Origin of the sequence: Paenibacillus pini JCM 16418, from assembly GCF_000576305.1 — a bacterium.
Taxonomy (GTDB): Bacteria; Bacillota; Bacilli; order Paenibacillales; family Paenibacillaceae; genus Paenibacillus_AQ; species Paenibacillus_AQ pini.
Window position 1 is genome coordinate 1 of record NZ_BAVZ01000013.1, and the last position, 57,671, is coordinate 57,671.

Here is a 57,671-nt window from a genome sequence, read left to right on the forward strand (position 1 = left end):
TCAACAGCATTACCTGTAGGTGAAGTATTACAGGTTAGGGTAAAAGTGAAGGATGAGCATGCGTGGTCGGAGTGGTCGGAATCAGGTTGGCTAGAAGTATATCCATTTTTCTTAAAAAATACAGATACTATAGAGAAGATATCAATTGAAGCAGGCAAACAAATTTTAGTAAAAGCTAGCGTAAGTAACAGTGTATATGGTGACGATAATACTAAAACAGATCTTCTAAATGGCATAGTAAAAGTCAAAATATCAGGTTACAAAACATCTCCATTTGGAAAATCAGGTCAATTTGGTGGTCAGGAGCTATTAGATTCAGGATCCACCATCATCGATGTTCCATTATATAATGGGATTGCCGAAATTCCATTAATATTAACAGTTGCGGGGAGTCAAACAATTTATTATGAAGTAATTGATATGAAGGAAAGTCTCCGCGAACTTAATGTCCAAGTACTACCTTCGGAAATACAAAAATTATTGTTTCTTCAAGAACCGAAGGTTTTCAAAACGAAAGAACAATTATTTATACCGCATCCTATTATTCTTGTTACTGATATGTTTGGAAATCCAATTTATGATGCAAGCGTTGAAGCTTTCATAAATAGTGGAGAAGGAGAATTGACAGGTACAGTGTCTTTAACTTCTAATAAAGAAGGTATCATTGAGTTTACAAATCTTAAATTGCTAAATAGCTCGTTTACGGATGTTTCTATTATCTTTAAAACAAAAGTTAACCAAGTGATTTTAATAAGTCCGAATATTAAATTAGAGGGGGATGAAGAACAAGTAAATCTTGAATAAGGAAAAGAAGAAAAATGATGCTTCAAAATATTCCTTCATGATGAAGGATAAGAAAATCGTGGCTTACTTGCGTATGGCATAGAGAATCTCCTTCGTGTCTAGAAATTCATTGAGCTTGAAAACTCTAGACTTCTGAACTCATAATGGTTAGGAGTCCTCTAATCACGAAGGTAAATATTATAAGATCTTTTACGATGAGAAAAGAGAAACTACTAGAGATTCGTATAGAAAGAGATCATTGTTAAAATAATGATCGTGCGTACAGTGGCTCAATAGGATTGATGATTATTAATTTACAAATAGTATTACAAAAGATGACGAAGAGGTATTTTAGTCAAGACCCCATTTAGAAGACAGTGTAAAAATACCTAGGAAACAAGCTGACTCCTGTATTCAACAGGAGTCAGCTTGTTTAATTTTCGATATGTTATCTTCGTTAAAAAACGAATGAATTCCTCAATTCTTCTTTCTACCTCATCGATACTTCTTATATCATAAGGATAGAGTGCTTAGATTTTAAGATGAGAGAAGAAACTCTTGATTGAGGAATTCGGATTGTCATACGCCTGCTTATGTGAAAACCGAGGATCTCGTTATTCCACAGTTCTTTACCCTGTGAGCTGAGAAATGTTTATCAACGACGAATATCATCTATAACTAAAATAACAACAAACAGTCTCACTTATTAAACAACTTAGTCTCACTTATAACAAGGATATCACCTGTTTTGATGATCTTTTTGTCTCAATTATAAACGTTACCCACAGGAGAAGAAAGAGAGAATCAGGAACAGGAAAAATCCAGTGAGTAGAAAAAGGTCAAATGAATATGCTGCTCGGCATTGTGGATTTTTAGGGGAAGGGACAAAGCATAAGCTTATAGCGTTGCATGGGAGTGACTCAGAAATGGAGTCATTTCTTTTTTTTCCATCAGTAGGTCCATGTCATAGTCAAACCCCTTAGATATACATCGGATAACCCTAGGGTGTATCCAATGTCTATTCTAAGGGGTATTTGTTTTATAAATCATAGCCCGTTTTGTCTACAAGCAGACTCCTCATTAATGCTGGAAGGATCGTTGTTAATTCAAAGGCAAACTACCTGTTGTGAAGGAACTTTGCAGTGTCGAACTCTTATTACCATAAGCATCGACAGCAGTGATGGTCATCGTATAAGCGGTTGCTTTATCCAGTCCAGCTATCGGAATGTTCATACGATTGGGAATGGGGGAGAAGTAGTAATCCGATAACACGTTCAAGGTTTTGACGGCAACGCCTGTGCTTTTCTTAGATATTATAATTTGATAATGATGCATGGATTGGTCGTCTGTGGCTTGTCTGAACGAGAGCATAGGTATGTTGTTTGTGCCGGCAGTCATTCGAAGATCTGGATCAGCGGGAAATTGAGGTGACGTTGTGTTGCGGTTGTTCGAAGTAAAAGTGAAATTTTTCTTTATTTCTTCTTTGGTCTTACCTTGCAGCTTCACAACCCACTTCTTGCCCGCAAGCGCGCCAGCACTGTTGAATGGGGGATTGGGAGTGCCTTGCCATTTACCGCCAAGATAGATGGAGCCAGCATCACCATTAAATTCGACGCGATCAATCTCAATACGATCGGCATACACTTCAATAAATTGAGCTTGATTCACAGGGAATTCGAATCGTCCATCTGCTAGACCTTCAACGGTGACAGCAGAGTAACCATGATCCACCTCAATATAGGACATCGATCCTACGTTAATGGATGTAAAATCCTTCTGATCTATGGCACGGTCGTCATTGATATTCAAATGAGAGTGCCCGCTCAGGACAACGACCTGCGGATAATTCTGTAGATCCTTATAGAGGTTCGGGTTTGAGGTCTGTTGACCATCCATAACGGTGCCTGTCACGGGCTGATGTAACGTAATGAAAATGGGCTTGTTCATATTTGCCGCATTACTCGTAATCGCGGATAGTCTGTTTTTCAACCAGATTCGCTGTCCCAAGTCAATGTTATAGTTGTTACCATTTAAGAAGATAAATGAATAACCACCAATGGTCTGCTCATAATAGCCGTTGGGCTGTGTAGTAAACCACTCTGGAGGATAGTTTTTGATAGCCTTTTCCACTTTATCGTCGTGGTTACCCATAGCGAATTGAACACGTGTATTCGTCATGTTCGTGCGAGCGAGCTGTTCCTTGAAAATATTTTGCACAATCGCGTGATTTGCACCTAGTCCATCGCCGTTATCATTGATTGCGTCACCTGCAATGAGAATAGCATCGGGATTTTTAAAAATGGATGATATAACATCAAAGTTGCTCGTATAACGCGCTTTAATTTTTGCCAGAGCCTCAGCCGAATTGCCCTGCGTGTCTCCGTTCGAGGAGCCGATATGTAAATCAGACATCGCTACGAATTGAAGCAAAGGTTTTTCGGTTGTTTTAATGATATAGCCGTAAGTTGCAGCATCGCTCCATACGCCGTCCTTGAACGCTCTGACCGAGACGTTCGTCGAATCCGCTAGAACAATCGGTGTTCCAGTGTATTTAGGGCTTGTTTCATCCGGGAGTGTCCCGTCAAGCGTGTAAAATACGGTTGCTCCAGTGGTAGTACTGTTTAGCGTAATGGCTACAGACTGCTCATAACGTCCGCTGGGCTTGGATGTTACTGGCTTATTCACGGCAGTTGCAGCATGAGCAAATGGAGTGAATATTGTTCCATTAGAATACATCGTGGAAAGCACAATCATTCCTGCCATGCAAACAGATAACATTTTATTGATTTTCATATTATAATCCTCCTTGTAATTTCGATTGAGAACAAGAGACTAGGAACGATTAACGCTACATCTGCATGTTGGATCACTCTAAATAGGTCGGATTAGTTGATAATGTTACAGCTCCCTTCTGGTACCCAAACAACACAACAAATACATATTGGTTTTTATTTTAGTTGTTGTTGTTTTAGTTGTTACTGTGAATTCTAATACGGATATGTTTGAAGATTGTCAATTGCATCCAGATCTTATGTAAAAGTTAACGACCATAGTCTTGACAAAAATCGGTATCCGAACAATAATCGTAATATAAATATATGAGCAATTGTTCATATGTATAAGGTTCAGGAGGCGACAATAACAATGGGCAGTTCAAATCGAATTCACAATCACGCGAAGCATATTCACTCACACAGTCACCATGATCACGCTCATGACCATCACGGTCATCATCATGTTGACCCTAACGGAAACAAAAAAGGATTAGTCATAGCTTTATTCATTACTGTAGGTATTATGGTTTTAGAATTTTTCGGAGGGCTCGCTACAAACAGCTTAGCTCTGTTATCCGATAGTGGACATATGCTAAGCGATTCAAGCTCACTACTCTTAAGCGTAGCTGCTGTATGGTTTGCCACAAGACCCGCGTCTCCTAATAAAACGTACGGGTTTTATCGGTTTGAAATATTAGCAGCACTCCTAAATGGAGTTACATTATTCATAGTTGCAGGATTTATCATTTGGGAAGCGATTGGACGTTTCTCACAGCCGCCAACGGTTGCGAGTGGTCCAATGATGCTGATTGCCAGCATTGGGCTGTTAGCCAATGTATTGAGTGCATGGTCCCTTATGAGAAAAGGGGATGTGAAGAATAATATTAATCTTCGAAGTGCATATCTTCATATTTTAGGTGATGCTTTGGGTTCAGTTGGTGCGATAGTAGCAGGTTTGATTATGATGATCTTTGGGTGGTATATTGCGGACCCTATTATTAGTATTCTTGTTTCTCTGTTAATTCTTAAAGGAGCTTGGGGTGTTATTCAGCATGCTACTCATATTCTTATGGAGGGTACACCAGTAACGGTAAATTCATCAGAAGTTAAAGAAGCATTAGCAAGCATTGACGGCGTTATAGATGTTCATGATCTTCATATCTGGACCATTACTTCAGGCCTAGACTCACTAAGCTGTCACCTCTTAATTGAGGATAATCAAGACAATCAGGCAATACTGCAACAAGCTATTCAATTCATATCCAATCAATTTCAAATTCAACATACGACCATTCAGATTGAAACGAGAGCCATACAGCATGAAGAAATGAAAGTGTAAAATCAGGAATGCCATTGTATAATGAAGAAAAGGGGAGTGAGCGGCGCATGGAGGACATAATTGTAGAACCAAATACCCAGACACATGAATCATGTGATACGGATGATCGAAAAAGCCATCATTCTGAAAAAACGAAAAAGAACCTCATTAGTCGACTCAATCGAATTGAGGGTCAAGTAAGAGGTCTAAAAGGTTTGATTGAGAAGGACACCTATTGTGACGATGTTCTAAATCAGATTTCTTCGGTGCAATCTGCATTAAATGGTGTAGGGAAGCTGCTCCTAGAACATCATATGAAGAGCTGTGTTATGGAACGTATTCAAGAAGGCGATAATCAAGTCATTGATGAGTTGCTAGTGACTATAAATAAACTGATGAAGTAGGTAACCACGAGAGGATTCGCAGGAATCCTTTTTTTGTTGGTTCAAAATATAGTGTAGGGGGGTAATCTAAATTTATATTGACTAATTATACTATAGGGGGGTATACTACAAATGAATTAAGATTATCACTTTAATAAGGTATTCAATAAGGAGGGAATAATAATGTTTAGAGTTGAGGTATACACAACGCCTACATGTGAAGATTGCCGAAATTTTAAGAAGTTTCTGGAAGAGCATGAAATTCCATATAAAGCATTTGATATTGCAGAGAATTCCGATTATGCAACCGAGCTGCGCAGACGTTCTGGGAAGAATTTAGTACCTACTATATTTATCAACGATCAAATGTTTTTCGGATTTGTTTTCAATCGTCAAGAAATTGAGGAATTACTCTTGGAACACAATAAGTAAAAAATTTAACTAATGACTAGGAGTGAACGGATTATGAAGAAACAATTAACCCTAATAAGTGCTGCTGCTATGCTTGCTCTTTCTTTAACTGCCTGTGGGACAAGCACAAGCTCGAACACTACGGATAACAATAAGCAGCAGATGGCAGATATGGATATGAATCATACTGGGTCCGGACAAGTTCCAGAAGGCTTAAAAGAGGCAGAGAATCCAACCTTTAAGGTGGGAGACAGCGTAACAATTCATACCGATCATATGAAAGGTATGGATGGAGCGAAGGCGACGGTTGTGGGTGCATATAGCACAACTGCATATGCGGTTTCGTACAACCCTACTACTGGCGGTGAAAAAGTAACAAATCATAAATGGGTGATCCAGGAGGAGATTAAAGATCATGAAGCGGAACCTTACAAAGAAGGAGATCAGGTCGTTTTGCAGGCGGATCATATGAATGGCATGAATGGAGCAAAAGCTACCATTGATTCAGCTGAAAAAACAACAGTATATATGTTGGACTACACACCAACTACGGGTGGAGAGGTAGTTAAAAATCATAAATGGGTAACCGAGAGCGAGATTACAAAATAGTGTCATAGCCGTATTAAAACATGAGACAAGAAGTGAATTAAATATAAGGAGAAATGAAAAATGAAAAATGAAGTCTTGAATGTAAAAGGGATGTCTTGTGGTCACTGCGTAAATTCAATCGAGGGTGCTTTGAAAGAAATAGGAGCTAAAGGCAAAGTTGACCTAAATAGCGAAACAGTAACCGTAGAATTTGATGAAAATAAGCTTTCAATCGATAAGATTAAAGACGCCATTGAGGAGCAAGGATATGAAGTCTAGGGAAGAGGAGTGTTAACTATGGAAGCCAATAGCGCAGAGACAAAACAAACATCATTACAGATCACGGGTATGACCTGCGCAGCTTGTGCGAACCGTATTGAAAAAGGATTAAACAAACTGGAAGGTGTAACAGAAGCTAACGTAAACTTTGCGTTGGAACGAGCATCGGTTACTTATGATCCGACGATAACAAACACTGTGAAAATGGAAGAAAGTATTCAGAAGCTTGGATATGGTACTTCGAAAGAAGAAGTCGATTTACAACTTGTCGGAATGACCTGCGCAGCATGTGCACTGAAAATCGAGAAGACGTTAAACAAGTTACCTGGTGTCAGCAATGCAACAGTTAACTTTGCGGTTGAAAGTGCTCATGTGGCGTATAATCCGATGGAAGTATCCGTAACCGATATGCTGAAACGAATAGATAAGCTCGGATATAAAGCTGTTCCTAAACAGGAGCAAAGTGATCCTGCTGAACATCGGGAGAAAGAAATCAAACGGCAAAAGCGAAAGCTTATTGTCTCCGCTATCTTGTCTTTTCCACTGCTCTGGGCAATGGTGAGTCACTTTTCGTTTACTTCATGGATCTGGTTGCCTGAATTGTTTATGAATCCATGGTTCCAATTGATTCTTGCAACACCAGTTCAATTTTATATCGGAAGACAATTCTATATTGGCGCCTATAAAGCGCTCCGCAATGGCAGTGCCAACATGGACGTTCTCGTCTCGCTGGGCACCTCGGCCGCATATTTCTATAGCTTATATCTGACCATAAAATGGGCTGTGGAGGGTGGCAGTGTCCATCACGGACCTGAGATGTATTATGAGACAAGTGCTGTCCTCATCACACTGGTTTTAATGGGCAAATTGTTTGAATCGTTAGCCAAAGGCCGGACATCTGAAGCTATTAAGTCTTTGATGGGACTCCAAGCTAAGACAGCGCTCGTTGTCCGTGAAGGTCAGGAAATGACCATTCCAGTAGATGAAGTAATCGCTGGAGATATTGTAGTTGTACGTCCAGGTGATAAAGTGCCTGTTGACGGTGAAGTATTGGAGGGTGTCTCGTCAATAGACGAATCGATGTTGACTGGTGAAAGTCTTCCTGTGGAAAAGAAAGCCGGCGATGCAGTCATCGGCGCAACAATAAATAAGAATGGCATGCTGCGTATAAAAGCGACAAAGGTCGGTAAAGAAACAGCTCTAGCACAAATTATAAAGGTTGTAGAGGAAGCACAGGGGTCCAAGGCACCCATCCAAAGGGTTGCCGATGTTATCTCAGGCATCTTTGTTCCTATTGTTGTTGGGATTGCTATTGCAGCTTTCCTAGTATGGTACTTCTTCGTAACACCTGGGGATTTTGCAGGGTCTCTGGAAAAGGCAATTGCAATTTTGGTTATTGCTTGCCCATGTGCACTGGGATTGGCTACTCCTACTTCCATTATGGCAGGATCGGGACGTGCCGCGGAAATGGGTATTTTGTTCAAAGGCGGAGAGCATCTAGAGAAAACTCATAAAATAGATGCAATTATTTTGGATAAAACAGGTACAGTAACTAAAGGGAAGCCTGAGCTTACCGATGTTCTGTTGGTGGAAGGCAACGAAACAGAATTCCTTAGACTTGTGGGCGCTGCAGAGAAAAATTCAGAGCATCCGCTCGCAGAAGCGATTGTCATAGGTATTAAAGAAAGAAATATCGAACTGCCAAATACAGAGTCTTTTGAAGCGATTCCGGGTTACGGAATTAAGGCTGTCGTCGAAGGTAAAGAGCTGTTGATTGGAACACGCCGTTTAATGGATCAATTCGGAGTGGACGCAAAACATGCTTATGAGACGATGTCCAAACTGGAGGAGTCCGGTAAAACAGCAATGCTTGTCGCCATAGATAAAGGGTACATGGGTATGGTAGCTGTTGCGGATACAATCAAAGAAACCTCTCAGGCAGCGGTAAGTCGACTGAAAGAAATGGGTATTCAAGTCATTATGATTACGGGAGATAACGAACGAACAGCGAAGGCGATTGCGGCTCAAGTGGGTATCGATCATGTACTTGCTGAGGTTCTTCCAGAAGGAAAAGCAGAAGAAGTGAAGAAATTGCAAGCGCAAGGTAAGACAGTAGCCATGGTCGGTGATGGTATTAATGATGCTCCGGCACTTGCAACAGCAAATATCGGTATGGCTATCGGTACAGGTACTGACGTAGCTATGGAGGCAGCGGATGTGACTCTGATGCGTGGCGATCTATCCAGTATACCGGATGCAATCTATATGAGTCGTAAAACGATGACAAATATCAAACAAAATCTGTTCTGGGCACTCGGATATAACACTCTAGGTATTCCAATTGCGGCATTGGGACTATTGGCTCCATGGTTAGCAGGTGCAGCAATGGCACTCAGCTCCATTTCTGTTGTCCTCAATGCTCTACGTCTACAACGTGTTAAAATACGTCATTAATCAACTGGGTGGGTGGAGAAGGATTCAACATATGTACAGTAGCCTTATAAGCAGAAGGAGAACGGATGCGTGGGAGAAAAGACGAGAATTGCGGTTACACCTCCTATTCAAGTAGGAGGAAGCCTATTTACGCCAGAACAACTTGTGAAGATTGGTACTGTTGCAAGTACGGATTCTAAAATTGAAATGACGAACTTTCAGCAGCTTTATTTGGAAGTTCCCCTCGAACGAAGCGATGCAATAAAAGAAGAACTTGAGTACTCGGGTCTGGAAGTATATCCATCAGGCTTCGTAACCAAAAGTTTGATTGCCTGTAATTTCTGCAAAGGAGCGGAGAAAGGTGGACTGGTAGCAGCTCAAGTTCTGAACCGGGCTATCGCAGGTATTGTGACTCCGACTCCACTTAAGGTTGGTTTTGCAGGCTGCGCTCTTGGGACCAGCGAACCTTTGTTAAAAGACATTGGGGTTGTTAAAATGCTAAATACGTTTGATATCTATGTTGGAGGAGAGTCAAAAGGTATCAAAGCGTCAATAGCTCGATTGCTTATATCCGGATTATCAGAAGCTCAGCTTGTTCCTGTTATAACAGCAATCATTGATTATTATAAGGCTAACGCTAAGGGGAAAGAGAAGTTCAGTAAATATGTTCATCGTATTTCGATCGAGGAAATGCAACAAATCACGCAAACCATAGTCAGTACAACCAGCTGATTTTAACAGATTTCGTTAAATATATGATGAGACATCAGGTAAAGAAGAATGAAAAACAATTATAGTATACTATTGAATTTTATGGTAATTTAATGATATGGGGAAAATGCATAGATTCATAGGCCAGTATTCACTTCTTGACTGTCACAACTACCCTAAATAAATAGTCGAAGGGATTGATGTTAAGTGAAAAAGAAAATGGTAATGGCTATGTTTATCTGTATGTTGGTGTTTGTTTTGGCTCCAATCGCCGCTTTTGCAGCTGTATCTTCTAACACGGCGCAAGGGCAAGGTGACCTGTATGTGACAGGTTATGTCGCTAATTATCATGGGGGCGATCTGATTCTTAAGGAAGTTGTCACGGGTGCTGTCGTGTATTCACATCATTATAGTGACCCCTATACAGGTTCTGTTGTGAAGGAAACGCTTAGTGGATCCTTTCCCAATTTACCAAGTGGTACATATCAATTAACTTGGACTGGTCAGCAAGGGGGAAGCTTTAGTATTCATTTTTAAAAGTGAATGATTTGTATTTGGATAGATATTAAGAAGAGGAGCCATTCCATGATTGGCTCCTTTTTTGAATTAATATGTTTGGACAAGTTAGCGCAATAGAATATATGGTTAATATTGGATATTATAATCACCGCTAAGGTGTCCCAGATTGGAGGGTTATGGATGCCTGAAATACGCGTTCCACCCGAAGAGATTATGCGTGTAGCGCAGCAATGCTTAAACGGGCGTCATGAAATGGATCGAATCATCCAGCTTCTAGATAAGGAAATATATCATCTGAGATCGGTATGGAGTGGAGCGACAAGAGAGCACTTTTTTACAACCTTCCGCGATGCACAGTACCAAATGAATCAGATGCTAGATAGATTGTCTAATACCGGACAAGAGCTAGCTAATATATCTCGTAGATTTAAGGAAGCAGATGCTTCAAGTGAAGGAAGTAATTTCGGGGAATTTCTATCTGGAGCGGGTTTAGCGACCGTAAAGGATTTAACTTTTGGTCTAATGGATAAGGATATGACAAGCATTCATCCGAAGTCTCGAGCATGGGGGGAACTGTTTGGTCATGGAGTAACAACCGCTCTTGGAACTGTAGAGATGATTGGAGGTATTCTGGGAGATGGAGCTTCACTTGCATTAGATGTCACAGGAATTGGAGCCATTGTGGGTGTTCCTGTCGGTGTGGTATCACTTGGTCTAATTTCTCACGGATACCTTACCGCTAAGGGTGGAGTACAAGGGGCATTGAATTCTGGTAGAGATTTGTATCAAATGCATGGAAGTAAGAGTAATGAATCAGCAGGATCGGGTAAGGGAGGGAGCGAAAAGGTAGAGGGCGAAGGTAACATTCCAGTAAAAGATACTGGTGATTTGGCGAAAAACACTGATAACTTAAGGGTCTGGGCTAAAAATAATGGTTGGGAGCAAAAATATACTGAAGGTGGTGTTGAACAGTGGGGGGTGAAGGATTCTAAAGGTGCTTTTAGTTGGAGGCTGAAACTGAAGCCCGAAGTTAGTACAAGAGAAGGTCTTGGTTCAGGAAGTAAGCAACCACGTTTTGATGCTAGATTAAATGATGAGGGAACATATGTAAACCCATTTACAGGAGAAACGGGTAGTAAGGGTATTGGTACTCATATTCCATTAGGGAAGTGATATGTTTGGATAAGAAAAGCCTGTTTGAAATATTATTAGACTCTTCTTCAAATGATGCAGAAAAAGATGATGCAGTAATAGAACTAGGCATTAATTTTCAAGATGAAGAAACAGTAGACTTTTTAATCAAGGTATCAAATGATAGTAATTTTGATGAGATGATCGTAGCAAGTTGTGGCGAATCACTAGGTCAAATATGGCTGAGAACACAACGAATTGATTATGAAAAATTAACTTGTTTAAGAGGGATAGCTTTGTCAGAGGCACTTTCACTGATTAAAGCGAAACGCCCGGATTGGTACAAAACTTATTTGGACCTATATCCTAAATCCTAGTTCAGTACATGTTGCACTCTGTGATTTACGTAACTTTAATGCATACAAGGTTGAAGATAAACCGTAGGAGCAACTAATTAAATGAAATAAATGCTGAAAAATGAATACATCGTGTGAGAATGTATGTGCTAACGTTCTATAATTGTTGTAAAATGTAAATTAATATAAATTATATCAATAAAAACCTCTTATAAACTCTTTTTAAAAAATATGTGTATAAGATGATGGATATATATCGAAAGATAGGGGTGGTGGGATGTCACTAGATGGGCTTTTGGGCAAAAAAACGAAATATGATATAACAAATAATCGGGGACTAGTCTTGGTTCCTGCCCGAGTAAAGTTAACACAAGAACATATTCATCTGCTTCAGCAGCATGGGATTGAAACTTCTGATGTTACTTTGATGTCCACTAGCGATTCCGATTCCAGCTCCCTTGTATCACTTGTGGAAGATACGGCTAACTATGCAAAGGATTTATTCTATCGAATTAAAACTACCCGCAAAATCCCTCTTCTGGAAATTAAGGATGAACTTATCCCTTTTGTAAAACAAGTATCAGAGCATGCAGACTTGTATAAATTATTTGAATCGATTAGAGCCAAAGATGAGTATACATATCAACATAATATAGGGGTGGGCATATTATCGACTCTGATTGGTAGATGGATGAAATGGGATGAAACGGAGATCGCGTTACTATCACTTGCAGCTACAATGCATGATGTAGGTAAGGTTCGAATTCCACAAGAAATATTACTGAAACCAGGCAAGTTAACAAATGAAGAATACGAAGAAATGAAGCGTCATACGATTTATGGCTACGAAATGCTTAAGGAAACGGTTGGAATTAGCCCACGTGTGGCATGGGTTGCATTACAGCATCACGAACGAGCAAATGGTAGCGGTTACCCTCTTAAGTTAAAACAAGATCAAATAGATCCGATGAGCCGAATTGTTGCTGTTGCTGATATTTTTCATGCCATGTCTTCGAAACGTCCTTATCAGGATGCCTTACCCTTTTATGAGATTGTAGCCCGCATGCGACAAGGTTTTTTCGGAGAGTTAGATCCTCATATTGTTGCTGTTTTTCTGAATAATCTTATCCGCAATCTGATCGGAAGAAGCGTTAAATTATCGAATGGTCAATGGGGCGAGGTCGTTTATATCAATCCACATGATGATACAAATCCATTAGTAAAGGTAGGCCAGAACTATTTAGACCTTAGTAAGGATCGAGAAATACATATTCAAGAAGTGATTTGATCACACATGATGTATTTTATATTATTCATTAGGTTCTCGGCGGGAAAAATTGCTGAGAGCCATTTTGGCTTCCAGTGCTGTTGAATCGAAGGCATATCATTAGGTATTCAAGAGCAGATAAGAGCAGTTATGCTAATCATCTTCATGAACGACGTTGGACGTATAATTATATGTAATAATTTACAATTAATTCTTGACTTTATAGCTTTTCCGAGTATACATTTAACAGCAGATTAGACGAGAAAGTCTATTATTTCCTATGTTATTTTACACCCATGATCTTACAGATCATCCTATATAGAAATGAGTGGAGAAAATCATGTCTAGTCAATTAGCTGACCCCAAGGTCGCTGAGGAAAGGCCGTTTTCCATGAAAGAGATCATACCACCATTGCTCGCTATTATTGTGGGTATGATCATGGTTATCTTGGATGGTACAGTTGTCAACGTAGCGATTCCGAAGCTACAGGAGTTCTTTGGGTCGGATCTGAAAACCGTTCAGTGGGCCATTACGGGGTATACGCTAGCTCTTGCAGCAGTCATTCCACTAGCTGGCTGGATGACCGACAAGTTTGGTTCTAAGAAAGTATTTATCACAACGGTAATTATGTTTATCCTCGGATCTGCATTATGTTCCATTGCTCAGACATCCACACAACTGATCATCTACCGTGTTATCCAGGGGCTTGGTGGAGGCATGGTTGCACCGATCGGTATGGCAATGGTATTTAAACTGGCACCTCCTGAACGAAGAGGAGCTGTGATGGGTATGCTTGGCATTCCCATGTTACTCGCCCCTGCTTTAGGTCCTGTACTTTCTGGCTGGCTCGTTGAAGCTGCCACCTGGCGCTGGATTTTCCTCATTAATGTTCCCATTGGTATTATTGCAGTTATTTTGGGGGTAAAATTCTTACCCGATACCGATCGGCAGAAGGCTCCACATCTGGATGTACTCGGCATTATTTTAGCGCCAATTGCATTTTCGGCACTTGCTTACGGTGTAAATGAAGGTGGAAGTGGAAAATGGTCTTCGACGAATGCGGTAATAGGACTTACCGTCGGAGGAATTGCGCTGCTGCTGTTTATCATTGTCGAGCTACGGCAAAAGAACCCACTTCTTGAGCTAAGAGTATTCGCCTCTTCTGATTTCACTCGTGGGATCATTTTGACGTGGATCATGCAGGCAGCACTATTTGGCTCCATGCTATTTGTTCCATTGTACTTGCAAAGTATTCGTCATTTCACGCCACTGGAGACCGGACTCATCTTGCTCCCGCAGGCTTTGGCTTCTGGAATCGGAATGCCGATTGGCGGTAAGCTTTTTGATAAATTTGGAGCTCGTCCAGTGGCTTTTGTCGGACTCCTTATTATTTCTTCGTCTCTATTCCTACTGTCAGATATCTCGCCAACGACTTCGCTATCCTATATTATGCCGATACTTGGCCTGATGGGATTTGGTATGGGTCTGTCTATGATGCCATTAAATACGCATGTACTGAATGCGGCTCCGCGTAAATTGGTTGGTCGTGTAACATCACTTACGGCTGCGGCTCAGCAGGTGGTTGTATCCTTTGCCGTGGCTGGTATGACGGGATATTTAACGAACCGCATAAATGTAGGCTTGAACAAAGGGGTTAATCCCTTAACTGCTGCTGTCTCAGGCTATAATGATGTATTCTTCCTCGCGGCTTGGCTTGCGATTGTTGGTGTTCTGCTTACGCTCATTTTGCGTAAACCTAGAGCCTTAGCTACTGAAAAGGAATCCCTAGATGGCAACACGCCGGATCCATCCATGATGATGGGACACTAAGCGCTTGAGACAATGAGAAATAGATATGAAAAAGAAGCCGCCATCATCCTTATAGGATGGTTGCGGCTTTTTTAAATCTCTAGCATTACTAGATTTCCATTTAACGTGAGGCTTCCTGAAACAAACAATGCTCCTGTAGAAAGTGGGTCAGTAACGATGCCCTGAAGCGCAGTAGTACCTGTATTCGATACGGTTATCGTGTAGGAAATATAGCCTCCAATTGATACCGAATTAACATTGAAAGAAGCATTACCCTAATTTTCAATACCCGTAAGCGAGATGCCAGCAACCTCCGTCAAGGTAACTGAGAAGGTGACGGTCACCGATGCGTTCTGTGCAAGAGTACCAACTGGAATACCTACTGATGGATCAGCTTAAGGCAACACTTGGCATGGAAGGGACAGCTGCGCGCAGACTAATTACGCACGTTACTCCCCGCATTAAATATGGAAACAGTGACTAGTCCTGAATTCCAATTGTCGCAGGCAAAAAGTCATCATTCACACAAATCAGAATAATAAATTTAAGCTTTAGCTTGGCGGGTGTAGTAACCGGGCGAGCTGAAGTTTTTTTGTAAGAAGATATCAGGATTATGATGAAATAGACTCTTAGATTCCAATTTAAATATGAAACCTCTGACAGTCTGTTTCGTATAACCCGTTTAAGCGTTATTTCATTGTATATAACCTTTGTGGTATGGTAAAAGATAGGAAAATAAAAAGGAGAAGATGCAGAAGTGGAAAGTGACAGGTATGTGTTAAATTTGGTTTTAGTAGCTTTATTGATTGGTTTATCGGCCTTCTTTGTAGCGGTTGAATTTGCGGTGATCCGCATACGCGCAAGCAGAGTAGATCAGTTGATTGACGAAGGAAAGAAAGGAGCGGTGGCCGTAAAGAAAGTGCTGGGCAATTTGGACGGCTACTTATCGGCATGCCAGCTCGGGATAACCATTACTTCGCTCTGCCTTGGTTTTCTTGGAGAACCGACGGTGGAGAAAATACTCCATCCGCTGTTTGAACAGTGGGGTTTATCGGAGGGGGTTAGACAGTTTCTGTCCTTGTTCATCGCGTTTGCCATCATTACCTATTTACACGTAGTTATTGGTGAGTTAGCTCCGAAAACCATCGCTATTCGTAAAGCAGAGACGGTTGCTTTATTAACCGCCACCCCTATTATCTGGTTTAACAAAATCATGTATCCATTCATTTGGATCTTGAACGGATCTGCTAACCAGCTGGTTCGGCTGTTCGGCATCAAGCCTGCCTCAGAGCATGAGGATGCCCATTCCGAGGAAGAACTGCAAATTATTCTTAGTGAAAGTTTTGAAAGTGGTAAGATTAATCGAAATGAATTTGGCTATGTAAGTCGAATCTTCGCTTTCGATAATATGTTAGCCAAAGAAATTATGGTTCCGCGTACAGACATGATCTGTTTGTATAAAGAAAAGCCGCGTGCAGAGAATGTGGCGATTATTAAAGAACAGCAATATACGAGGTTTCCGCTGGTTGACGGGAATAAAGATAACGTCATCGGCATCATAAATACGAAACAATTTTTCTTAGCTTATGAGGATGATCCTGATGTAGACGTTACAAAACTACTTCATCCGGTAATGGCAGTGTCAGAGGTAACACCAGTGAATACGCTTCTGAAGCGGATGCAGCTGGAAGGTACACATATGGCTATTCTCATTGATGAGTATGGTGGAACTTCAGGGCTCGTCACCATTGAAGATATTATTGAAGAAATTGTCGGTGAAATACGTGATGAATTTGACGGAGACGAAGAGGAAGACATTCAAATTATGTCGAAGCATCATATGATTGTCGATGGTAAGGTTTCACTGTATGTCATTAACGATCATTTCAACCTTGATCTGGATTCTCATGAATGGGATACGATTGGTGGTTGGTTGTACAGCCAGCAAAGTGAGATGGAGGAGAACGAATCCTTGGTATTTGATGGGGTGAAATTCACGCTACTCGAGAGAGATAACAATCGATACTGCAAGCTTGATATTAAAAAGCGAAAAGTGAGTGAGGAGTAGGAAGAATAGATGGAGAATCCGTTAAGTTGGTCAACAAGATTCAAACGTTTTTTTCTAAATAACCGATTTGTACTCTTTCTGCTCGTTTTATTGCTGATCGGTTTAAATATCATGGTGCTAAATAAGGTTTCGTTTGTATTTCACCCTTTCATCGTATTAATTAAAACAATTGTTCTGCCTCTAATCCTGACGGGAATTGCATATTATTTGCTAAATCCGATCGTTGATTATCTGCAAACCCGCAAGATGGGGCGGGTAACTTCTATTCTAGTGTTGTATGTGTTAATCATTGCTATTATCACATTACTAGTGACGTCGGTTATTCCGGTCATTCGTGAACAAATTAACGACTTGGTAGATAATTTTCCAACGTACAGTGAAGCGGCAAGATTACAATTTGAAAATTTAATGGGCAGTAACTTGGTAAGTAAGCTGCAACAATCCATTTCATTTAATCCACAGGAAGTCGTGAAAATGATTTCGGAGCGGGCTTCAAGCTTTCTCAATAGTACGTGGACGGGTATAGGCGGATTTCTAGGCGTCCTGACTGAAGTGGTATTGGCACTTATAACGCTGCCGTTCATCCTGTTCTATTTGCTCAAGGATGGCAAGAAATTACCGAACTTCATTCTTTCATTTATTCCGGTTAAACTTCGTGGTGAAAGCCAGCGAGTCATGAAAGAGATGAATCATCAGATTGCTTCATACATTCGCGGACAAATTATTGTCAGCTTCTGTATTGGGGTGCTTCTCTATTTGGGATATATTATTATTGGGCTTGATTATTCTCTGATCTTGGCTGTCATCGCTGCATGTACCAGTATCGTTCCTTACCTAGGACCGGTCATTGCGATTACGCCTGCGCTGATTGTTGCGATGGTCACTTCGCCAGTGATGCTGCTCAAGATGCTGATCGTCTGGACGATTGTCCAGCTCATCGAAGGGAAGTTTATCTCCCCTCAAATCATGGGAAAAACACTCAAAATACACCCGATTACCATTATATTTGTTATTCTTACAGCGGGGAATTTGTTTGGTATCGCTGGTATCGTGCTTGCGGTTCCAGGTTATGCCGTTATCAAGGTCATTGTGACCCATCTCTATCAATGGTTCCGAATTCGTTCAAATCTGTACGAGCCTGTGAATCCCAATCCTTCGATTCCACCTAAAAATCCATAATGAAGCGAATGAATAGGATCTTCTATGCTTAGTATGGAAGAGAAAAGCCCGGATCTGCTTATATCGCAGATCCGGGCTTTATGCATATAGGTTATTGTGTTTATAACGTAAGCATGGGATAATGTAGTGTTGGTCTTGAAAATAAGACTAGCAAGCATGTATTTTAAACTTCAATGCTATGGAGGTAACTTGATATAGTGGAGCGTTATCCTTTCACATATGATCCAACCCGTCCATTTATTGCCCAGGTAGGCGAATGGGTGGCGGATGTATTCTACGATATATTGCCGGAAGCGGGCTTTGAAGTCCGTGATGAACAAATCTATATGGCTTTTCAATTGGAAAAGGCATTTGCAGAGAAGAAAACGATCTTCGCAGAGGCTGGGGTAGGAACAGGTAAGACTCTTGTGTACTTACTATATTCTATCTGTTACGCCCGTTATACACGGAAACCCGCGATTATTGCTTGTGCAGATGAATCGCTGATTGAACAGCTTGTTAAACCCGAAGGGATATTGCGAAGCTTGCTCATCACTTAGGACTGGCTATTGATGCTAGACTGGGTAAATCGCCGGATCAATACGTATGTCTGCGGAAGTTAGACGATGTGCGGTTACGCGATGAAGAGGGTGTGCAGTGGATGATTTGGCCGCAAGCCTGCCGGACTTTGTATATTCTCATGGCGCCATGCAAAATTTCCACGCATATGGCGACCGTAAGGATTATCCTCATCTGAGTGATGAGCAATGGCAGAACATTAACTGGGATACGTTCCAAGATTGTTTCACTTGTGACCGACGTCAACGCTGTGGTCAGACGCTTTCGCGGGAGCATTATCGTCATTCGGGTGATCTCATCATTTGTTCGCATGACTATTATATGGAGCATGTCTGGACATATGAGGGTCGCAAACGCGAAGGGCAATTGCCTCTACTGCCAGAACATAGTGCAGTCATTTTTGATGAAGGACATTTACTAGAATCAGCAGCTATGAAGGCGCTCAGTTACAAAATGAAGCATGTCGTATTTGAGGAGCTGATCCTTCGTCTGTTGCAAGGTGAAATCCGCGAATCTCTCGCCGTGCTTATTGATGAGTCTATTGTCCAAAGCGAGCGAATGTTCAAGGCGCTTGGTAAGCACAGTCGAGCTATTGAAGGCTCTGATCGTAAAGAGATTATACTTAGTGAAGGGCTACTACGTGAGGTTCATCGTTTCCGTGATGTGCTAACTGCCATTGAAGAAGAGCTTGTTTTTGAAGGTGAGCTATATTCACTAAATGACTATCAATTACGCATTGTGGAAGAGCATATCGAAATGATGCAGAAGGCACTGATGTTGTTCGAACGCTCCGAAGCGCTTATTTGCTGGGTAACGGATAGTCCAGAAGGTTTGACGTTATCCATTATGCCGCGAACGGTTAAGGAAGTGCTGCAAGAGCGTGTCTTTGGTGCTAATATTCCGATTGTGTTTTCGTCAGCTACACTCTCAGTAGAGGGTTCATTCCGTTATGTAGCAGATAGTCTGGGTATTGAGAAATTTCTATCCTTCTCAGTAGTATCACCTTATGATTATGCCGAGCAGATGGAGGCACTTGCTCCTCGATGGAACATAGCCGAAGGCTTCGCTGGCAAAATGAAAGAAGCTATAAAACTTCTTCAACGATCCGAAGGACGTGCTTTGATCTTATTCAAATCCAAAGATGAGTTGATGCAGTTTAAGGAGCGGATTTCAGAGGAATCTGAAGTTGCAGGCATGACCTTCTATTTTGAAGGAGATCAAGAAATCAGTTATCTCATCTCAGCGTTCCAACGTGACGAAGCAAGCGTACTCTGTGCAGTTAGCTTGTGGGAAGGTCTGGATGTTCCGGGATCATCGCTGTCGAATGTGATTATCTGGTCGATGCCTTTTCCTCCGCATGATCCAGTGTTTATTGCTAAGCGTAGCGAAGCAGAAACTCCATTTGAAGAGGTGGACTTGCCTTATATGCTTCTGCGCTTCAGACAGGGCATTGGGCGTTTGATTCGTACCCGTGAGGACAAAGGAATCGTCGCTATTCTGGGTGAGGAAATGCAGTCTGACGCTTCTGTTCTTACGCATGTGTTATCCGTTCTACCAGAGGGAGTCACACTGCAACAAAATGCTTAATCTTGAATAAAACAAACTCCAATCTAGGGACTGCGTTTGCGGCTGCTAGATTGGAGTTTTCTGTTACTTTGGGATAGGTATGCTATTCTGTAGCGGGATCGTTGATTGAACCCATAAAGAGCCACAGCTTAGTCTGCGCATCCTCAATGGCGAAGAAGAAGGGGCGGTTTACGACCATATCAAAGGGTTTCTCTGGCGGAGCAGATCCTGCCATCTCAAGAGAAGTGACCGCGGCAGCTTCGGTACCTCGTTCATTCACTTCAAGTACCGTTTTGTGCATAACATTCGATATGAACAGTGGCTTACGATCAGACATGTTAGAGAAGTCAGCTTGAGGAAGAAAGCTATTCTTCATTCCAAGTCCCATAAGAGCTTTATTAAGCTGCTGCTTATACTCTGCTTTGAAGCGTGGAATGCGGATTTGCCCTGATTGGTATTCAAAATTCTTCTCCCATGGCGTCATGTCCTTCCATAACTGCTCCTCAAGTTTAGGAAGTGATGATTGCTCACTGGGCAGAATAATGAGCATATTCATCTGTCCACTTCCGTAAGGAATGCGAATGGCTTGCCAGTCCTGATTCTGTGCGTAAGCAAACGAACCACCTTGTTTCATCATAGGAACTTGCTTTGTGATGTTTACGTTGGTGGTGAATACAGCGTTCTCCGTTAACTTTTCATCAAAGGGAGTTTTCCAGGTCCCGTTAAAATAAATCGCATTCACGATTAGAGATACCATATCTGAGCCAGGTGGTTCACTCAGAAGTTGGTTGATCTTCCCGTTCGTTTGCTTCTTGACCCAATTGTTTACCATAACTACACTTTTATCACTACTGAAATCAAGTGGCTCCACACTTGCATGATAGTTATCTTTAACGGTGTTCTGAAAAGAATTCTTCAATGGGATTCCCTCGGCATACCAAACCGCATTAGCAATGTTTAGTCTCACGCCGGAATCGGGACTTTCCTCGAGCTCTTGTAAAACCTTGCTGGCACTTTGTACCTCTTCCCGTTTCATCGTCTGATATCCGAGGGCTTTAGACATCTCAGCTTCGGTTTCACCTGCGCTACCGCTGTATGCCATGCTCAGTGATGTGGCGATACTATAAGGAGACAGAATGAGATTACCACCGTCTCCGTTCTTGGTGAGTACCTGATGCAGACGTAGGCCAAAATGATTCTGGGCACGTACTATACGCGTATCTAATACCTTATCAATATGCCGCTGACGATCACTTAGTGAAATAGCTGGAGGGGATGGAGATGGCTGCTCCGCTTTAGTGGTACTAGCACAGGCTGTTGAGAGTGTAAGGAGCAAGAATAAGCCCAGCCTGAGTAGTATTCTAGAGGGGTTAAGTCTTTTTTTGAACAAAATAGATTTACCTCCTATATTCAAATATAATTCATATCTCTTATTTGGGAATTATTAGTCTAATGATTAGACGAATCCAAATATAGAATGTTTCAAATTCTTCCAGTGATTGTTTCATCCATATATTTCTTAAGTTGAAGCAGGTTGATAAGGTGGCGAAATCAGCGGTATAATTGGATTTACTGCAAGTCCAAGGGCATGTTTATCAATAGGTGTCTTCAGTAAAGGAGCGTACGTAGCAATGCCGCAAATATCACGACATAATCAAGATTTAGCTTCGCTGTTATCATTAACCTTCAGTTCACTCAATCAGGAATTACACATGCGTCTGAATGAGATGGGCTTCACAGATGTGCGTCCTGCGCACGGATTTTTATTTCAGGGATTAATTCCGGATGGTTCAACCGCTAAGGCATTAGTTCAGCATTTAGGTATCACCAAACAGGCTGTTAGCCAAATGGTCGATGAGCTCGAGGCTCGAGGATACGTTGCGCGTAAACCCCATCCTTCGGATGGAAGGGGAAAGCTAATTATTTTAACAGAGCGTGGCTGGTCCGTTGTCCGCTCCAAAGAAAAAATTTACACCGAAGTTGAGGAGCGCTGGGCTAAGATTATTGGTCACAATCGTATGAAGGAGTTACATGAGGATCTACTTAGTATTGTTAATTTTACAAGTGAAGGGAATATTCCTCATCGTTTACGTCCGGTATGGTAGAATAATACAATATTAGGTATACCATTGCCGGAGGTACATGTGAAGAAAACCATAGTCCTGCTGTTCCTTACATGTTTATGTGTCTATGAATATATTACAAATGATACCCCAGATCAGAATCCCTATCTGATCACGGACTATAGCCGTCTACATCCAGTTAAGGTAGAGCGGATTGTAGAAGGAAAAGAAGAAGAGCAGCTTGCTCAGCTGCTTCAAGATGCCAAGGCTAAGGGGCTAAAGCTGTCGATATCAGGGCAGCGCCACAGCCAAGGCGGACATACTTATTATAAAGATGCTATTGTCATTGATATGACGAGCTTCAATCAGATCCTCATGCTAGATCCAAAACGTAAGCTGATTCGTGTCCAAGCGGGTGCAACGTGGAAAGATATCCAGGACCGAATTAACCCCTACCATCTCTCGGTTTCATCGATGCAATCTCAAAATATTTTTACGGTCGGCGGTTCGATCAGTATTAACGCTCATGGACGTGATCTCAGAAATGGGTCACTTATTAATAGTGTTGAGTCCTTTCATCTGCTTACGGCCGATGGACTAATCCGCGAGATCAGTCGTACGAAAGAGCCGGAGCTATTTCGACTAGCTCTCGGAGGATACGGCTTATTTGGAATTATTCTGGACGTTACGCTTCACTTAACGGATGATGAGGTGTACCGAACGAAGATAGAGCTATTCAGGCCAAAGACTATAGTCATTATTTAAAAGAAAAGGTGCTGGCGGACCCCGATGTACGGATGCATATTGCACGGATTTCGGTTGCGCCTGACAGCTTTTTGACGGATATGTATGCTATTAATTATCAAGTCGATCCTTCTCTTGATTTGGAGCATAACGATAAGCTGAAGACTCATGAATCGGGGGTACTACCAAGTAAACTGCTATTTCATTTGAACCGAGCTTCCGATACGGGGAAGAATATGTTTTGGAATCTACAGAAAAAATATTTTACATATCAAGAGGATGCAATCATTAGCCGTAACAATGCGATGCGCCCGGAGTCTTCTTTTATGGAATATCACGAGGCGGGTGCTAATGATCTACTTCAAGAGTATTTCGTACCTGTGGATGAGTTTGCATCATTTGTGGAGGATTTGAAATCCGTCCTCAAGGATGCTGGTGATAAGGTTAATCTACTTAATATTACAGTACGTTATGTTCCGCGTAATCAGGACGTGGTGCTATCCTACGCCAAAGAGGACATGTTAGCCTTGGTATGCTTATTTAATACATCGCTCTCTAAAGAGGGGCACGCGGAGATGAAGCAAACCGTTCGCAACATTGTGGATCAAGTGCTAAGGCATCGAGGCACCTACTATCTTCCATATGCTGCTTATCCGTCTGTAGAGCAGTTTAGAGAAGCGTACCCGGGTTATAACACATTCTTTAAGGCAAAAGATCAGTTTGATCCGGATCATATATTTATGAACTATTTCTATGAACAATATAAAGGGGAGTAGCTTTACATGAATATACGTTGGCTGATCCGTTCACAAAGCATCATGACCTTAGCCTCAGGAATGATTTATCCTTATTATTTATTGTTTCTGAAGAACCTCGGCAACAGCTATTCTAAATATGGACTGGCTTTTGCCGTGTTTACGATAAGCTCAGCTGCTTGTTCGCAGTGGCTCGCGCCGCGTCTTGATCGCAGCGGAATGAAGATGATGATTTGGAGCGCTGTGGGTATGATGGTGGCCATGGTGGCGTTTCCTTGGGTGGAGTCTTACCTATGGGTAATCCTCCTTCAGGCCGGAATGGGATGTTGTAGTGCTATGCAAAAGATGAGTGAGCGACTACTTCTCGCGGATTATACGCATATAGGTAAACGTGGGCCTGTTATCGGCTCCTATCATTTCTGGACATCAGCTGCATCAGGGTTTGCGGTCCTGCTGGGTGGTTACTTGATCGACTGGTTGACGATCGATGTGTTGTTCTATTTCAGTGCGCTGCTATATGGCCTTAGCGGGTGGGGTGTTTGGAAAATATACCGAAGAGGTAGCTTACACAAGGTGAATTGAGCAACTATTAATCCGGCTACTATTTCGGAGAACGAGAGGCAGTTGTAACACTGTAATAGAGGTGGACAATCCATCCGCGTAGCGTTCAATTTTTAACTCGATACATTAGACAAGCACCGTTACTGGCGTTGAGCTATATAACTATCAGTTTATTATGGTGATCATCATGAAAGCTGCCCCGTAGCCATTTGGCTTGAGGACAGCTTTTTTTGTTGTATGTACTAGAGCAAAATGATTATCCAAAGAACGTTCCGTACAGCAAATAGATATTCAGTAGCGCGATGATAATGGCGATTACCCAAGCAAGAATCTGTAACCATCTCGGTGCAGTATGTGGGCCCATCTTCGCCTTGTTGCCTGTGAATTGCACCAGCGGAATAACGGCGAAGGATAGCTGAAGGGATAGTACCACTTGACTCAGAATGAGCAGGCTGCCTGTCGCTTGTTCACCCGCAATACCAATAACCAATACGGCTGGAATAATGGCAATCGCTCGGGTGATGAGGCGGCGCAGCCAAGGAGCGAGACGGATGTTCAGGAATCCTTCCATGACAATCTGTCCGGCAAGCGTTCCTGTTAGCGTAGAATTCTGTCCGGAAGCTAGTAAAGCAACGGCGAATAGAATACTAGCAATTCCTGTTCCAAGAAGTGGCGTGAGCAGATGATATGCATCTTGAATTTCAGCCACATCGGTATGGCCGCTTGTGTGGAAGGCGGCTGCTGAAAGAATCAGTATAGCCGCATTGACAAAGAGAGCTAGCATAAGCGCAACCGTGGAATCAATCGTTGCGAAGCGAATTGCCGACTTCTTTCCCGTAACCGTATCCTCGTAATTCCTTGTCTGGACGATGGAAGAGTGTAGGTACAAGTTATGAGGCATGACGGTAGCACCTAGAATACCGAGTGCGATATATAGCATTTGTGGATTTGTAATGATTTCGGACCTTGGAATGAATCCAGACATGACACCGGAAAGTTCAGGCTTGGAAAGGAATAGCTCAATCCCAAAGCAGAGTGCAATCGTAACGAGCAGTGTAATGACAATGATCTCAATATACCGAAACCCTTTATTTTGCAAAATAAGAACAAGTAGCACATCAACGACGGTGATCAGCACGCCCCAGATTAGTGGTAATCCGAACAGAAGCTGTAAGGCAATTGCAGATCCGATGACTTCAGCCAGATCGCAAGCAGCGATGGCTATTTCGCAAAGTATCCACAGGGCGAAATTAACAGGTTTACTGTAATGGTCGCGGCAAGCCTGAGCTAAGTCTCTCCCTGTTGCGATACCAAGCCTAGCGGATAACGATTGTAGAACGATAGCCATCAGATTGGAGATCAGAATAACGGATAGAAGCGTATAGCCGAATAAGGCTCCTCCTGATAAGTCGGTGGCCCAGTTACCTGGGTCCATATAGCCGACGGCTACAAGGTATCCCGGTCCCACAAAGGCGAGGAATTTGCGAAATGCGCTTCCCTTTGTAGGAACTCGGATGGATTTGTATACTTCTGGCAAACTCGGGGTGTTGCCTTTTTTTCGCCAGCCCGGATCTGGATTAGGTTTTTCTTGAACCGCAGGGTCCATGTTTGTCTACCTTCTTTCTCTAGGGAAATAATGTTGCCTCAGGACAACTTTTGGAGCAAAAAAATAATTCCGTCTCGTCGTATAGGATTGAGAATAAACTAACACGAATAAGGTTGCCTTGCAACATAAATTTTTCCCTAGGGCAATAATTATGGTATTTATTTGAATATAATTTTTATTTGATTATGACGAATTTAGTTCAGTAGTTCTGTCAGGGCTATCATCACAAGCAGTCCCAGTATAAATGAAAATGTCGAGGCCCTTTCGTTACCGTCTCCATGGCTCTCTGGGATGAGTTCTTTATACACGACAAAGAGCATCGCACCTGCGGCAAATGCAAGCCCATAAGGAACAACGGCTGTAAAGCTACTGGTGAATTGCAGTCCAATCCAGCATGCGAACAGTTCAAGTACTCCCGTTAGAGTAGCTAGCAGTAGTGCGATATCTTTTCGCATGCCGTGGGTGATCAAGTATAGTGCGGTCAGAAAACCTTCTGGAATATTTTGAAGACCGATGCTAAGTGCAACAATGGTTCCTAAATCTTGATTGTTACTTCCGTAGCTGACGCCTACTGATAAACCCTCAGGCAAATTGTGGAGTGCCATAGCTGACAAGAATAGAAGGGAGCTTGTACCTCCGCTAGAGGAAGTCCTCTGAGAATGTTCCAAATCATTATGCGGAATAAGCAGCTCCAGGATCGTTAGAATAGCCGTTCCTAGCAGCGTTCCAATCGTCAGAATCCACAAATTAGATAGTTTTAATGCAGAGGGAATTAATCCGTATGTAGAAGCTGCTACCATGATTCCAGCCGTGAAGGCTAGCAAAATATCACGCCCTCGATGTGTCATATTAGAGAAAAATACAGCGGGAATTGCCCCTGCTGCGGTACATAGAGATGTCGCTAAACTTCCTAAGACAATCGTATTCATTCGAAACCTCCTAAGGATGGTACAACTCTCTTTTACAAATCATAAATATGTTCAAGCTCTCTAAGCTATTCATGAAAATAATTCCGACTAAACATATTGCATATTAAAGTGGTATAAGGTATGATTCGACTTAATATTAAGCGATGTAAAATTGAATATTGTGGGAATAGGTGCTCTGATATACAAGTGTATATCACGAGCTTAAAAGGGAAGTCCGGTGTAATGCCGGCGCGGTCCCGCCACTGTAACAGAGGAGTTTATCTCAATGAAGGCCACTGATCCGCCAGGATTGGGAAGGCAAGCAGATAAACGTTGATTCTGGAGCCAGGAGACCTGCCTGTTCTGACAGCACTGCTTTACCTACGGGAGATAGGAAGGTGTTAAGATGACGGCTGACGTATGTATATGGCAGGCATCTTTATCCTTTTTTTCGATAGGGGTAAAGATGCCTTTTTTGCATTTCATAGATTCATAACATGGATAAGAAAACATTAGGGAGGCACATAATGAGCGCATTGAAGAGTAGTAACTTGGGGTATCCGCGCATTGGAGCGAATCGCGAATGGAAGAAGGCACTGGAGGCTTTTTGGGCAGGGAAGTTATCTGAGGAAGCATTCACGAAGGAACTTGAGACCATCCGCCTTCAACATTTGAAGAAGCAGCAAGATAAGGGCATTGACTTGATTCCAGTGAACGATTTCTCATGGTATGATCACATGCTAGATACGGCGGTCATGTTTGGACTCGTTCCTGAGCGTTTCGGTTATGAGGGCGGCGTAGTTCCTTTGAAAACATACTATGCGATGGCTCGGGGAAATCAAGGAGCGACTGCTTGTGAAATGACAAAATGGTTCAACACGAATTATCACTACATCGTACCTGAGCTGGACGGGGCTGAACCTGTGCTGACGGAGAACCGTCCGCTTACTGCTTATCGTGAAGCTAAAGAGAAGCTTGGTATTGAAGGTAAACCTGTACTCGTGGGCCTATTCACATTCCTTAAGCTGTCCAAGGGATATGATACAGATGCTTTGGATGAAGTCATCCAATATTTCTTACCTCTATATACTCAAATTCTGAAAGAACTTGAGCAGGAAGGTGTGAAGTGGGTTCAGATCGATGAACCGATCCTTGTCACATCGCTAACGCAGGAAGATGTGGCTCGAGTAGAAGCGATTTATAGCGCGCTTCGTGAAGCTGCACCAGGGATTCAAATCATGCTGCAAACGTATTTTGAATCTGTTGAGCATTATGCTCAAATCGTAGCTCTACCCGTACATGGTATTGGAATTGATTTCGTACATGGTGGGGAGCAGAACCTGAATGCGATTCAGACACTTGGATTTCCAAAAGATAAGGTTCTAGGAGCGGGTATTGTAGATGGACGTAACATTTGGCGCACGGATATTGAAGCTTCGCTCGAACTTCTTACGAAGCTCGCTGAGGTTGTTCCTTATGAGCGCATCATCGTACAGCCTTCTAGCAGCTTGCTCCATGTCCCAGTAACAACCGAACCTGAAGTGGCATTAAATCCGGTTCTGAAGAACGCGCTCGCGTATGCGGATGAGAAGCTGGATGAGATTGCACTTATTGTCCGTGCAGTGAACGAAGGTAAAGAAGCGGTAGCTGCTGAAATCAAGAGTGCTACAAGCGCTATTGAGGTACTAAACAGCTCTAAAGAGCGTAGTCGCACCGATGTGCAGCAAGCTGCCGCTCAGGCTCATGAGCAGCCTGCTTCAAGAACAAGCAGCTTTGATGTTCGCAAGGGAGCACAGCAAGCGCGCTGGAATCTGCCATTCCTGCCCACAACAACGATCGGAAGCTTTCCACAGACGGTTGAAGTTCGTCAGGCTCGTCAGAAATGGAGAAAAGGCGAGTGGGATAGCGAGCAATATGACGCATTCGTCCGTGATGAAATTAAGACATGGATGGACTTGCAAGAGGATATTGGAATTGATGTACTTGTACATGGTGAGTTTGAACGTACGGACATGGTTGAATTTTTCGGAGAGAAGCTAGATGGATTTGCGTTCACCAAGAACGGATGGGTGCAATCCTATGGCTCACGTTGCGTGAAGCCACCAGTGATCTATGGAGATGTCGCTTTTGTAGAAGCGATGACGGTCAAAGAAAGCGTGTATGCTCAGTCTCTAACAAGCAAGCCTGTTAAAGGGATGTTGACTGGACCGATTACGATCCTAAACTGGTCATTTGTACGTAATGATCTTAGCCGTGAGCAAGTGGCTTATCAAATTGCACTCGCATTACGTGAAGAGGTAGAAGCACTGGAGCAAGCGGGTATTGAAATGATTCAAGTGGATGAGCCTGCTATTCGTGAAGGTCTGCCGCTGAAGGAAGATCAGAAACAACCTTACTTGGATTGGTCTGTATTTGCTTTCCGTTTATCTACATCGACTGTTAAAGATACAACGCAAATCCATACACATATGTGCTACTGTGAATTCCATGACATGATTGATTCGATTCGTGACCTAGATGCGGATGTCATCTCAATTGAAACATCACGTAGTCATGGAGAATTGATTTTTAGCTTTGAAGAGTCCACCTATAACAAAGGCATCGGCTTAGGTGTATATGACATTCATAGCCCTCGTGTGCCTGAAGTGGAAGAAATGGTATCCATGATTGAACGCGCACTACGCGTATTAGATCCTGAACTGTTCTGGATCAATCCTGACTGTGGTTTGAAGACTCGTGGTAAGGAAGAGACAGTGGCTTCCTTGCGCCGCATGGTTGAGGCTGCCCAGCAGGTACGTAAGGCTAGTCAAATAAAAGCCTAGTACTTATCAAGCGATATAAGAAGAAATGGTTATAAAAAAGACTCTCCCTCAAGCAGCATGCGCTACAGGGAGAGTCTTTTTTGAGTGAAATTAGAAGCTTATTTCTGTGTGATCGTGATTTGATCCATCGTAATTTTCTCTGTCGGATGGCTCTGCTCGCCATTAGCAACTTCAACCGGAGTTGCGGCAATTTTCTTCACGACATCCATACCCTTCGTGATTTTACCGAAAATCGTATAGTTGGGTTGGCTATTCAAACCCATACTGTCATCTCCAGTACAAATGAAGAATTGGCTACCGTTCGTATTTGGACCCGCATTAGCCATAGCGACAATACCGGGCTCGTACTTGTACGTGGTCTTCTCATCCTCGAAAGAATATCCAGGTCCACCCATACCGGTTCCTTCTGGGTCTCCCGTTTGAATCATGAAGGATTCAATGATGCGGTGAAAAATCACACCATCGTAGAAGCCTTGTTTTGCAAGAAACACAAAGTTATTAACGGTCTTTGGAGCATCCTTAGCATACAATTCAATCGTAAAGGATCCTTTGGATGTCTTAACTTCAGCTTCGTAGTTCTTAGTTTTGTCAATTTCCATAGCTGGTGGCTTGTCCCAGCTCTTCTTGTTGACATCTTCAGTTTGCGCAGGAGTCTTCGTTTCAGATCCAGTTCCTGCTTGAGTTTCACTTCCACTTCCAGTTTCAGTCGTAGTTCCGGTTTCGGCTTTGTCTTCCGCTGCTGTTTTTTTGTCATTGTTTCCACAGCCGCCGACGATAAGTGCTGCCGCTACAAGTGTAATAACCGGAAGAGATAGGTATTTGAATTTCATGTAAGACACTCCTTTGTGCAATCTTGTTTTATCATATCTGTATTTTGACAGAAAATCCAGCAGGCTAATAGTCATTCAAACTTATGTGTTCAGAGAGGCTGAGGACCTATGATCATCTGATCAGTGAAACCTAACGTATATATAAACGTCTATAATATAAATAAGTTCGCCTAATATTTGGAGACGGAGGGATCCGCCATGTTTGAAGAAATAAATGAACGCATGATTCAATTAAAAGAAAATAGGCGTAATCAGGAGAGATGGACCCAGAGGTTAGAGGAGCTCGATCGTGAACTGAAGCAGCTTGAGGGTGAAGCGGATACATGGAAGGCTAGGCTTCATAAGGAAGAGAAGGATGTTGAACGTTTAACGTCGGCTTCCCTAACGGGTTTGTTGTTCAGCTTAATTGGTCGAAAGGAAGAGAAGTTGGAGCATGAACAGCTTGAAGTACTTGAAGCGAAGGCGAAATATGACGCTGCTATACGCTCTCTAGAAGACGTGCGCGCGCAGAGGGATGATATGCTCCGGTTACTGCAAACGGTGCGTTATGCGGATGTAGAGTACCAGCAGGTATTTCGAGATAAGGAACAGATGCTATTACGAGGTAACCGTGAACTTGTTGATCTCTCGGAGCGGCGCGCTTCCTTGACGGTGCAGATGAAGGAAATGAAGGAAGCTGTTCAAGCAGGCAAGGTCGTACTGAGCGATCTTGAGTATGCTGAAGATAGCTACATACTGCTAAGAGCTGGGGGATAGGCGATATGCTGGGAGGGGGTATGATCTCAACTCATATGAAGCATAGCAATATCGACGACGCAATGGATCGGATTCATGATGCACAGAACAGCTTGAATCGGTTCGGTAAAGAACTAAAGGATGTACAAATGGTGCTGCAAATCGACATTGATATCGGTAGCTTTCTAAAGTTTGCAGACTACTTCTGGGATGGATTTATTTCCGATTGGATGGTGCAGGGAAGAATCAATGATACGCTATCTAAGGTACAAGATAAACGTTCTGAGGTTCAAGGCATACTTCGTGAGTTAGAAGGTGAATATATTCGAAATCAATCGCAAATGCAGGATATCGAGCGCAAATATAACTCGGTTATTGAACTAGCCAATTAGTCTAATGGGGTAGTGGAGGGCGATAATAATGAGTTTTTTTGATAAGTTAAAGTCCGGTGTGACTGAAGCAGGTAACAAAGCGAAGAATGCGGTAGAAATCAATCGATTGAAGATGCAGAACAGCTCCAAACAGAAGGAAATAGAACATTCTTATCAACAAATTGGCAAAAGGTAGCTGACTCTTTATCAGCACAACGAGATCCAATATGCACTCGCGAAGAAGTTCAACCTATGATGGATCAAATCCATCGGCTCCAAGATGAAATAGAGTACAATCTGAATCAAATCAATCATGCTACAGATGAGAAACAATGCACCTGTGGTCAGGTAGTTCCTGTCGGAGCGAGATTCTGTCCTGTGTGCGGTAAGCCTTTTATTGAAATCGAACGGAGGGAGGAATTATAGCCATGCAACAATTTTCCATCGTTTTGCGAGAACTTCGCAAATGGTATGAATTGTTCCGATGGTACCCCGTGCTTGCGTCTTATGAACTGATATTGTTATTTGGCGGTTTGGGTGTGCTATTTCTAGAAGCATTGTTATATGCTGTGTTGCCGGGATCTTCGTATCATGCGCTTGATATTATGTTTAATGTGATCCCGCTTGGGATTATTGCTCATTATGCATTCTGGGTGGGGGCATGGCTGACTCTAGCCTCTAGCAATATTAAATATCTTCCCTATGCACTCTGGATCAACGCATTACTGATTTTGTTCCCTTTCCGAAGCTTTAGTCTCGGAACGCTCGTCTCTGCACTGGTTTATGCGGTTCTGGGCTACCTATTATTTAAATATACGGCTTCATCCTATTCCTCTGTTACTTCTGCTAAAAGAACACATCAGGTGTAAATACGATGCTGTAAAAAAATAAAACAGGCTCAGGGGCATACACCCCTGAGCCTGCTTCAGTTGTTGTGAGTTATATTAAATAACGTAAATATACGTATCCACTTGCTATAACAACAGACAAGATCATAAGTGGAAATCCATATTTCATAAATTGCATAAATTTCAGTGGATGACCTTCCTTACCGGCAATTCCGGCTGCAATTAGATTGGCGCTAGCACCAATTAAGGTACCATTGCCCCCAAGACATGCTCCGAGTGCCAGGCTCCACCATACAGGCTCGAGGTTGCTGACACCCATATTGCCCATATCTTGAATCATTGGAATCATGGTCGCTACGAAAGGGATATTGTCGATAAAGGCAGAGGCAATCGCACTTAGCCATAGTATCAGCATCGAGGTTGAGGTTACATTTCCACCTGTTAATTCAATGGCCTTCTCCGCAAGTGACTTAATGACACCTGTCTCAATTAATCCACCTACGAGCACGAATAGCCCGACGAAGAAGAAAATGGTAGTCCACTCCACTTTGGTGAGTGCTTCTTCTAACTTATGCTCGCCTGCCAATAGCAGTAATATAAAGGCTCCTGCCAGTGCAACCGTCGCTGACTCGATATGAAGCGTCTGATGAACAAAGAATCCAATCATCGTAAGACCAAGAATCACTAAGCATTTTACAAGTAATGTACGGTCACGAATTAATATCGATTCATCGGTTACCATCAAGGCTTCCATCCGATCGCTAGTTGTCCGTAGCTGTTTGCGGAACAATAGAATGAATAGAGGAATATATACGATTAAGATGATGATCACGATCGGTGCCAAATTCTGAATAAAAGCATTAAAAGTTAATTCCTTGACTGCACTACCAATCATGATATTAGGGGGATCACCGATCATCGTGGCTGTACCACCAACATTAGAAGCTATGATTTGAGTAATGAGATAGGGCAGAGGTTTGACGTTCAGCTGCCGTGTAATACTAAATGTGATTGGAATCATGAGTAAGATTGTCGTCACGTTATCTAAGAATGCTGAACCGATCGCGGTAATAAGCGTTAGCGATATAAGAATCGGAACGGGTTTACCTTTTGCCATTTTTGCGGCTTTAATCGCAATATAGTTGAAGAGTCCTGTCTCCGCGGTAATGTTGACGATAATCATCATACCGATCAGCAGTCCAAGCGTATTGAAATCAATGTGGTGGATTGCCTTTTCCTGACTAACAATACCGACTACGACCATGAGTACGCCGCCAATCATGGCCACGATCGTACGGTGAATTTTCTCCGTAATAATAAAAGCATACACAATTAGAAAAATACCTATCGCTAATATGGTTTGTTGTTCCATAATACCTCCTGAATATTCCGTTTATTTACTTACTTATGTCCTAAAGTGCTTTAGGTAATCCGAACTTGATCCTCCTTTCAGGCCAACCGAAAAGAAACTTCAATGTACGGACCCCATCCACAGGGGCTAAGCAAACAGAATGAACAGGTAAAAAAGGCAAAAAGAGCCCGTACATGACAGGCTCCTCCGGATAATATCTATTTAATTGACCATTAATTGCATGAAATAGGCTTCATACTGAAGCGAAAATCCAAAACATGTTTAAGTTAAGTATATAGTGTACGCAAAAACGTGTAAAGCTTACAAGCTAATCTTATTTATGGAAGCGAACCATGCGCAACCGAAAAGGAGCCGGATGATGAATAAAAAGTGGTGGAAAGAAAGTGTAGTATATCAAATTTATCCAATTAGTTTTATGGACTCGAATGGAGACGGAAAAGGCGATCTACGGGGCATTATGTCCAAATTAGATTACTTGAAAGATCTAGGTGTGGACATGTTATGGATCTGCCCGATATATAAGTCCCCAAATCATGATAATGGATATGATATTAGCGACTATTGCGCCATTATGGACGAATTTGGCACAATGGAGGACTTCGATCTTTTGCTGAAAGAGGCTCACTTACGCGGCATGAAGATCATGATGGACCTTGTGTTGAATCATACATCGGATGAGCATCCTTGGTTTATCGAATCGAAGGCGTCGAAGGATAATCCGAAGCGTGATTATTTCATCTGGCGCAAAGGAAAGAACGGAGGGCCACCGAACAACTGGGAGTCTTATTTCAGCGGATCTGTATGGCAGTACGATGAATCAACGGATGAGTACTACTTACATTTGTATTCCAAACATCAACCCGATTTAAACTGGGAGAATCAGAAAGTCATCGATAGCATGCATGAAATGGTGGAATGGTGGTTGAAGAAAGGGGTGGACGGATTCCGCTTTGATGCGATTGCCCATATCGTCAAAGCCGTAGGTTTGCCAGATGGTGCGAACCCTTTAAAATTGCCGACTGTTCAGGCATACGACCTCTTTTCAAACTTAGAGAATGTGCATACCTTGCTGAAAAACCTATATGACCGCGTGCTTTTCCACTACGATATCATGACGGTGGGGGAAACGTCGGGACTTGGGCCGGAGCAGGCGCTGAGCTATGTTGGCGATACTCGTAACGAGCTGAACATGGTATTCCAGTTTGAGCATATGTTTCTAGATGCACGATCTACCGGAACGGGAAAATGGGATGTTGTCCCTTGGAATTTACTCGATCTGAAGAAAATCATCAGTCACTGGCAGATTGTCATGCATGAGCAAGGCTGGAATGCTAACTATTTATGTAACCATGACCAGCCGCGCTCTGTTTCGCGGTTTGGAGATGATCAAGAGTACCGTGTAGAGTCTGCGAAGATGCTGGCCACATTCCTTCACATGCTAGAAGGTACGCCTTATATTTATCAAGGTGAAGAGATCGGAATGACGAATATTGCATTCCAATCGATTGATGATTATCGGGATGTAGAAACGCTAAATTTCTACGAGCAATCGATGCAGCGGGGTATACCGGAAGAGAAAATTATGCAGGCTCTCTGGCACAAGAGCCGGGATAACGCGAGAACGCCAATGCAGTGGAGCAACACGGAAGAGGCGGGCTTTACGACAATGGGAGGCGAACCTTGGATTCGGGTGAATTCCAATTATCCTCTGATCAATGTAGAAGCGGCAGTGAAAGATCCCAATTCCATCTATCACTATTACCGCAAACTCATTGCCTTGCGCAAGCAACATGAGGTTATTGTGTATGGGTTATATGAATTGTTGTTACCATTAGATGAAGAAATCTATGCCTATACGCGGACGCTAGAGGATCAACAACTTCTTGTGATCTTGAATTTCTTTGGGAAGGAAGCCGAGTTTAAGCTGCCAGAAGGTATCCAAGTGGATACGAAAGGTTTATTAATATCGAATTATCCAGTTAAATCAGGCGAAGATATCTCGACGTTTACGCTTCGCCCATACGAATCCAGAGTATATCTCACGACAATTCAGAGTTGACTTAAAGCTTGTCGATTTGGTACATTAAATTCATCCTAAACCAAGAGGAGAAATTTTGATGACGGTGAACGTTCTTAACTAACCAAACTCCATACAGACTGTAATGAAGAGGTACAATTAAAGTTTTGCCTGTAGAGGCAGCTTTATTTCTTAATGCCTATTTACGGTCGTGGAAATAGTTAAGAACACGCGAAGCATCAAACAGACTCTTGGGCTGTTTTATTCTTTGTTATCGATATAGTGTAGATGAGGAGTGTACCAACGCTTAAGTCTGCAACTGTTTAGACCGTGCTCTTCGCAGCACGGTCTTTTTGCGTATAACAAAGAGCCGAAACAAGCGGATACCCAAAGGTCAAAGAATCGCACGCGTGCGTATTCTTTGACCTTTTTGCGTTTTATTTGATAACTATAGGGAGGTTCAAGAACGACATGGACAATGTAACAATGAGCATGCTGGAATATGATCAAATGAAGGAAAGATTGAGGGAATATGCAGTTTCATATGTTGGACGGAAGCATATTGATGAATTAATACCTGCGAGTAACCTCCGAGCGATTCGCATGTCATTAGACGAGACAGCTGAAGCTAAGGCTCTGCTGGATAAGGGGGCTAGCGTTCCACTGCCTTCACTAGAGGGAATCGACCATATTGCTTCCCTTCTGCATACGGGATATTTATTTGCGGAACAGGACTTCATGGCTGTCCTTATCTTTCTGAATAGCTGTGGGCAGCTACGTAAGTATATGGCATCTAAAAGGGATATTGCTCCCGTTATTAGCTCCTATGCATCTTCCATGCAAGAGACGGATCGGCTCAAGAGCGAAATTGAGCGCTGTATTCGTTTTGGGAGGGTGGATGATCAGGCAAGTAAGAACTTAGAACGTGTGCGTAAGAAAATAGCGGTGACCAAGGAACGTATTCAGAAGAAGATGAGTTCCATTATGTCGAAACACAGTTCTATTTTACAAGAAAATCTAGTGAGTGTACGAGGCGGACGCTATGTCATTCCTGTGAAACGAGAATATCACAAACAGGTCAAAGGGGCGGTACTAGATCAATCCACTAGTGGGCAAACCGTGTACGTGGAGCCTGAGGAAATATCTCAGCTTCAGACGGAACTGGGGATGCTTGAGGGTGATGAGGCAAGAGAGGAAGGATTATACTCAGTGCATTGACAGGACTCCTAGAGGCATCTGCCAATGACGTACAGCTCAATATTGAGATTACAGGGACGTATGATTTTATATTCTCCAAGGCGAAATATAGTCGTTCGATCGATGGACGGTCGGTTGAACTGAATGATAGAGGACGAATACAGCTTCGCGGTGCAAGACATCCGCTCATGTTGAAGACGATGGTTCCATTGCAACTGGACATGGGGACAGGGTATCGCTCCCTGATTATTACGGGGCCAAATACGGGCGGTAAGACCGTAGCTTTAAAGACGCTAGGATTACTGACGCTGATGGTACAGTCCGGTGTGCTGGTACCCGTAGATGAAGGAAGCATGTTCTGCATGTTCACCAAGGTACTAACTGCCATTGGAGACGGTCAAAGTATCGAGCAGTCACTTAGCACCTTCTCGGCTCAGATACGGCGGCTAATTGGCATGGTAGATGCAGCCGATCACTCCACGCTCCTGCTAATCGATGAGCTCGCAGCAGGGACCGACCCAGGGGAAGGAATGTCGCTGTCCATTGCTATTTTGGAGGAGTTAAATCGTAAGGGCGCAATGATGTTGGTGACGACCCATTTTAATGAGTTGAAAAGTTTCGCTGCAAGGACAGATGGGTTTCAGAATGCACGTATGGAATTTGATGTAGAGACACTTGAACCATTGTACCGACTTACCATCGGAGAAGCAGGGCAGAGCTACGCGATAGAAATCGCCAAGAAGCTCGGTATGCTACCTAGAATTGTGAGTCGTTCACAGGAGATTTTACTAGATCATAAGCCATTGATGAGATCAGCCGAAGAGGCTGGGAATCAGGGGACGATTGATGGAAATTGCGGCGTGGAGAGGCGGAATGCGGAGAGAGTACAGCAGACAACGAATAGTAAGCCATTGGGGCTGGCATCGGAATTGGACCCTTCGTCTAAGTATCCTCAGGAGATACCGGCTATGATTTTTAAGAATCGGCCTAAGGATAGCGAGACATCTATTACCGTCCGTAAATTTGAAATTGGAGATGCTGTATATGTCAGTTCTTATGGTCGAAATGGAATTGTCTTTGAACTAGAGGACTCGATGGGAATGGTGGGCGTGATGATCCAGAAGCAGAAGATCAGAGTGAACAAGAAACGACTTCAATTATTTATTGTGAAGGATGAGTTGTATCCGGAAGATTATGATTTCGATATTATTTTTGAAACTAAGGAGGATCGAAAGAAGAGTAAAATGATGAACCGTAAGCATGTAGAGGGATTAAGCATTATTCACAAGCCTAGTGAAGAATAGTTTCCAGTGAGGATAAGTACTAAAGGAGTAAAGGCCACCCCATATTCAATAGGGTGGCCTTTGGTCAGAGAAGACAAGCTTCATCGGAACACCGGTCCAAACTTTGAACCATTCCGGAGATTCGAAACGTAAATATCCTTCCTTCACACCGTAACGGCCACCCTTAATTACATGCTGTCCAAGCACTAGCTTTTTACCATCAGCTTCAAAATCGAATGCCCATGTCCTATCCACTTTTTTATTCTCTTGAAGATAAGCAAAGTATAGCTGTGCATGTTTAAACTTCTCCTCAGAAATATTGAACGACTGCTGAGAAAGCAGATCGCAACCTTCTGAAGGGAGTTACTGCAGAATAAACCGGCTTAAATGTCTTAGAGCCTGAAGTTAGGAAAACATTGGGATTGCTCATATCGGGATTTTGTAGCGGCGAAGAAATGTTGTATCGTAGGGACACTTTATAACTGCAGCTTGAAAGTTCCTAGGATGTATATGCTTAAGGATGTAAGTCTTTGTAGGATCAGCCTGGCCGGCCATCAGCTCGTTCTGTATATAAGACGAATAACTGCACATTTTGGTTCGTTTAATTAAATTTACAAAAACATGGGAAAAAACCTCTGAAATGAGGTTGAATTTTTACAGAGCGGGTAAAAGAGAAATACAAGATACAATAAGTAACATCTATGAGGTTGAGTGTGAATCTTCCTGTATCTTGAGTAAGAAGTTAAGTGCATTAGGAGGTGACCCCGGTTGTCCTATTTGGTTAAAGATTTATCTGGGTTATCCGGTGTCAGTACTCGCACACTGAATTATTATGATGAGATGGGTTTATTAAAACCATCGTACATTGGGGATCACGGTTATCGCTACTATGATGAGGCACAACTACTACGTTTACAACAGATTATGTTTCTTCGGGAACTGAATGTACCCATACCTAAAATCAAGCCTCTAATGGATCAGAATGCTGGACTAGTCTCTTTATTACAGGAGCATCGTAGACAATTGATGATTAGAGCGCAGCAATTATACTCACTAATACAAACGATAGATTCGACAATAGCACATATGGAGGGAAGAATTAAGATGAAGCATGAGGACATGTACCAAGGATTTGATGCGTATAAGCAAGAGGCATATGAACAGGATGTTTTTGCTGGTTACGGTGAGCAAACAGGAGATCAAATTCAGGAAAGTAAAGAAAAAATGCAGCAGTGGACTAAAAATGATTACCTGCAATCGCAGCGTGAAATAGAAGGAATTAATTACGATTTAAAGATCGCGATTAATGCAGGTGAAGACCCTAATAGCCCACATGTGCAGCAAATTATCCGCCGGCATTTTGAATCGATCAAGCGATTCTATACACCTACAGCGGATGTATATACGGGACTCGGCGATTTATATGTAGATCATCCGGATTTCAAAAAAATGTACGATTCATATCATCCTAATTTGGCCGAATATTTACGAGATGGCATGAAAGCTTCGCGGATCGGGAAATGAGATAAACCATGAAAAAGAGGACTTACATGAGTAGCAGTTTCGGATACTCATGTAAGTCCTCTTTTATTAGTCTAAGGATTTACTGTTGGATGTGCAGTTGTTCTGCAAGAATCTCTGCAAATTGTTCTAGAAATTGGCGTTCTTCGCTATCAAACCGGCTTTTGAGTGGACTGTCGATATCAAGTACGCCGAGTAGCCTACCGTCTTTGACAAGAGGAATAACGATCTCACTATTCGATGCAGCATCACATGCAATGTGACCTGGGAAATCATGCACATCATTTACGACTAGAGTCTTACGTTCTGCTGCAGCAGTGCCGCATACTCCGCGATTCATCGGAATCCGGATACATGCTGGCAATCCTTGAAAGGGACCTAGCACTAGTTCTTTGCCATCATACAAATAGAAGCCTGCCCAATTGGTATCATGCATAAAATTTTTAAGCAGAGCTGATGCATTGGCCAAATTGGCAATAAAACTTGGTTCATCTTGAATTAGTGACTTCAGTTGATTGAGTACGGAAGCGAATTGATCACTCCGATTACCTTCATAAGGAAGAGCTTGGAACATCATAACCCGCCTTTCTATTAACCGTTGGTTAATTATAAACGATATTATACCTAATGCTTTGCCGTCAAGAGGAAAATGGGTGAAATAACGTTTTGCTTACATAAGCTATCTTCCTGAGGATGTTACTGTTTCCGCATGGATTAACAAGGGTAAACAAAGGTAACAAAGATTAATCATCACAGACTTTATTATGGACAAGCTTGGACTGGAAAGGAGAGGTGAACATGCGAGCAGATGTGCAGAATTTATTTATCGGCATTCATATGCTTTATCGTGGACATCAAGGTGACTTAACGATTCATGATATGCTACCTGAACTTGAGCAACAAGGATACAAAGTAGGTGAACGAGAGGTGAAGCAGGAACTTGAGCATTTGACAGAGCTTAATTTCCTTACCTCTCATAGCGATGGATACAGTTTGACGGGAACTGGTATCAATGAATTTAAGGAAATACAAACCATGCTTCAGACGTTGGGCGATGAGGTACTCCAATCGGTTCATAAGGTGGAGACTGAGCCGTCAAAGTGATGAATTCATGTGATTCAATCTTCATATGATCCAATCTATGGTCCGGGTGACAGAGTAGCTGTCGACCGGACTTTTTAACATTCTGTTGTCCTTAAAGAAGTGGCGAAGCTTAAAGGATTGTGGGAACATCAAAAAGGGATTGAAACTATTTGTATGCGAAGGAATATGTTGTAGTTCTACCGATGTAAGATGAAATAAAAATGGTATATGTTGACATTTATGCATTACAATTGTAATATGAGAAATGGTAGTGTTGATAACGACAATGGTGAATCTCATACCTGAAATTTCAGATGCCCCAATAGTTTTTGATCGACCGGTATTGCTCATTTTCCCTCCAAAAAATCTCAACTGAAAAGAAGGATTCTGATGATCAAATATTTCAGTAAAAATAGTTATCGGTGGTCTATCTTGGGATCTCTTCTTATCCTAGTGCTAAGTGGGTGTGTTCTTACAAATCCTAAAGCAGAAAAATCTGATGGCTCGAACAATGTCCCAACCATACCCAGCTCAAATGTCCAAGGGGAAGAACAAAAACTGAGAAGTACAGATGAAAGCATCTTCATTTCTAAGAATAATCAAGATTTACCGGGATCTCTTTCAAGCAAAACAACACTGGGGCCTATCCATATTGGAAATACAAAATCAGAAGTGCTAAGAGCACTTGGTAATCCGGATGTACGTAATGATGACGGTCAAACAGGTTATGAGAATTGGATTTATAAGAAACAGGTTTTGACGGTTCAGTTTTATCGGAGTTTACCAGACATGCCGCCGAGCAGTGTCGTGAACATACAAATCGGGGCAGGTTCTGATCTAAAGACCGATACCTTCATTGGAATATCAGACACATTGGTTCAGATTAAGAAGACCTACCCCACATTAAACGCAAACGAAGATTTAACAATGGTTTGGGTTAACGGGGGCACAAAGACTGGTGAGAGCGGTTTTACTCCTACCCTTAGTTTTAAATTAAAAGAGAATACCATCCAAGAAATTAAGTTGTCCAATAAAGGAAATGACCCTGGCCCTATACAGCAAAAGCCTTTGAGCTTAGCCGACCTTGAAGTAGGAGGCATCCAGATTGGAGGGACGATCGATAACGTAGTTAAACAATACGGCCAACCCAGTGAGAAGACCATAGCCCACGGTTTGGGAACACCCTATTGGATATTTAAGAAACAAGGACTCACCATTGACTTCGGCGGACCCATTTGGCATATATTAGTGATGTCACCCTTTAAAGGTAGTACCCGCGTGGGGTTCATATTGGGAGCACATCCGAAGAAGTGAAAAAAGCTTATCCTGATATCACAATAGGCGACACGTATTTCCAGAAATCGACGGATGAGCAGTACATTATCCAAATGGGAATTACCGATAATAAGGTTACTGAAATCCTAATATCACAGGACTTGGCGCTTCAATAAGCATAGTTATTATTAAAAGAGCACTGTTCTCCCAAGCGGAGTACAGTGCTCTTTCATGTTATACATGCGAGGACTGGGGATACCCTTGGGCCAACCGCGCCAGCTGAAGCCTTTACTTATGAATATATGGAAAGCGGAAGGCTAGATTGAATATTTTTAAAGGAGAGGTTGTTTTTTCGCCGTGTGATACCACTGTATATGTAGAAGCAAATAAACTAATTGTTCAACGAAATTGGAGAGTTTCTTGAACAGTTAATTCTCCGTTTATTTCTTACTACAATCCTTGGAGGAATTCAATATGGCATGTGCATCTAATATTAATACTTTCGTCAATTACTCGGTTTCCTATTATACAGGTACGCTTCCACCAAATACGTATACTGTTACTGACTTAGCAAAATGGGTCTCCTATCAAAGTTACCTCAGTCCTTATTACGGTGCTATTCCAGTTTCTCTGATTCTTGGGCAGTGGGGATTTGAGATGGGCTGGAGTGGTTCTGAATTGACGGCTCGTTACAATCCTGGTAACCAAGATTCCGCTTGTGGATATAGCGGGTCGTATATCTCCGGAGTTACTACACCAGGTAAACGACTGCAATTTAGCAATATTAAAGAGGGCGTAACAGCTTACGCTAACTTGCTAATCGCGGGCTATAAGTGTGTTGCAACAGCTTACTCTACTGGTGGTATTGGCACAGGTACGGGGCTGAGCAGAGCGTGTGACGCTCTATCGAAAGGCTATGACAGTGCACAAGCAGAATCTAGTAGCTATTGTTCGTCTAGCTCCTATGCTGAAAATAGTTCGTCTACAAAGCGTATTTGGGCAACAGCTGGATATTCTGGACTATACAGCACCATTTCTAGTACCAACAACACCTGCTTGAATGGGTTTAACTACATTCAATCTACTAATCCAGGCTTGACCGGATTTAGTAATATTGTTTGGTAATAGCTGCAATGTCTAAAAGAGCTGATGTCGGTAGATTGCCGATGTCAGCTTCTTTATTTTTTATTATAAAGCCATTATAACTTCATCTTACGGACGGAATACCCAAGACTCTCCCCATGCAACAAAAGGATGTGAAAGACAAGTGGACCCGAGGCAAGCTTCAAGTTTTCTTAATATATCCTGTTAATCCTTCTCAATTTTAATGCGTAAGGACATTTATATAAGTATACTTGAATAGACTACAAGCTTTGAGTGAATATACTTATTATTCCCTGCAACATTAAAAGGATAGGAGCGTGCAACGTTTGAAAAAATGGTTACTGATCAGTCTCATGCTACTCATGATCGTTGTCCCTCATGCTTATGCGGCAGATATACCAGCACAGTCTGGGCTTGTGTTAGATGAGGCCGGAATGTTTACGAATGAGGAACAGGTGGAGTTGAGTTCACTTGCTGACAAAGGAAATCTTACTTTCCATATCCTTACGATACCTAGTTTAAATGGAGAAGATTCCAAAACCTACGCATCGAATGTTTACCAGAAGTGGCGACTACAGGCGAAGGATGTCCTGTTATTGATTTCATCAGAAGATCGAAGAGTGGAGCTGAATTTCCGTAATCCCACTTTACAGAATCAATTGAATGCATGGGCAGAGCGACAATCGGGTTCAAGTCGAGATGCGATTAAGCAGCTGCTTGACGATCAATTTATACCTTATGCCAAAGCGGGCGATTACGCTGGTGGGAGCACATCTATAATGCAGGCCTTGTATAATATCTCGACAACTGCAGGGACTTCTACGGTGCCAGGGGCAGACAATAGTACAAATACAACGGGTAACGACACTTCTTCCGATACTCCCAGCCATTCAACATCGGAACCAAGTGAAGGTTCTAATATTACGAATAACGCCATGTCATTAAGTGTAGTGCTCTACATATTAGGTGGCATTGTGGTGATTGGTATTGCTGTATATATCGGCATCGGGATGATGAAAAAAAGAAGGCTGGATAAGCTTAGTGTAAGCTTGTCAGAACAATTGGTACAAGCGAATCATGTGCTGGAATCAACTGATTCTTTTAATGGTATCGTGCAAGGACAAACCGGAGAAATGCTTAAGGGTATCATTAGTAGATTATCAAGTTTGTTAGTTCGTATCGCTAAAGCGCAAGAGGATTTGCGGACTGAAGATCTCTCCATTTTACGTATATCGGTACTCAATCAGGCTGTGAGGCGATATGAGCAGGAGCATGATGATATTAAGCAAGCGATTGAGGCTGAACAGCAGCAGATGACAAATTTGCAGGAGGCTGATCGGACCGCTAAGCAAAGTATTATATCTCTTAAAGAAGATCAAGAGTTGATCAGAGAATCCTTGACCACTGCTATGAAGGAAACGAACTTCTCTTTAGATCAACTGACGGTGGATATGGGACAACTAGAAGCGCATATTGTTAAAGCTGATGGGCTTGAACTATTTGATCCCATTGCGGCTCAACAAGAAATAAAGATTGCTGAGGATAAACGGAACCAGACACGTAAGAATGTTCAGGATGTGGCTGTATATGTTCAACATAAGAATGAATATCCGGAGCAGCTTGCCTCTAGTCGAAGTAAAGTTGATCAACTTATTGCCGAACATATGCTTGAGCGAATTAAAGTTACACCTTACGTAACGTTGGATCAATCTCGCGAAGAAATGCAGAAACTTAGCGAGAGACTTCAGCATGGAGATATGGATGAAGTGCGCACACACTGGGAACGTGCCGATTCCATGCTGGCCGATGCTGTAGCGATGACGGAACGACAAGCTCTTCTACGGAAGACGAATCCGGTAGATCTCGATAAAATAAGTCAACGTATAAATGTCTTTAATAACACTCGTTCTGAAGCTAATACGAAGGTGATCGACATTCGGGCTAGATATGAGCATCATCATTGGGGCGATGTGTTTGATCAGCTTGAACATATGGCAGCTAAGGTGCAGCAATCTCAGCAAGAACTACCAACGATATCAGTGTGGAATGATGATGAGCATCAAGAGTTCGACAAGGCAAGAGAAGCTATTGATCGTTTGCAGCAGCAGATGGATGAAGCTGAAACTGTATTGAAGCAGTGCTTGGATACATTTGAAGAGTTGGATCGTTGGTTGCAACGGTTACAGCAACATACGGAAGAACTGCAACGACAATATGCTAATATACAAAATCTTCTTGAGAGAAAAGGGATTTCACTTCGGCAGAACACCCAACTACAGAACGCATTGAACATCATTCCTGCCAAAATATACGGGCTTAAGCAGGCGCTTCAAGTTACGCCTCATGATCTGGATCAATTAGATACGGAATATAAAGCAGTAGAGCAGAATGTAGCTGCGTTTGAACAATCGGCTGAGACCATCATAAGGCAAAAGGAAGAAGCCGAACAGATGATGCTTAGTCTAAACCAGCGAGTGCAGTCTCTACATGGGGGCTATGCTCGTCGACTAAATATGCAGGGGGGATATTCGGCGCAGGCGAGTCAAATTCAAAATTTGCTCATGGCGGGTATGTATCTAGAAGCCCAGCAGCGATTGAGTCAGGCAAATGTTGAAGTTGAACGGGTAGAGCGTGAAATGAGAGAGGCACAGATGCTAGAAGAACAGCAACGTCGACGTGAAGAGGAAGCAAGATTTCAAAATTCTCAAATGAATTCATCCGGTGGATCTTCATGGGGCTCAGGCAGTAGCAACAATAATAGTAACAATAACAATAATTCATCTGGTGGATCAAATTGGTAAAACAAAGCAAGCTCTTGCGGGATATTTATCCTGTGAGAGCTTATTTTGTGGGAATTAAGATTTACGCAGAGGAAGCCAGTTCAGCACATCCTGAATTTTGGCGTCCCAATATGTCCAGTCGTGGCCACCGGGCGACTCGACGTAGGTTAACTGCAGGTTGGTCTCCGCGCATATTTTGCGAAATTCTTGATTGTCCTCATACAGAAAATCTTCAGTTCCGCAGCATTGATAAAGCATTGGTTTAGGTCCATCCGCTTGATCGCACTGCTTTAGTAGCCATAATAGATCCTGATCTGTACCGGTGATATCCTGATCACCAAACACTAAATCATAGCGAAATGGAGTCCGCTTCCAATCTTCTTTAAAGGCAGCATTGGACATGTGAAGCGCACCAGAAAGGCTGGCAGCGGCGATAAAATGTTCAGGTTTGCGTAATGCCAGCTTCATAGCACCATAACCACCCATGGATAATCCTGCAACGAAATTATCTTCTCGTGCATGCGAAAGCGGAAAGAAGGAGCGCGCAATTTGTGGCAGTTCCTCGCTAATAAACGTCCAATATCGGTTGCCATACGCCATGTCGGTATAGAAACTATGATGGGCTTGTGGCATAACGACAGCGATACCTAGTGCAGCGGCATACCGCTCGATAGAAGTACGACGAACCCAACCGCTATCGTCATCGGTCAGACCATGAAGCAGGAATAGCGTTGGGTGGCTTCCGTTAAATGAGGAAGAGTTGAGTCCGATCGAATGACTACGTTCTGGTAAAATAACGGTCATAGACGTATTTAGACCAAGAATTTCTGAATTGAAGCGACATTCAATAAGTGCCATGGAATTCGTTCCTTTCATACTCGATATGGTAGTTTGATACCCTTAGTATAGAACCAAATGTAATGAAAACATATTCTACTTCTTATGGTCAACACGAAAGGGAAATGCTAGAATAATAGTAGTCATAAAAGCACGTTAAATCAGGATGATACAGACTTTATATCTCGTTTTGTCACTTTGTAATAGAGAGGAGATTATTTACATCTATGAAACCGAAAAAGAAACAAGCTAATTCCGTTGCGAGGCGAAAAGAACAGCAAGCAGCGCAAGAAAAACGCATGAAACGAATCATGTGGATTACAGGTGCGAGTATTGTTGTGCTCGTGCTGCTATTTGTGTTCATCAGGCCCCAAGGAGAAAAGACGGCAGAGGATTCAAAAGACATGTTTAATTACAGTACGCTACCTGTTCTCGGCAATCCAGAAGCACCTGTGAAGTTAGTTGAATTCGGAGATTTTAAGTGTCCGACATGTAGGGCTTTTAGTCAGAGTATTTCTCCTGAAATTCAAAAGGATTATATTGATACTGGTAAAGTAGCCATGTACTTTATGAACTTCTTAGTTATTAGTCCAGACGGAGATTCTAATACTGCCGCACTTGCCGCACAGTCTGTGTTCCACCAGAACAAAGATGAATATTGGAAATTTAATAAGGCACTGTATGACAATCAGCAAGATGAGGCAACGGTGTGGGCAACACCGGAGTTCTTAGTTGATCTGGCACGCAAAGAGAATATCAAAGTGGATTATGATCTGTTAAGTAAAGATATCAAAGATAAGACATACCAAAATGAAGTGAACGAGCATGATACTGTTGCAAACAAACTGAACGTGATGAGTACACCTTCATTGTTTATCAATGGCAATAAAGTATCAGATCAAGATATTTTAAATTATGATTCGATTAAATCGACAATTGATAAGGCCTTAGCAGCTCAAAATAAGTAAATAAGGAGTCGTACGATGGAAGATAACCGTTTTGTAGCGTTCATCAGAGTCTACGGTCTTTATCTCGCATGGATTGTGTCTATTGTTGCCGTAGGAGGAAGCTTGTACTTAAGTGATGTTATGCTATATGAGCCCTGTAAACTGTGCTGGTTCCAACGAATATTTATGTATCCGCAGGTCATTCTCTTAGGGATAGCCAGTTACAAAAATGACCGCAAGATCATCCCGTACGCGCTAACGCTTAGCATCATCGGCGGTTGTATTTCGATTTATCATTATGCAGAACAAAAAATACCAGCACTTGCTAAGGCAACTCCGTGTAAGGTCGGAATTCCCTGCAATTTTGATTACTTGAACTGGCTCGGATTTATTACGATTCCTCTATTGGCATTGGTTGCATTCATTCTCATCATTTGTTTTCTTCTGGGTAGTCGTGAGAAGAATGAAATCGAAGCATAATCGATGTACGATTAAAGCATTTCCTATCAGCGATAAGGATTCATTCCTTGTCTTTGGAGGGGATGCTTTTTGTATACTAGGTATCCAATTATGGGGGGGGTGGTTAAGTGCTTTACGTATGTAGGGGATATATTCCTGAGCTGACGGGGAAGCGTCTGCGGCTCCGTATGTTGGAGGCTGGGGATGCAGAGGACATGCTGCGTTGCTGGGCAGATGAAGATGTACGTAAATTCGCTGATTTACCGAGTATGCCGGATCAGAAGAGTGCTGTAGAAATGATTAATGTATTGAATCATTTTGCAGAAACGGATGATGGAATTCGATGGGGCATCATGAATGAGAGTGGTCGTATAATTGGGAGCTGTGGATTCAACTGGTGGCAACTTGAAGGTGCATATCGTGGTGAAATAAGCTGTGAGCTGTCTAGAGATTATTGGGGTCATGGATATATGCATGAGGCGCTTGGCTTATTGATTGATTTTGGATTTCACGTGATGGGCTTGAACCGGATCGAGGCGTTAACCCATCCTGAGAATACGAAGGCTAATCGATTATTTCAATCGCTTGGATTTCAAGATGAAGCTGTTTACGCGCTTATCGCCATACAGATCAAGGCTTTGTAAATGCAAATATGTACTCTCTACTTCGTGATGAATGGGACTCTGTTAACCTGTAAAGGCAAGACAAAAATTGATGGTCATTTCTTCCACTCGCAACAGCGAGGTATGCTATAATCCTTATATCAGAACTTAGATATCCGCCCCCGTTTGAGGAGCTGTCTACTTATTGTAGGCATCTACTCTTCAAATGAAGTGGATGTGTTTCGTTATAAGGTACTTATTCACGTCATAGAAAGGAATTTACATCGTGACTACTACAGCCTCATCCACTAATCGTAATTTGATTCTGGTGGCCATTCTTCTATCCACGTTTATGGCTGCGATTGAAGGAACGGTTACAGGTCCGGCAGGCCCAGCAATTATAGGCAGCTTTGGCGGTATGAAGCTGCTCAGCTGGATCTTTACATCCTATTTACTTACCATGGCCGTCTCCACACCGATTTTCGGTAAAGTGAGTGATCTTTATGGTCGTAAAATTGTGTTTCAGATTGGATCTTTATTATTCGTGGTCGGTTCGCTTCTGTGCGGACTATCGCAGAACATGGGTCAACTGATTGCCTTCCGTGCGATACAGGGCATCGGAGCAGGTGCAGTTATTCCAGTAACCTTCACCATTATTGGTGACGTTTACAAAATTCAGGAACGTGCCAAAATTCAAGGTTTGATCAGCTCGGTATGGGGAATATCCTCCCTTATCGGTCCATTGCTTGGTGGATATTTTGTTGATTATTTGAATTGGCGCTGGATTTTCATTTTTAATATTCCATTTGGGATTGTCTCAATGTGGTTCATTGCCCGTCACTTCAAAGAGAACCGTGTACGTCAGGAGACGCATATTGATGTGGCAGGAGCGACCACCTTTACAATTGGTATGACGGCTTTACTGTTCGCACTGGCGACGGGTGGCCAATATTTCAGCTGGTCATCCTTGTTCATTATTTCCTGTATGATCATCGCCGTAATGTTCCTTATTTCTTTCTTGATTATTGAAACACGAGCGAAGGAACCGATGCTTCCACTCAAATTGTTCCGTATCCGTGATATTGCCATTTCAACGGTAGCAGGACTGCTGACTAGTGCACTCCTGATTGGGCTCACTAGTTATATGCCACTGTGGGTGCAGGGAGTTATGGGTAAAAATGCGACCATGTCCGGTTTAACCATGGCGCCTATGTCCATTGGATGGTTAGTCGGTTCTGTCGCAGGTAGCCGTCTAATCCTGTCAGCAGGCTCAAGAAAGACGACGGTGATCGGACTCGCGGGGATTATGATCGGTGCGCTCGGGCTTGCGTTTATAACGAGCAGCACACCTCATTATGTAGTTCTTATTTTTACTTTTATTTATGGCCTTGGTTTCGGGTATTCTACTACCGTCTTTACGATCATCGCACAGTCTTCTGTTGGATATAGTCTGCGCGGAGCGTCGACAGCGCTGAGCACATTCGTCCGCTCTCTAGGTCAGACAATTGGTGTGGCCGTATTCGGTTCATGGATCAACCTTAGTATTGCTAGCCAGATTAAAGACAAATCAGAACTTAAGAATGTGGGTCAGGATGCGGTGAATGAATTGTTAACTCCTGAAGCAAGTACACATATGTCTAAAGATATTTTTGGACAGCTTAGACATATTCTCGAGGGAAGTCTTCATTCGTTATATGTGATTATGGCGATCATTGCTGTTATCAGTTTGTTCGTCGTACTTGGACTTCGGAACACACCACCTTCTGCTGAGGGTGAAGAAGAGCAAGAACAAGCTGCATCTCATTAAATATTAGGGATTTCACTTAATTCCCATATCATTTGCGTATGCATTTTTTAGAATAGACAAAAAGGACTTCATGAGATTCTATGGAGTCCTTTTTGTATTCTGGTGGTACTCTTATTTACGCATCGATGGAGATAAGCGCTCAGCCTGAAGTCCTAGCTTTTTAAGAAGATCGATCAATTGATCCTTCTCCTTGTCCTCTAAGCCGCTGAATGCATGATGAATTCGTTCCGTATATTTCGGATATAGAGTATTCATGAGCTCTTCACCAGCCGGTGTGAGTTCAGCATAAATGACTCGTCGATCATGTGGGCAAGGTCTCCGGTGGATATACCCGCGCTCCTCCAGCTTATCTATGACGTAAGTGACATTGCCGCTCTGTAACAATAACTTGGAGCCGATCTGTTGGATAGGTTGTGTGCCTTTATAGTAAAGCACCTCGAGCACAGCAAATGCTGTTGGATTGAAACCTTCCATTTTACTTCCCATAAAGGCATGCTCACTTACACTTTTAAAACTCTTAGCGAACACCCTGTACAGGTGCAGAGACAACTGCGCTTCGCATTCCTTAGTTTGAATCATTTGGATTTCCTCCCTTACATCATTTTACGTGCATCCTCGGCTCGGGCTATCTGTAACCTAATCTTAAGCGAAAGAAATTTAAATAAACATGTGATTTGTCACAATCAACAGACTTTTAATATTTAAAATTTGGAATGGATATCATCCTCTAGTGCATCTCCCAATCGGCCTGTGGACCGATGGAAAGAAGACTTATGTTGTTTACAGTTAATGACATAAGAATTCTATGTTATATGGGAGAGTGGAAAGTTAATGTACGAGGCGGAGATGAGTGCCAGGAATTTAAAGAATAACCGACCGTTTATAATGCTTATGGGGGCACAATTGGTATCGAATCTGGGGGATTGGCTACATGTGTTGGCATTACTGACATTAGTGGGATTGAAATGGCATGCAACGCCATGGGAAATAACTACGATAACCTTATGTATGGCATTGCCCATTCTAATTGGTGGACCCTTTGCTGGCTATTTAAGCGACCGTATGAATCGTAAGAATTTAATGATTATTTCTGATTTAACTCGTGTGGTTATTGTCTCAGGATTGCTATTTTCAGATCATTTATGGCAGGTATATGTTATTCTCCTGTTGAAAGGTTTAATGGACACGTTATTCTCACCAGCAAAAAGCGGGAAAATAAAAGAAGTGGTACCTACAGCAGATATGGGCAAAGCCGTTGCGATCAGTTCAGGGATTGAACAGATTACGAAAATTGCAGGACCGGCAGTCGGCGGATTACTCGTTGCTCTTATTGGCATCAAAGGTTGCTTTATCGTCGATGCTGCATCTTTTCTATTGTCTGCAATCCTTCTGATCGGCGTTCCGAAATATAGTATCTTGCCTAAGTTGGAGGAAGTACAAGGTGCGCATGTGGAAACGGATAGCCCAGGGAAAGAATCCTTTTGGAAAGAGATGGGGGCAGGTATTGCGCTGCTTTCGAGGATGCCACTACTTGGGGCGGGACTAATCATGCTTGTTATTTTAATGCTCATTCTTACAGTTGCAGATTCACAGACGATTACTCTATTCCGGGAGATCCCCGGCATGAATGAACAATTTCTAGGATATTGTATGGCGGCATCTGGAGCAGGAATGCTGATATCCGCTGTAATATCGGGTAAACTTGGTGGGAAAATGCTCACTAAAATGGGTATAGGTGCATCATTTATGGGCTTGGTATATGTATTAGCAGCAGTATCCGTCACGGTAGGATTTCAAGGTGTAACCTTGTATATGGTGCTGATTTCCGCTTTTTTTGCTGCAGGATTTGGAGCAGGCATTACCGCTATACCTTATCAAACGATGCTTCAGGAACGAACACCAGTCCATCTGACAGGACGTGTCTTTGGAGCGGTTAATAGCTTTAGCAGTAGTGCGGTTATTATTGGACCGTTATTTGGAGGTATATTAGTTACTGCCTATGGCCCTATAACTGCATTCGAGATTTCAGGAGGCATTATGATTATCTTCGCTCTGATTCTACTGGCAACGAAGCATTATATTGAGCGGGCAGATGAGCATTCTCTAAGCGGCATAAGCTTGGAGACAAACTCAAATATGTCTTAAGAAAGGTGAGCTTTGCATGATGAATACACAGCAGGGATCTGTGCTTGATGTTTCTATTGAAGAAGCTGGATATGAATTAGGTCATCCTCGAATCTGGGATATTTCCTTTCAGGTTGCCTCAGGGGAATTGGTAGGAATTATTGGACCTAACGGAGCTGGTAAAAGTACAACGATCAAAACACTGCTAGGGCTGACGAAGTACGCCCAAGCTTCTGTTTCAATTGGAGGACGCTCTATTGAAGGCACTTATGCTTATGTACCGGAACAGCCCATATACTATGAGGATTTAACGCTTTGGGAACATCTAGATCTAGCGGCCGCTGCTAATGAAATAGCGTATGAAGAGTTTGTCTCAGAAGCCGAGAAACTACTGATACGTTTTGGCATGAGTGAGGTAAGGCATTTACTACCATCTGGATTCTCCAAGGGGATGAAGCAGAAGATGATGCTTATGCTTGGATTCCTTGCTAAGCCTGATGTGTATATTGTGGATGAACCCTTTATGGGACTCGATCCGAGAGCAACAAGAGATTTTTTGAATTTACTAGATGACGAGAGAAAACGAGGAGCCGGTGTGTTAATGTCTCCACACATGTGCTGGATACAGCAGAGAGAATATGTGATACATTCGTACTGATTTCAGAAGGAAGAATGGCTGCGAAGGGAACACTAGCAGATGTTCGCGAACAAGCAGACATGCCAGAAGCATCCCTTTTTGACTGTTTTGATAAGTTAACATGAAGCAGGAGACATATACATTTCATAGTCCCGCTAAGGTGTTTTGGCATAGGTTCCGAAAACATATTCATGATGTAACGGGCATGTTTAACTCTGTGGTCGATGACTGGAGAGTATGGCTGTACATCCTCATTCCTGCTGCTATGATTGGAGGACGCTTTTATTATAGTTGGTGGCATGAGGTGCCTGAGTGGAGTTTAGCGCTTCCGTTTGTGGTTTTCTCTTCTCTAATCGCGTTACTCATTTGGGCGAGTGGAAGTATTATAACGCTTTTGCATGAAGGAGACGTACTCTTTATGCTGCAAAGGAAGCGCTGGATTCAGGGCATATTGTTAGGTGGTAGCTTATACAGCATGTTCACCCTGATCATAAAAGTGTGCTTGTACATAGTCATCATCCTTCCGTTTCTGGTTCAGCGCTTTGAAATGGATACCCAATCTGTTCTATGCTTTTTGTTATTTTCAATTACCTTTGCTTGGGTTGTGAGCTGGCTAAAGCATCTGGTTCGGATTCGCAGTAAAGGATGGCGTAGATATTTGTGGAGCATTCCTTTTATATGGCTTCCTATTACGATATATGTGCGTTTATCTTCAATATGGTATAAAGATTCCGTGATATTAGTAGAGTCGGCAATGATTATGGCCTTACTGAGTGGTATCCTGTTGCTCATCCGACTTCGCATGAAGGGTACGCTTATAAGTGATATTCAAGAGGATCTGGTTCAACGTACGGTACTGACCAATTTGGTTCTAAGTCAAGTGATGGATAAACCTCGCTCGACTCGGTCCAAGCCGATTCTGATGCGCCGTTCGCAGTCAATATTCCGCTCAAGGAAGCCAATGAAAAGACTCGCGGATGCTGCAATTAAATCGCTTCTGCGTCAGACCAATCAGGTACTCCTATACCTTCAGTTTATGATGATATGTGTGGTTACCCTGATTGCGGTGCCGTCAACGATACAATGGGCAGTACTCCTAGCAATGACCGCTTTACTCACATACTCATTGTTTCTACACTGGCTTCGTTTTATAGACAATGAATTTGTATCCATGCTACCTTGGTCTGATGATGAAACGCCGCATGCAGGTGTATATACGGTGCGAGCATTACTCTTACCGTTTGCCTTTATCGGTTCTATTACCTGGTTATGTTCTTTATTTCCAATCTGGCTTGGTATATTATTATCTATCCCTTGCGCAGTAGTATTGACTTGGCTAGGGGTATATTTGTTAAGGACGATGATGCTAAGAAGAAACTAAGCTTCTATTCAATAATAATGACATGAAATCATAAAAATTTAATATCTTTATTTTGAAAAAAAGCAGCATGTGTATGGGAATTTTATCATCCCTTCCATGCTGCTTCTTCAATATTTTACCATAATACAGAATTAAATCATTCTACAATACATGACTTAATTCGACGTAGTGAGGTACACCTTTATTTTCCATTTATTTCTGCAGCATGTTTCCCGGCGGTATAACCTGTTGAAAAAGCAGCGGTAATGTTGTATCCTCCAGTATAACCATGAATATCAAGTACCTCACCGCAAAAGAACAACCCCGGCATGAGCTTCGATTCCATACTTTTAGGATGAATCTCTTTGAGATGTACTCCACCACCTGTAACAAAAGCTTCAGCTAGTGATCTTGTTCCTACGACATGGAAACTAAATCTCTTCAATTGTTCCAACAATGTGATCCACGCTTGCTTGGGTAGATGGGCGAAAGTTGCATCACCGTCAAGCTCTGCACGGCTGAGAAGAAGTGGAATCATCCGTTCAGGAAGGGTACCCTTCAGTACATTGCGAATTGCCTTTTTGGGCTCCGCTGCCAGTTTTTCCTTCAATAATGCATCGAGTGCATTTGAAGTTAATTCAGGAAACAGATCAATCGCCATTTCGGCTTTTTTCGTATCGAACTTACGAGTAACCTGGCGTATGAACTGGCTGCAACGCAGAGCAATTGGCCCTGATATTCCAAAATGGGTGAAGATCATGTCACCGCGATGAGCAATCATTTTCTTTCCCTTGGGAGTCCATACAGATAGTTCAACATCACGTAGTGACAATCCTTGAAGCTCTTTCGACATGATAAAGCTCTCTTGCGACACGATCGGAACTTCTGTCGGATACAGCTCAGTAATGGTATGACCAGCACTTTCAGCCCACGGATAACCATCACCAGTAGATCCCGTATTGGGGACCGATTTGCCCCCAGTAGCTACTATGACCGCACCAGCCATATATTTTTCGCCAGAAATAAGGCGTACACCAGCAGCTCGTCCATTGATATAGAGTATCTCGGCAACAGGACTGTTCTTACGGATCTCCACGCCGAGCCTTTGAATTTCCTGAACCAGCGCACTGACCACACTTGCAGCTTTATCGGAAACTGGGAACATTCTTCCGTTATCTTCTTCCTTAAGCGCAATACCTAAACCTTCAAAGAACGACATAATATCTCTATTATTAAAATGTTGGAATGCACTGTATAGAAAGCGGCCATTACCAGGAATATGGGCGATAAGTTCCTCAGCTTCCTTTGCATTTGTCACATTACATCTGCCACCTCCGGAAATGCCTAGTTTACGACCTAGTTTATCTCCTTTATCCAATAGAAGTACGGAAGCCCCGCGCTGAGCAGCCGCTACGCTGGCCATTAGACCGGCAGAACCTCCACCTACGACGATTACATCGACTTTATTCACGTTTTTATTCTCCTTTTGTTGTCATGCCCAATATAGCTATAATCGAACTCATGTTTCGTTTTTCCTTTTTTAGGATATATCAGGGTATATTGTAATATAGTGTTGGCTGTGATTTAATCAAAATGAATATTATATTTTTATTTTTACAAACTTCTATTCTAATGAATGAATTAAAAGAATTTGGGCTGTCCTTCTTATATTTTATATGATACAACGCTGCCCGGTCAGTGGAAGGAGGGATTTGCAATCATTTATACACTGAAAAATATTATAACACAGGTGCTAATAGCCGGATCATTCGCAATTCTCTTTCCGCTTGCGCTGGAGAAATATGTTCGAGCGTGTAGGATGAAGAATAAACTGACTTCAAATGGCTTCGAATTCATTATTATTATGACCAGCGCACTGAGTATTGTTCTCTGTTCTTTGTTCTCTTCCTCATTATTTGGAATCATACCACTTAATCTTGGCATTTTGCCGTTATTTATCGCGATACTCTATGGCGGATATAAGAGCGGTCTTCCGTTAGCGGCGCTTTATATTGTTCTCGATTTTATCTTTAGTGAAACATGGACATTGCCTGGATTCGTACTTCACACAGGTGTACTCATATATCCACTTCTACTATGGATGTCTCCACGGTTTCAACAAGGCCCCCTCACCGAGAAAATCAACAAGCTTTGGATGTGTCTATTACCTGCAATACTATTGATCATTGCGTCACCCTTGATCGAGAATCCTCAACTACATATCGTTAACTCTATACCTATTCTGATCGTCCTTTTTTACATGTTGCTCACGGTATTCACAGGCGGTATGCTCATATACGTTATTGAATATGCCATGGAGAAGCTGCTGCTCAAGGAACAAGTTATGGGAATTTCTGAGAAGTTTCTAAGAGAAGAAGAAAAGCTCCAACAAGTGATGGACGCGGCACCACTCTCCATTGTGTCCGTTGACCACCAAGGCAAGATTACAAGTGTGAATGAAATGATGATGAATTTATTTAGAGGCAAACGGCCTCTCCTGACCAAATCCGATGTTCTTGGACATCCCGTAAACATGTTTATAGATATGATGGAACAGGAATATATGAATTACCGAATCGCACAGGCTCTGGGCGGTATCCGGATGGATAATGAGGTCATCCGAATTAGCTCACATATGTTTTATACTAGTACGTCACCGCTTACGAACAACCATACGGGTGAAATTGTGGGTGCCGTGCTAGTCATTCAAGATATCACAGAGCTGGAGAAGCTTCGCAGCGAGTTAGGAAATGTAGAGCGTCTTAGCCTAGTGGGGCAAATGGCTGCGAGCATTACGCATGAAATTCGTAACCCGATGGCCGTAGTCAGAGGATTCCTTCAATTGATGAAGGAGAAGAGTCCAGAATCGCTAGACCACTATTATCGGAT

49 protein-coding genes, 5 pseudogenes and 1 riboswitch (1 of these 55 running past the window's edge) are annotated in these 57,671 nt (G+C 42.5%); of the genes and pseudogenes, 42 read left to right on the forward strand and 12 right to left on the reverse strand.

The genetic code is table 11. From position 1 onward, the window contains the following. Positions 1-804: hypothetical protein (locus JCM16418_RS25020; RefSeq protein WP_036651189.1), on the forward strand; the 804-nt coding region annotated here is incomplete at its 5' end. Between the two features lie 1,080 nt (positions 805-1,884). Here JCM16418_RS25020 and JCM16418_RS16680 read toward each other — a convergent pair. Next, positions 1,885-3,576, reverse strand: coding sequence for a chitobiase/beta-hexosaminidase C-terminal domain-containing protein (locus JCM16418_RS16680; protein WP_052020442.1), 1,692 nt, complete (start codon positions 3,574-3,576; stop codon positions 1,885-1,887). A gap of 351 nt (positions 3,577-3,927) precedes the next feature. Here JCM16418_RS16680 and JCM16418_RS16685 point away from each other — a divergent pair, with 351 nt between their 5' ends. From JCM16418_RS16685 to JCM16418_RS16740, 12 genes are all read left to right on the forward strand, one after another. Beyond that, on the forward strand, positions 3,928-4,896 hold the full coding sequence (locus JCM16418_RS16685; protein ID WP_373280726.1) for a cation diffusion facilitator family transporter: 969 nt from the start codon (positions 3,928-3,930) through the stop codon (positions 4,894-4,896). A gap of 47 nt (positions 4,897-4,943) precedes the next feature. Then, the gene (locus tag JCM16418_RS16690) at positions 4,944-5,279 is read left to right on the forward strand and encodes a metal-sensitive transcriptional regulator (RefSeq protein ID WP_052020444.1); all 336 of its coding nucleotides are present in this window, start codon (positions 4,944-4,946) and stop codon (positions 5,277-5,279) included. A 162-nt stretch (positions 5,280-5,441) separates the two neighbouring features. After that, positions 5,442-5,690: a glutaredoxin family protein gene (locus JCM16418_RS16695; protein ID WP_036651191.1), complete on the forward strand. Its 249-nt coding sequence runs from the start codon at positions 5,442-5,444 to the stop codon at positions 5,688-5,690. Between the two features lie 33 nt (positions 5,691-5,723). Further along, positions 5,724-6,278 carry a YdhK family protein gene (locus JCM16418_RS16700; RefSeq protein ID WP_036651194.1) on the forward strand — a complete coding sequence of 185 codons (555 nt, stop codon included), beginning with the start codon at positions 5,724-5,726 and terminating at the stop codon, positions 6,276-6,278. 60 nt (positions 6,279-6,338) lie between these two features. Then, positions 6,339-6,536: a copper ion binding protein gene (locus JCM16418_RS16705; protein ID WP_036651197.1), complete on the forward strand. Its 198-nt coding sequence runs from the start codon at positions 6,339-6,341 to the stop codon at positions 6,534-6,536. An 18-nt stretch (positions 6,537-6,554) separates the two neighbouring features. After that, on the forward strand, positions 6,555-8,990 hold the full coding sequence (locus JCM16418_RS16710) for a heavy metal translocating P-type ATPase (RefSeq protein WP_036651200.1): 2,436 nt from the start codon (positions 6,555-6,557) through the stop codon (positions 8,988-8,990). A 69-nt stretch (positions 8,991-9,059) separates the two neighbouring features. After that, the gene (locus JCM16418_RS16715) at positions 9,060-9,701 is read left to right on the forward strand and encodes an NAD(P)/FAD-dependent oxidoreductase (protein ID WP_036651204.1); all 642 of its coding nucleotides are present in this window, start codon (positions 9,060-9,062) and stop codon (positions 9,699-9,701) included. A gap of 186 nt (positions 9,702-9,887) precedes the next feature. Next, positions 9,888-10,217: a hypothetical protein gene (locus JCM16418_RS16720; protein ID WP_158442444.1), complete on the forward strand. Its 330-nt coding sequence runs from the start codon at positions 9,888-9,890 to the stop codon at positions 10,215-10,217. Positions 10,218-10,379: 162 nt separating this feature from the next. Further along, positions 10,380-11,372: a WXG100 family type VII secretion target gene (locus JCM16418_RS16725; RefSeq protein WP_036651207.1), complete on the forward strand. Its 993-nt coding sequence runs from the start codon at positions 10,380-10,382 to the stop codon at positions 11,370-11,372. A 5-nt stretch (positions 11,373-11,377) separates the two neighbouring features. Continuing rightward, positions 11,378-11,707 carry a hypothetical protein gene (locus tag JCM16418_RS16730; RefSeq protein ID WP_036651209.1) on the forward strand — a complete coding sequence of 110 codons (330 nt, stop codon included), beginning with the start codon at positions 11,378-11,380 and terminating at the stop codon, positions 11,705-11,707. Between the two features lie 256 nt (positions 11,708-11,963). Next, the gene (locus tag JCM16418_RS16735) at positions 11,964-12,974 is read left to right on the forward strand and encodes an HD-GYP domain-containing protein (protein WP_036651211.1); all 1,011 of its coding nucleotides are present in this window, start codon (positions 11,964-11,966) and stop codon (positions 12,972-12,974) included. Between the two features lie 319 nt (positions 12,975-13,293). Continuing rightward, positions 13,294-14,784, forward strand: coding sequence for a DHA2 family efflux MFS transporter permease subunit (locus tag JCM16418_RS16740; RefSeq protein ID WP_036651213.1), 1,491 nt, complete (start codon positions 13,294-13,296; stop codon positions 14,782-14,784). Positions 14,785-14,855: 71 nt separating this feature from the next. Here JCM16418_RS16740 and JCM16418_RS26945 read toward each other — a convergent pair. Beyond that, positions 14,856-15,011, reverse strand: a pseudogene (locus JCM16418_RS26945) (hypothetical protein); the annotation flags it as partial. Positions 15,012-15,109: 98 nt separating this feature from the next. On the opposite strand from JCM16418_RS26945, the gene JCM16418_RS25025 reads away from it, so the two are divergent. The 4 genes and pseudogenes from JCM16418_RS25025 (at position 15,110) to JCM16418_RS16755 (ending at position 20,155) form a co-directional block, all read left to right on the forward strand. Then, positions 15,110-15,247, forward strand: coding sequence for a hypothetical protein (locus JCM16418_RS25025; RefSeq protein WP_156327227.1), 138 nt, complete (start codon positions 15,110-15,112; stop codon positions 15,245-15,247). Positions 15,248-15,520: 273 nt separating this feature from the next. After that, a complete protein-coding gene (locus JCM16418_RS16745) occupies positions 15,521-16,831 on the forward strand; it encodes a hemolysin family protein (RefSeq protein WP_036651215.1) in 1,311 nt (436 codons plus the stop codon). A 9-nt stretch (positions 16,832-16,840) separates the two neighbouring features. Then, complete coding sequence (locus JCM16418_RS16750; RefSeq protein WP_036651219.1) at positions 16,841-18,010, forward strand: AI-2E family transporter; 1,170 nt, start codon at positions 16,841-16,843, stop codon at positions 18,008-18,010. A 197-nt stretch (positions 18,011-18,207) separates the two neighbouring features. Then, positions 18,208-20,155 (forward strand): annotated as a pseudogene (locus JCM16418_RS16755) (ATP-dependent DNA helicase). A gap of 82 nt (positions 20,156-20,237) precedes the next feature. Here JCM16418_RS16755 and JCM16418_RS16760 read toward each other — a convergent pair. Next, entirely contained in the window at positions 20,238-21,524 is a 1,287-nt protein-coding gene (locus JCM16418_RS16760; protein WP_052020445.1) for a serpin family protein, read from the reverse strand. A gap of 241 nt (positions 21,525-21,765) precedes the next feature. Between JCM16418_RS16760 and JCM16418_RS16765 the strand changes: the two genes are divergently transcribed. The 3 genes and pseudogenes from JCM16418_RS16765 (at position 21,766) to JCM16418_RS16775 (ending at position 24,278) form a co-directional block, all read left to right on the forward strand. Then, entirely contained in the window at positions 21,766-22,239 is a 474-nt protein-coding gene (locus JCM16418_RS16765) for a MarR family winged helix-turn-helix transcriptional regulator (protein WP_036651222.1), read from the forward strand. A 39-nt stretch (positions 22,240-22,278) separates the two neighbouring features. After that, positions 22,279-23,717, forward strand: a pseudogene (locus tag JCM16418_RS26950) (FAD-binding protein). 6 nt (positions 23,718-23,723) lie between these two features. Beyond that, positions 23,724-24,278: an MFS transporter gene (locus tag JCM16418_RS16775; protein ID WP_036651225.1), complete on the forward strand. Its 555-nt coding sequence runs from the start codon at positions 23,724-23,726 to the stop codon at positions 24,276-24,278. Positions 24,279-24,513: 235 nt separating this feature from the next. Here the strand turns inward: JCM16418_RS16775 and JCM16418_RS16780 are convergent, their stop codons facing one another. Further along, positions 24,514-25,863, reverse strand: coding sequence for an Nramp family divalent metal transporter (locus JCM16418_RS16780; RefSeq protein WP_036651228.1), 1,350 nt, complete (start codon positions 25,861-25,863; stop codon positions 24,514-24,516). A 194-nt stretch (positions 25,864-26,057) separates the two neighbouring features. After that, a complete protein-coding gene (locus JCM16418_RS16785) occupies positions 26,058-26,792 on the reverse strand; it encodes a ZIP family metal transporter (RefSeq protein WP_036651231.1) in 735 nt (244 codons plus the stop codon). Between the two features lie 151 nt (positions 26,793-26,943). Then, positions 26,944-27,147: riboswitch (cobalamin riboswitch) on the forward strand. Positions 27,148-27,298: 151 nt separating this feature from the next. On the opposite strand from JCM16418_RS16785, the gene metE reads away from it, so the two are divergent. Further along, the gene (metE, locus tag JCM16418_RS16790) at positions 27,299-29,593 is read left to right on the forward strand and encodes a 5-methyltetrahydropteroyltriglutamate--homocysteine S-methyltransferase (protein WP_036651234.1); all 2,295 of its coding nucleotides are present in this window, start codon (positions 27,299-27,301) and stop codon (positions 29,591-29,593) included. Positions 29,594-29,691: 98 nt separating this feature from the next. Here metE and JCM16418_RS16795 read toward each other — a convergent pair whose 3' ends face one another. After that, entirely contained in the window at positions 29,692-30,423 is a 732-nt protein-coding gene (locus JCM16418_RS16795; protein ID WP_036651236.1) for a peptidylprolyl isomerase, read from the reverse strand. A 198-nt stretch (positions 30,424-30,621) separates the two neighbouring features. On the opposite strand from JCM16418_RS16795, the gene JCM16418_RS23905 reads away from it, so the two are divergent. The 5 genes from JCM16418_RS23905 to JCM16418_RS16805 are packed head-to-tail and all read left to right on the forward strand — an operon-like array spanning position 30,622 to position 32,398. After that, on the forward strand, positions 30,622-31,179 hold the full coding sequence (locus JCM16418_RS23905; protein WP_052020447.1) for a hypothetical protein: 558 nt from the start codon (positions 30,622-30,624) through the stop codon (positions 31,177-31,179). A 5-nt stretch (positions 31,180-31,184) separates the two neighbouring features. Further along, positions 31,185-31,550, forward strand: a complete 366-nt coding sequence (locus tag JCM16418_RS16800; RefSeq protein ID WP_052020449.1) for a hypothetical protein — start codon at positions 31,185-31,187, stop codon at positions 31,548-31,550. A 28-nt stretch (positions 31,551-31,578) separates the two neighbouring features. Then, on the forward strand, positions 31,579-31,725 hold the full coding sequence (locus tag JCM16418_RS25030; protein ID WP_156327228.1) for a hypothetical protein: 147 nt from the start codon (positions 31,579-31,581) through the stop codon (positions 31,723-31,725). A gap of 56 nt (positions 31,726-31,781) precedes the next feature. Next, positions 31,782-31,955: a zinc-ribbon domain-containing protein gene (locus JCM16418_RS25035; protein WP_156327229.1), complete on the forward strand. Its 174-nt coding sequence runs from the start codon at positions 31,782-31,784 to the stop codon at positions 31,953-31,955. A gap of 2 nt (positions 31,956-31,957) precedes the next feature. Then, positions 31,958-32,398, forward strand: coding sequence for a hypothetical protein (locus JCM16418_RS16805; RefSeq protein ID WP_036651239.1), 441 nt, complete (start codon positions 31,958-31,960; stop codon positions 32,396-32,398). Between the two features lie 70 nt (positions 32,399-32,468). On the opposite strand, the gene JCM16418_RS16810 is transcribed toward JCM16418_RS16805, so the two are convergent. Further along, positions 32,469-33,749 carry an ArsB/NhaD family transporter gene (locus JCM16418_RS16810; protein WP_036651242.1) on the reverse strand — a complete coding sequence of 427 codons (1,281 nt, stop codon included), beginning with the start codon at positions 33,747-33,749 and terminating at the stop codon, positions 32,469-32,471. A 355-nt stretch (positions 33,750-34,104) separates the two neighbouring features. Here JCM16418_RS16810 and JCM16418_RS16815 point away from each other — a divergent pair, with 355 nt between their 5' ends. Both JCM16418_RS16815 and JCM16418_RS27090 read left to right on the forward strand, forming a co-directional pair. Next, complete coding sequence (locus tag JCM16418_RS16815) at positions 34,105-35,808, forward strand: glycoside hydrolase family 13 protein (protein WP_277912096.1); 1,704 nt, start codon at positions 34,105-34,107, stop codon at positions 35,806-35,808. A gap of 429 nt (positions 35,809-36,237) precedes the next feature. Beyond that, positions 36,238-38,267: pseudogene (locus tag JCM16418_RS27090) on the forward strand (endonuclease MutS2). 45 nt (positions 38,268-38,312) lie between these two features. On the opposite strand, the gene JCM16418_RS16825 reads toward JCM16418_RS27090, so the two are convergent. Next, positions 38,313-38,501, reverse strand: coding sequence for a hypothetical protein (locus tag JCM16418_RS16825; protein ID WP_036651247.1), 189 nt, complete (start codon positions 38,499-38,501; stop codon positions 38,313-38,315). A gap of 513 nt (positions 38,502-39,014) precedes the next feature. Between JCM16418_RS16825 and JCM16418_RS16830 the strand changes: the two genes are divergently transcribed. Continuing rightward, a complete protein-coding gene (locus tag JCM16418_RS16830; RefSeq protein ID WP_036651250.1) occupies positions 39,015-39,770 on the forward strand; it encodes a MerR family transcriptional regulator in 756 nt (251 codons plus the stop codon). 79 nt (positions 39,771-39,849) lie between these two features. Here JCM16418_RS16830 and msrC read toward each other — a convergent pair whose 3' ends face one another. After that, on the reverse strand, positions 39,850-40,341 hold the full coding sequence (gene msrC / locus JCM16418_RS16835) for a free L-methionine (R)-S-oxide reductase MsrC (RefSeq protein WP_036651253.1): 492 nt from the start codon (positions 40,339-40,341) through the stop codon (positions 39,850-39,852). Between the two features lie 224 nt (positions 40,342-40,565). Between msrC and JCM16418_RS16840 the strand changes: the two genes are divergently transcribed. From JCM16418_RS16840 to JCM16418_RS16855, 5 genes are all read left to right on the forward strand, one after another. Continuing rightward, on the forward strand, positions 40,566-40,871 hold the full coding sequence (locus JCM16418_RS16840) for a hypothetical protein (RefSeq protein WP_036651255.1): 306 nt from the start codon (positions 40,566-40,568) through the stop codon (positions 40,869-40,871). A gap of 411 nt (positions 40,872-41,282) precedes the next feature. Further along, entirely contained in the window at positions 41,283-42,164 is an 882-nt protein-coding gene (locus JCM16418_RS16845) for a hypothetical protein (RefSeq protein WP_148298844.1), read from the forward strand. Next, entirely contained in the window at positions 42,161-42,301 is a 141-nt protein-coding gene (locus JCM16418_RS25040) for a hypothetical protein (protein ID WP_156327230.1), read from the forward strand. The genes JCM16418_RS16845 and JCM16418_RS25040 overlap by 4 nt, the downstream gene beginning before the upstream one ends. Positions 42,302-42,599: 298 nt before the next feature. Continuing rightward, on the forward strand, positions 42,600-43,250 hold the full coding sequence (locus JCM16418_RS16850) for a glucosaminidase domain-containing protein (protein ID WP_036651260.1): 651 nt from the start codon (positions 42,600-42,602) through the stop codon (positions 43,248-43,250). A gap of 305 nt (positions 43,251-43,555) precedes the next feature. Then, positions 43,556-46,030, forward strand: a complete 2,475-nt coding sequence (locus tag JCM16418_RS16855; RefSeq protein WP_036651262.1) for a TPM domain-containing protein — start codon at positions 43,556-43,558, stop codon at positions 46,028-46,030. Between the two features lie 54 nt (positions 46,031-46,084). Here the strand turns inward: JCM16418_RS16855 and JCM16418_RS16860 are convergent, their stop codons facing one another. Next, positions 46,085-46,867, reverse strand: coding sequence for an alpha/beta hydrolase (locus JCM16418_RS16860; RefSeq protein ID WP_036651266.1), 783 nt, complete (start codon positions 46,865-46,867; stop codon positions 46,085-46,087). 206 nt (positions 46,868-47,073) lie between these two features. Between JCM16418_RS16860 and JCM16418_RS16865 the strand changes: the two genes are divergently transcribed. The 4 genes from JCM16418_RS16865 (at position 47,074) to JCM16418_RS16880 (ending at position 50,661) form a co-directional block, all read left to right on the forward strand. Next, positions 47,074-47,814 (forward strand): DsbA family protein, encoded by a 741-nt coding sequence (locus JCM16418_RS16865; RefSeq protein ID WP_036651270.1) that lies wholly within the window; start codon positions 47,074-47,076, stop codon positions 47,812-47,814. 15 nt (positions 47,815-47,829) lie between these two features. Further along, the gene (locus tag JCM16418_RS16870; protein WP_036651272.1) at positions 47,830-48,273 is read left to right on the forward strand and encodes a disulfide oxidoreductase; all 444 of its coding nucleotides are present in this window, start codon (positions 47,830-47,832) and stop codon (positions 48,271-48,273) included. Positions 48,274-48,380: 107 nt separating this feature from the next. Beyond that, entirely contained in the window at positions 48,381-48,896 is a 516-nt protein-coding gene (locus tag JCM16418_RS16875; RefSeq protein WP_242403877.1) for a GNAT family N-acetyltransferase, read from the forward strand. Positions 48,897-49,140: 244 nt separating this feature from the next. Continuing rightward, positions 49,141-50,661, forward strand: a complete 1,521-nt coding sequence (locus tag JCM16418_RS16880; RefSeq protein WP_036651275.1) for an MDR family MFS transporter — start codon at positions 49,141-49,143, stop codon at positions 50,659-50,661. A 111-nt stretch (positions 50,662-50,772) separates the two neighbouring features. On the opposite strand, the gene JCM16418_RS16885 is transcribed toward JCM16418_RS16880, so the two are convergent. Beyond that, positions 50,773-51,240 carry a MarR family winged helix-turn-helix transcriptional regulator gene (locus tag JCM16418_RS16885; RefSeq protein ID WP_036651279.1) on the reverse strand — a complete coding sequence of 156 codons (468 nt, stop codon included), beginning with the start codon at positions 51,238-51,240 and terminating at the stop codon, positions 50,773-50,775. A 267-nt stretch (positions 51,241-51,507) separates the two neighbouring features. On the opposite strand from JCM16418_RS16885, the gene JCM16418_RS16890 reads away from it, so the two are divergent. The 3 genes and pseudogenes from JCM16418_RS16890 to JCM16418_RS16900 all read left to right on the forward strand — a co-directional run bounded on the left by JCM16418_RS16890 (position 51,508) and on the right by JCM16418_RS16900 (position 54,803). Further along, the gene (locus JCM16418_RS16890) at positions 51,508-52,806 is read left to right on the forward strand and encodes an MFS transporter (protein WP_036651384.1); all 1,299 of its coding nucleotides are present in this window, start codon (positions 51,508-51,510) and stop codon (positions 52,804-52,806) included. A gap of 16 nt (positions 52,807-52,822) precedes the next feature. After that, a pseudogene (locus JCM16418_RS16895) lies at positions 52,823-53,547 on the forward strand (ABC transporter ATP-binding protein). After that, on the forward strand, positions 53,544-54,803 hold the full coding sequence (locus tag JCM16418_RS16900; protein ID WP_036651282.1) for an ABC transporter permease: 1,260 nt from the start codon (positions 53,544-53,546) through the stop codon (positions 54,801-54,803). Before JCM16418_RS16895 ends, JCM16418_RS16900 begins: the two are co-directional and overlap by 4 nt. Before the next feature lie 181 nt (positions 54,804-54,984). On the opposite strand, the gene JCM16418_RS16905 is transcribed toward JCM16418_RS16900, so the two are convergent. Then, complete coding sequence (locus JCM16418_RS16905) at positions 54,985-56,253, reverse strand: BaiN/RdsA family NAD(P)/FAD-dependent oxidoreductase (protein ID WP_036651285.1); 1,269 nt, start codon at positions 56,251-56,253, stop codon at positions 54,985-54,987. A gap of 348 nt (positions 56,254-56,601) precedes the next feature. On the opposite strand from JCM16418_RS16905, the gene JCM16418_RS16910 reads away from it, so the two are divergent. Further along, a protein-coding gene (locus JCM16418_RS16910) for a two-component system sensor histidine kinase NtrB (RefSeq protein WP_242403879.1) crosses the window boundary here: on the forward strand, positions 56,602-57,671 show its 5' portion. 538 nt of this gene lie beyond the right edge of the window; 1,070 of the gene's 1,608 nt are visible here — the first part of the coding sequence; the start codon lies at positions 56,602-56,604; its stop codon lies beyond the right edge, outside the window.

Excerpts from the sequence above, each read along its gene's own strand:
- JCM16418_RS25035 (WP_156327229.1), top strand. The coding sequence starts at position 31,782 with ATGATGGATCAAATCCATCGGCTCCAAGATGAAATAGAGTACAATCTG.
- JCM16418_RS16765 (WP_036651222.1), top strand. The coding sequence starts at position 21,766 with ATGCCGCAAATATCACGACATAATCAAGATTTAGCTTCGCTGTTATCA.
- JCM16418_RS16680 (WP_052020442.1), bottom strand. The coding sequence starts at position 3,576 with ATGAAAATCAATAAAATGTTATCTGTTTGCATGGCAGGAATGATTGTG.
- JCM16418_RS16685 (WP_373280726.1), top strand. The coding sequence starts at position 3,928 with ATGGGCAGTTCAAATCGAATTCACAATCACGCGAAGCATATTCACTCA.
- JCM16418_RS16865 (WP_036651270.1), top strand. The coding sequence starts at position 47,074 with ATGAAACCGAAAAAGAAACAAGCTAATTCCGTTGCGAGGCGAAAAGAA.
- JCM16418_RS25025 (WP_156327227.1), top strand. The coding sequence starts at position 15,110 with ATGCGTTCTGTGCAAGAGTACCAACTGGAATACCTACTGATGGATCAG.
- JCM16418_RS16725 (WP_036651207.1), top strand. The coding sequence starts at position 10,380 with ATGCCTGAAATACGCGTTCCACCCGAAGAGATTATGCGTGTAGCGCAG.
- JCM16418_RS16710 (WP_036651200.1), top strand. The coding sequence starts at position 6,555 with ATGGAAGCCAATAGCGCAGAGACAAAACAAACATCATTACAGATCACG.
- JCM16418_RS16890 (WP_036651384.1), top strand. The coding sequence starts at position 51,508 with ATGAGTGCCAGGAATTTAAAGAATAACCGACCGTTTATAATGCTTATG.
- JCM16418_RS16810 (WP_036651242.1), bottom strand. The coding sequence starts at position 33,749 with ATGGAACAACAAACCATATTAGCGATAGGTATTTTTCTAATTGTGTAT.
- JCM16418_RS16850 (WP_036651260.1), top strand. The coding sequence starts at position 42,600 with ATGGCATGTGCATCTAATATTAATACTTTCGTCAATTACTCGGTTTCC.
- JCM16418_RS16870 (WP_036651272.1), top strand. The coding sequence starts at position 47,830 with ATGGAAGATAACCGTTTTGTAGCGTTCATCAGAGTCTACGGTCTTTAT.
- JCM16418_RS16780 (WP_036651228.1), bottom strand. The coding sequence starts at position 25,863 with ATGGACCCTGCGGTTCAAGAAAAACCTAATCCAGATCCGGGCTGGCGA.
- JCM16418_RS16900 (WP_036651282.1), top strand. The coding sequence starts at position 53,544 with ATGAAGCAGGAGACATATACATTTCATAGTCCCGCTAAGGTGTTTTGG.
- JCM16418_RS16750 (WP_036651219.1), top strand. The coding sequence starts at position 16,841 with ATGGAGAATCCGTTAAGTTGGTCAACAAGATTCAAACGTTTTTTTCTA.
- JCM16418_RS16860 (WP_036651266.1), bottom strand. The coding sequence starts at position 46,867 with ATGGCACTTATTGAATGTCGCTTCAATTCAGAAATTCTTGGTCTAAAT.
- JCM16418_RS25030 (WP_156327228.1), top strand. The coding sequence starts at position 31,579 with ATGAGTTTTTTTGATAAGTTAAAGTCCGGTGTGACTGAAGCAGGTAAC.
- JCM16418_RS16700 (WP_036651194.1), top strand. The coding sequence starts at position 5,724 with ATGAAGAAACAATTAACCCTAATAAGTGCTGCTGCTATGCTTGCTCTT.
- JCM16418_RS16785 (WP_036651231.1), bottom strand. The coding sequence starts at position 26,792 with ATGAATACGATTGTCTTAGGAAGTTTAGCGACATCTCTATGTACCGCA.
- JCM16418_RS16805 (WP_036651239.1), top strand. The coding sequence starts at position 31,958 with ATGCAACAATTTTCCATCGTTTTGCGAGAACTTCGCAAATGGTATGAA.
- JCM16418_RS16695 (WP_036651191.1), top strand. The coding sequence starts at position 5,442 with ATGTTTAGAGTTGAGGTATACACAACGCCTACATGTGAAGATTGCCGA.
- msrC (WP_036651253.1), bottom strand. The coding sequence starts at position 40,341 with ATGTTCCAAGCTCTTCCTTATGAAGGTAATCGGAGTGATCAATTCGCT.
- JCM16418_RS16705 (WP_036651197.1), top strand. The coding sequence starts at position 6,339 with ATGAAAAATGAAGTCTTGAATGTAAAAGGGATGTCTTGTGGTCACTGC.
- JCM16418_RS23905 (WP_052020447.1), top strand. The coding sequence starts at position 30,622 with ATGTTTGAAGAAATAAATGAACGCATGATTCAATTAAAAGAAAATAGG.
- JCM16418_RS16735 (WP_036651211.1), top strand. The coding sequence starts at position 11,964 with ATGTCACTAGATGGGCTTTTGGGCAAAAAAACGAAATATGATATAACA.
- JCM16418_RS16740 (WP_036651213.1), top strand. The coding sequence starts at position 13,294 with ATGTCTAGTCAATTAGCTGACCCCAAGGTCGCTGAGGAAAGGCCGTTT.
- JCM16418_RS16885 (WP_036651279.1), bottom strand. The coding sequence starts at position 51,240 with ATGATTCAAACTAAGGAATGCGAAGCGCAGTTGTCTCTGCACCTGTAC.
- JCM16418_RS16840 (WP_036651255.1), top strand. The coding sequence starts at position 40,566 with ATGCGAGCAGATGTGCAGAATTTATTTATCGGCATTCATATGCTTTAT.
- JCM16418_RS16800 (WP_052020449.1), top strand. The coding sequence starts at position 31,185 with ATGCTGGGAGGGGGTATGATCTCAACTCATATGAAGCATAGCAATATC.
- metE (WP_036651234.1), top strand. The coding sequence starts at position 27,299 with ATGAGCGCATTGAAGAGTAGTAACTTGGGGTATCCGCGCATTGGAGCG.
- JCM16418_RS16795 (WP_036651236.1), bottom strand. The coding sequence starts at position 30,423 with ATGAAATTCAAATACCTATCTCTTCCGGTTATTACACTTGTAGCGGCA.
- JCM16418_RS16815 (WP_277912096.1), top strand. The coding sequence starts at position 34,105 with ATGATGAATAAAAAGTGGTGGAAAGAAAGTGTAGTATATCAAATTTAT.
- JCM16418_RS16775 (WP_036651225.1), top strand. The coding sequence starts at position 23,724 with ATGAATATACGTTGGCTGATCCGTTCACAAAGCATCATGACCTTAGCC.
- JCM16418_RS16690 (WP_052020444.1), top strand. The coding sequence starts at position 4,944 with ATGGAGGACATAATTGTAGAACCAAATACCCAGACACATGAATCATGT.